Below are 55,126 nucleotides of genomic sequence, written 5' to 3'. Positions count from 1 at the left end.
TTTCCAGGAAGAAGAACTCGCCGCTGGCGTCGAGCAGGAACTCCACGGTGCCGGCGCCGACGTAGTTGACCGATGCCGCCGCCTTCACCGCGGCCTCGCCCATGGCGCGGCGCAGCTCGGGTGTCATCACCGGGCAGGGCGCTTCCTCGACCACCTTCTGGTGGCGACGCTGCACCGAGCAGTCGCGCTCGCCGAGGTAGAGGATATTGCCGTGCTGGTCGCCGAACACCTGGATCTCCACATGGCGCGGGCGGATCACCGCGCGCTCGAGGATCAGTTCGCCGGAGCCGAAGGCGTTCTGCGCTTCCGAGCGGGCGGTACGGATCTGCCCCAGCAGCTCGGCGGATTCCTGCACCAGGCGCATGCCACGGCCGCCGCCGCCGGCGCTGGCCTTGATCATCAGCGGGTAGCCGATGCGCTCGGCTTCGCTGGCCAGCGTGTCGTCGTCCTGGGTGGCGCCTTCGTAGCCGGGAATGCAGGGTACGCCGGCCTCCAGCATGGCGATCTTGGACAGGCGCTTGCTGCCCATCAGGTGGATGGCTGCCACGGTCGGGCCGATAAAGACGATGCCGGCCGCCTCACAAGCGCGGGCGAAATCTGCGTTCTCGGAGAGAAAGCCATAGCCGGGGTGGATGGCGTCGGCGCCAGTCTTGCGCGCGGCCTCGATGATGGCGTCGATGCGCAGGTAGGACTGGCTGACCTGAGCCGGGCCGATGCACAGGGCTTCGTCGGCGACCTGCACATGGCGGGCGTCGGCATCGGCCTCGGAGTAGACCGCCACGGTGCGGTAGCCGAGTTCGATGGCGGTGCGCATCACCCGGCAGGCGATCTCGCCACGGTTGGCGACCAGGATCTTGTTAAAGGCGGGCATCTGCGTGCTCCTGTCAGGCGTTCCCGGATTGCATCCGGGCTAGGGCGTTCTTGCGTAGGGTGGATCACGCTTCACCGATCCACCGTTTGGTGACCTGAATTGGTGGATGTAAAAAGCGACATCCACCCTACGGGGTTTACCGGCAATGCCAGTCCGTCCGATCCATCATTGCGCCCACTTCGGCTTGCGCTTCTGCACGAAGGCCAGGGTACCCTCGACGCCCTCGGCGCCGGTGACGGCCGCGGCGAACTGCTCGGCGGCGCGGTCGAGCAGCGGGCCGAGGGCCTCGCGCTCGCTGGCCAGCAGCAGAGCCTTGGTCTGGGCGTTGGCCTGGGGCGCGCACTGGCGGATCTGCGCCAGGGTCTCGTCCAGGCGCTGCTGCAGGGCGGCGTCATCGTGCTCGCAGTAGTGCACCAGGCCCAGGCGCAACGCCTCGGCGCCGTCGAAGCGGGCGGCGGTCAGGGCCAGGCGGCGCGCCTGGGTCAGGCCGATGCGCCGCACCACGAAGGGGGCGATCTGCGCGGGGAGGATGCCCAGCGTGGTTTCCGGCAGGCCGAACTTGGCGCCGCTCGCCGCGATGGCCACGTCGGACACGCAGGCCAGGCCGAAACCACCGCCGAGCACGGCGCCTTCCAGCACCGCCACCAGTACCTGCGGAGCGGCCTGGGCCTCTTCCAGCAGCGCGCCGAAGGCGCGGTTCAGCTCGCGGTAGGCGTCGCCGCCGCGGGCTCTGGCGCCGGCCATGTCCTTGATATCGCCGCCGGCGCAGAAGTGGCCATCGGCACCGCGCAGCACGAGGGCGCGCACGCCGGCGTCGTGGCGCACGGCCTCCAGGGTGGCGCGCAGTTCGCCGACCATGGCCAGGCTCATGGCGTTGCGGCTGTCCGGGCGGTTGAGGGTGACGTAGAGCACGCCCTCGACCTGCTCCAGCAGCAGGGTCTGGCAATTCGGCAGTTCGGCCATGGTCGCCTCCTCAGCCCTTTTTCTTGCCGGGCAGGATGCCCATCAGCTTGCAGATGATGCCGAGCATGATTTCGTCGGCGCCACCGCCGATGCTGACCAGGCGCACGTCGCGGTAGGCGCGCGACACCGGGTTGTCCCACATGAAGCCCATGCCGCCCCAGTACTGCAGGCAGGCGTCGGACACCTCGCGGCCCAGGCGGCCGGCCTTGAGCTTGGCCATGGACGCCAGCTTGGTCACGTCGCGGCCCTTCACATACTGTTCGGTGGCCTGGTAGACCAGTGCGCGCAGGCACTCGATCTCGGTCTGCAACTCGGCCATGCGGAAGTGGATGACCTGGTTGTCGATCAGCGGTTGGCCGAAGGTGTGGCGCTGCTTGCAGTAGTCGATGGTGCTGTCGACGCAGTGCTCCAGGCCCTTGATCATGTTGGCCGCGCCGAACAGGCGCTCTTCCTGGAACTGCAGCATCTGCATCATGAAGCCGGCCCCCTCTGCCCCTATGCGGTAGCGCTGCGGCACGCGCACGTTGTCGAAGAACACCTGGGCGGTCTCCGAGCTGCGCATGCCCAGCTTGTCCAGGTGCGGGCTGACGCTGATGCCCGGTGTCTTCATCGGCACCATGATCAGCGACTTGTTGACGTGCGGCTTGTCGTCCGAGGTGTTGGCCAGCAGGCAGATAAAGTCGGCACTCGGAGAGTTGGTGATCCACATCTTGCTGCCGTTGATCACATAGTCGTCGCCGTCCTTGCGCGCGGTGGTCTTCAGGCCCGCCACGTCGGAGCCGGCGCCGACTTCGGAGACGCCGATGCAGCCGACCATCTCGCCACTGATGGCCGGGCGCAGGAACTCTTCGCGCAGCTCGTCGGAGCCGAAGCGCGCCAGGGCCGGGGTGCACATGTCGGTCTGCACGCCGATGGACATGGGGATGCCGCCGCAATGGATGGTGCCGAACTCCTCGGCAGCGACGATCGAGTAGCTGTAGTCCAGACCCATGCCACCGAATTTCTCCGGCTTGGAGATGCCCAGCAGGCCCAGCTCGCCGGCCTTCTTGAAGATGTCGTGGATGGGGAAGCGGCCTTCCTTCTCCCAGGCGTCGACGTGCGGATTGATTTCCTTGTCGACGAAGTTACGGACGGTGCGGCGCAGTTCTTCGTGTTCCTGGGTGAAGATCATTGTTGTTGTGCTCCGATGATGAGGGTCAGAAACGGGCGACGCCGAAACCATTGGATTTCAGGGGCCGCAGATTGGCTTCGGCGCAGATGTCGAGCAAGAAGCCCAGCAGCTTGCGCGTATCGCGCGGGTCGATCAGGCCGTCGTCCCACAGGCTGGCGGTGCCGTACAGCGCGGTGGACTGGCTGTCGAGCTTCTGTGCGGTCATCTGTTCCAGCATATCGAGCATTTTCGGATCGGCTTCCTTGCCTTCCTTGGCGTGCTTTTCCTCGGTGACGATGCGCAGCACCTTGCCGGCCTGGGCGCCGCCCATCACGGCGGTCTTGCTGTTGGGCCAGGCGAAGATAAAGCGCGGGTCCAGTCCTCTCCCGCACATGGCGTAGTTGCCGGCCCCATACGAGCCGCCGACCACTATGGTCAGCTTGGGCACTGTGGCGTTGGCCACGGCCTGGATCATCTTCGAGCCGTGCTTGATCACGCCGTTCTGCTCGGACTCGGTGCCGACCATGAAACCGGTGGTGTTGTGAAAGAACAGGATCGGCGTATTGCTCTGCTCGCACAGCTGGATGAACTGCGCCGCCTTGGCCGCGCCCTGTGGGGTGATCGGGCCGTTGTTGCCGATAAAGCCGCAGGCCTGGCCTTCGATCTGCAGGTGGCCGCAGACGGTCTGGCTGTCGAACTCGTTCTTGAAGTCGAGAAACGCCGAGCCGTCGGCGATACGCGCGATGATCTCGCGCACGTCGTAGGGCTTCTTGGCATCTGCCGGCACCAGGCCGAGCAGTTCCTCGGCCGGGTACAGCGGCTCGCGCCAGGTGCGTTTCTCACGTGCCGGCAGCTGCTGGTTCCACGGCAGCATGCCGACTATCTCGCGCGCCAGGCGCACGCCATCGGCGTCGTTCTCGGCCAGGTACTCGGCGGTGCCGGCGACCTGGGCGTGCATCTCGGCGCCACCGAGTTGCTCGTCGGTGGCGATCTCGCCGGTGGCGGCCTTGAGCAGTGGCGGGCCTGCAAGGAACATCTTGGCCTTGCCGCGCACCACCACCACGTAGTCCGACAGGCCGGGCTGGTAGGCCCCGCCGGCGGTGCTGGAGCCGTACACCACGGTGATCTGCGGCAGGCCCATGGCGGACATGCGCGCCTGGTTGGCGAAGCCACGTGCGCCCTCGACGAAGATGTCGGCGGCGTAGTTGAGGTTGGCGCCGCCGCTCTCGGCCAGGGTCACCACCGGCAGCTTGTTCTCGACGGCGATCTGCTGCAGGCGCAGGGATTTTTTCAGGCCAGTGGGGGAGATGGTGCCGCCCTTGATCGCGCTGTTGTTGGCGATCACCAGGCAGCGCACGCCGGCGATGTAGCCGATGCCGGCGATCAGGCCACCGCCGGCCTGGCTGCCGTCCTTGTCGTCGTGCAGCTTGTAGCCGGCCAGCGAGGCCAGTTCGAGAAAGGGCGCGCCAGCATCGAGCAGCAGGTTGAGGCGTTCGCGCGGCAGCAACTGGCCGCGCTTGTCGAACTTGGCCTTGGCCTCCTGCGCCTTGTCGAGCACCTTCTGCTCGACGTCGCGGAAGGCCGCAACGGCCGCCAGCATGGCTTCGCGGTTCTGCGCGAAGGCGTCGCCATGCACGTCGATTTCCGATTGGATCACGGGCATCGCCTTACTCCTGATCTTTCAGTACATCGGGCAGGTAGGCCCGGTGGAAACCGTTGTAGGGCTCGCTGTTTCTCGCCTTGCCCAGCGTCCAGGCACGGGTGCCCTGGCTGGCCGCCCCATCGATGCGGATGGTGTTGCCGCTGATGAAGTTGGCGCCGGGGCTGAGCAGGAAGACGATGGCGGCGGCCACCTCGGACTCGCTGCCGATGCGCTGCAGCGGCACGTGATCCTTGAGGTTGCGGATCATGTTCTTCATCGATTCGGGGTAGGTGTCCATGCCGCTGGAGGCGATCCAGCCCGGCGCCACGGCATTGACCCGCACGCCGGCGTGGCCCCACTCGTAGGCGGCGGTCTTGGTGAAGTTCTCCATGCCGGCCCGCGCGGCGCCGGAATGGCCCATGCCCGGCATGCCGCCCCACATGTCGGCGAGCATGTTGACGATGGCGCCGCCGTGCTTGCTCATGCTTTGCAGGAAGACTTCCTTGGCCACCAGGAAACCGCCCACCAGGTTGGTGCGCACCACGGTCTCGAAGCCTTTCTGGTTGATGCCGATCAACGGCGCGGGGAACTGGCCGCCGGCGTTGTTGACCAGGTGATGGATGCGTCCGCGCTGCGCGAGCACCGCGCCGACCATGGCCTTGACCGCCTCTTCGTCGCGGATGTCGCAGACCTGGAAGCTGGCGCTGCCGCCGTCTTCGATGATCTCGGCGCAGGTTTTCTCCAGTTTTTCCTGCTTGCGTCCGACCAGCACCACGTGGGCGCCGAGATGGGCCAGCTCGTGGGCCACGCAGCGACCGATACCGCTGCCACCGCCGGTAACCAGGATGGTCTGGCCTGCGAAAAGGCCAGGTTTGAATACGGAGTCGTAGCTCATCGTTCTGGTTGTCCTTGTTACAGGCTGTCGGCCAGTGCGCGCGGCACCGGTACCGGGAATTCCAGCAGCTGCTGGGCGAAGGCCTTGCCCTGCGGGTCGATACGCAGGCTGGCCACGCCGCCACCGCCCAGGGCATTTTCCAGCAGGAAGTTGAGGCTGTGGCTGCCCGGCAGGTGCCAGCGGCTGACCTTGCCGGCTTGCGGATCCAGGACATGGCCCATCCATTGCGCCACGGCTTCGGGGGTCAGCGCAGCGGCGATCCACGCCAGGTACTCGGGCTTTCTCGCCATCACGCCGATATTGCTGTGGTTGCCCTTGTCGCCGGAGCGGGCCACGGCCAGCTCGATCAGCGGTACGGTGGCGTCGGCGCTGCCGGCCGGGGCGGGCAGGGTGGCCACGGCGGCGATCTGGGCGGCGTCGAACAGGGCGACTTCCGGCAGGGCGACCGGCTGGCGCTGGCCGTCGATTTCCACCGCCAGCTCGCAGGCGCTCTTGTCCACCAGGAAGCTGAACAGGCGGATCACCGGGTAGACCGTGGGGCGGCCGCCGACTATGCCAGTCAGCCCCGGCGCCATGCCGGTGGCGGCCTGGGCGATCTCGCGGGAGAACAGCACCAGGGCCTCCTTCTTGGCGTGGCGCACGGCGATCTTCACCACCACCTCGCGGCAATCCCGGCGCCGACCGTGCGGGCCGTAGGTGGCCTCGCTGCCGAGCAGCTCGATGCTGACTTCCTGATAGGCGCCCCAGCCGCGCTCGGCGAACAGCGCCGCGGTCTTGGCGATGATCGCCTGGCTGACCCGCTCGGCCTTGGCCACCGCGTCGATGCCGGCGAGCAGGCAGCTGGCGGTGCAGCGGAAGCCGTCCGGGTGGGTGGCGCTGACCTTGTACTGCGCGGTCGGCGGTAGGCCGCGCGCACCCTTGAGCTCGACGCGGTTGTCGCCAACCTGGCTCAGCTCGACGGCGGTGAAATCGCAGACCACGTCCGGCAGCAGATAGGCGCGCGGGTCGCCGATCTCGTAGAGCAGCTGCTCGCCAACGGTAAAAGGCGTGACCAGGCCGCCGGAACCCTCCGGCTTGGTCACGACGAAACGGCCATCGGCCTGCACCTCGACGATGGGGAAGCCGATGTGTTCGTAGTCCGGCACCGCGCGCCAGTCGGTGAAGTTACCGCCGGTGCACTGCGCGCCGCATTCGATGATGTGCCCGGCCAGCGCCGCCTGGGCCAGCTTGTCGTAATCGGTCCAGGCCCAGCCGAACTCGTGCACCAGGGCGGCGCTGACCACGGCGCTGTCGACCACGCGGCCGGTGATGACGATGTCGGCGCCTTGTTCGAGCGCGGCGACTATGCCCGGCGCACCCAGGTAGGCGTTGACCGACACGCAGAAGGGCGGCAGCGGCGCGCCGCTGAACATCTCGCGGGTGCCGGCCTTGACCAGCTCGCCGAGTTTGGGCTGCAGGTTGTCGCCATGCAGCACGGCGATCTTCAGCTTCACCCCGGCCTGCTCGCACGCCGCCTCGAGGGCCGCGGCGCAAGCCGTGGGGTTGACCCCGCCGGCGTTGCTGATCACGCGGATCTTGTTCTGCGCGATCTCGCCCAGCAGCGGCGCGAGCACCTCGACGAAGTCGCGGGCGTAGCCCTCGTCCGGCTTCTTCATGCGGGCGCCGGCCATGATCGACATAGTCACTTCGGCTAGGTAGTCGAACACCAGGTAATCCAGCTCGGCCCCCCGCACCAGCTGGGCGGCGGCGGTGCAGGTGTCGCCCCAGAAGGCGGAGGCGCAGCCGATGCGTAGGGTTTTGCTCATGGTGATGGCCCGTCACAGGTTGGGAAGCTGAAACCAACACTACCAAGCAAGCGCTTGGTTGAAAAGTCGGAAAAGAGGGCTTTCCCGCCAAAAGTGCGGCCAAGCGCTTGCTTGGTCAGGCGCGGGGGCATAAATTTCATCGCATATATTTCATTAAGTAAGACAAGCACTTGCCGGCGGCTTGCAGAATCCGTGAAAGCAACGGGCCGCCGCAGCGCAGCCAATACCAGGAGAAGTCAGCGTGGACGAACACAAGGCCCAGGCGGTGATGCAGGAGCTGGTCAGCGGTGGCCACGTCACCGACCCGGACAGCGCCCGGGGCAAGCTGCTGCAGATGGCCGCCCACCTGTTTCGCAGCAAGGGCTTCGAGCGCACCACGGTGCGCGACCTGGCCGGCGCGGTGGGCATCCAGTCGGGCAGCATCTTTCATCACTTCAAGAGCAAGGACGAGATCCTCAAGGCGGTGATGGAGGAAACCATCCTTTACAACACCGCCTTGATGCGCGCCGCGTTGGCCGAGGCGCAGGGCACCCGCGAGCGCCTGCTGGCGCTGATCCGCTGCGAGCTGCAGTCGATCATGGGCGGCACCGGCGAGGCCATGGCGGTGCTGGTGTACGAGTGGCGCTCGCTGTCGGACGAGGGCCAGGCGCAGGTGTTGGCGCTGCGCGATACCTACGAGCAGATCTGGCTGCAGGTGCTGGGCGAAGCCCGCGAGGCCGGTTACTTCCAGGGCGATCCCTTTATCCAGCGACGTTTCCTCACCGGCGCGCTGAGCTGGACCACCACCTGGTTCCGCCCGCAGGGGCCGATGAGCCTCGATCAACTGGCCGAGGAGGCCTTGTCGCTGGTGTGCAAGGACGGATGAAAAAACTGGTCTAGGCTCTAGAGCAACTGCCGCTGCGTCGGCTTCGAACACGGGACGTTCGCCTGATTTCCGCTCTGTGTTCCGTGACGAGAGGTCGAGTTTGCGTGCGTTAGCTGTTTGCCTGTTTGCCTGCCTGTTGCTGCACACCTTTGCTGCCGATGCCGCGCAGCAGGTTCGCGTCGGCGGCTATCACTTCCCGCCCTATCTGTTCAAACCCGAGGCGCCGCAGCCGCGCGGCCTGGTGCCGGAGCTGCTGCAGGCGCTGAACCGCCTGCAGGACGAGTATCGCTTCGTGCTGGTGCCGACCTCGGCCACGCGGCGTTACCGCGATCTGGAAAACGGGCGCTACGACCTGATCCTGTTCGAGTCCAGCCAGTGGGGCTGGCAGGACACGCCCCATCTCGGCCTGCCGCTGGATATCGAGGATGCCGAGGTCTACGTCGCCGCCGCTGCACCGGGGCGCGGCCAGGAGTACTTCGCCGATTTCGCCGGCAAGCGCATGGCCCTGTACAGTGGCTATCACTATGGCTTCGCCGGCTACAACGCCGACCAAGACTACCTTGGGCGCACCTTCAAGGCGGTGCTGACCTATTCCCACGACAGCAACCTGCGCCTGCTGCAACGGCAGCGTGCCGATGTCGCGGTGATCACCCGTTCCTATCTGCAGCTGTACCTGGAGCGCTATCCGGAGGCGGCGGCCGGCTTGCTGGTGTCCGAGCGCTTCGACCAGGTCTACCGGCACCAGGTGCTGCTGCGCCCGGACGGCCCGCTGACGCCGCAGCAGATGGCGCAGCTGCTGGAAAGATTACAGGCCGATGGCGAATTGATGAGGCTATTGCGTCGTTACCACCTGACCCTCGGCGATAAAACCGCGCCGGACTGAAAACCCTCTGGTCGCTCGGGGCGCGACTGGAGTAGGCTGCCGTTTACTAGAAGAAGGATTTTTGGGGGAGTCGATATGCGGCGCTTGCGGCAGTGGATTGGCTTGGGCTTGGCTGCGACCGGTCTGCTGTTCGCCGGCATGCTGGCCGCCGCCGAGGTGGTGCACGTCGGCGGCGCGCATTTCCCGCCCTACGTGGTCAAGTCCAACCTGCAGGAGTCCAGCGGGCTGCTGCCGCAGTTGCTGGAGGCGCTCAACCGCGAGCAGAGCGACTACCACTTCGTCATGCTGCCGACCGCCATCGTCCGCCGCTTCAGCGACCTGCAGCGCGGGCGCATCGACATGGCCATCTTCGAGAATCCCGGTTGGGGTTGGCAGGGCATCGACTTCGAGGCGGTGGACATGGGCCTGGAAGACGCCGAGCTGTTCGTCGCCCGCGACGAGGAGCTACGCGGCCAGGACTACTTCGACCAGCTGCAGGGCAAGCGCCTGGCGCTGTACCGCGGCTATCACTACGGCTTCGCCGACTTCAACAGCGACCCTGAGTTTCTCACCAAGACCTTCAACGCCAACCTCGGCCATTCCCACGACAGCAACCTGCTGATGGTGCTGCGCGGCCGCGCCGATATCGCCCTGGTGACCCGCTCCAACCTCTACGACTTCATCAAGCGCAACCGCGAGCACGCGCGGCAGTTGCTGATCTCCGAACGCATCGACCAGGTCTACCGCCACCATGCGCTGATCCGCCCCGGCGCGCCGCTCAGTGCCGCCCGTTTCGCCGAGCTGCTCGAGGCGTTGCGCGCCAAGGGCGAGCTGGCGCGAATCTTCTCGCCCTACCGCATCGCCGTCATGCCAGCCGCAGCGGATAGCTCAGCAGCAGGATATGCAGCAGATTGACCGCGCCGTGCAGGGCGATGGCCAGGCTCAGGCGACCGCTGTAATGCAAGGCCAGGCCGTAGCCCAGGCCGGCGATGCCCGCCACCAGGGCGAACAGCGGGCTGAACGGCAGGTGCGCGGCGCCGAATAGCGCGGCCGTCAGCAGCAGCCCCGGCCAGGCGCCCAGACGCCTAATCAGCGCGCGCTGCAGCAGGCCGCGAAACAGCAGCTCCTCGGCCATTACCGCCACCCCCAGGTTCACCGCCAGCCACAGCAGCAGGCCGTCCGGCCATTTCGGCTGCCAGCCCACCATTCCCAGCGCCAGGGCCAGCGTGGGCACCGCCAGCAGGGTGGCGAGACAGGCCCAGCCGGCGCGCGACCGGGAGAGCGTCGGCGCGCGGCGCTGGCCCAGCCACCAGGCCAGCAAGGTAGCGCCCAGCAGCAGCTTGTCCCAGGACAGGCGCAGGGCGTAGGGCGCGGCGTCCGTGCTGATCCGTCGCGGCTCCCACAGGGGCCAGGGGCTGAAGCCCGGCAGCAGGTGGGCGGCCAGGGCGATGCCGGCGACCAGCACCGCGCTCAGCCACAGCCAGCCGGGCAGCAGGCGTTCGCCGCCGAATACGAGGCCGACGAACAGCGCGCCAAGCAGCAGACCGACAGGCTCGATAAAACCCAGGGCATGACCGAGGGCCAGGGCGAAGGCGGGCAGCAGCAGGCGTAGATGCAGGGGCATGGCACTTCCTTGTGGTGGGGGGTGCGCAGTCTATTCGGCCGCGGTTGTGGCGGTAAATCCGAAGTACTGCTGCAACAGGTCGGGATCGTCGAAGTGGGCACGGCCGATAAAGGCCGTGGCGTGGCGCCCCCATTGGCGCATGGCGCCCGCCGAGCGCACCCCGGACGGCCACAGCAGCCAGCGCTCCAGGCGCTCGCTGCCCGGCACCAGGCCATGGCGGTCGTAGAGGCTGCGCCGGCCCTGCGGGTGCGGCAGGCTGCGCAGTTCGTCCAACGCGGCGAAGCCGTAGGTCAGCCATGGCCGCGCGGGGCGGCGGCCGTCGACCCACAGCAGGCGGTGATCGCCGCCGCGCAGCCACAGACTCGGCGCCGTACCGCCGGCGATATCCAGACGTAGCGCACTGCGTGCCTCGGCTTGTGCCGGCTGGCGCAAGCGCAGCGGCGAGTCCGCCGGCAGGAAGAAGGCATGCCAGCAGCCGCAGGGGTGGATGCTGTCGTAGAGCAGGGCGCGGCCACGCTCGTCGAGGGTGACCCGCCAGATCAGGCCGTCCAGCTCGCCGGCATAGAGATCCAGGGGATGCGCCGCGGGGCGCTGGGCGAACCAGAACTGGTAGATCAGCTGCAGGTGCCAGCGGCCGTTCAGCCGGCTCCAGCCGAGCTGGCGATAGAGCCGCGGCTCGATGTCGGCGAAACGGCGTCGGCCGTCGCCGGCGAATCCCGGGCTGCCGATGCGGTCGGCGCGGCTGCGCTGCTCGATCAGCAGCTGCGGCGCATGGCGGGCGAACAGCGCCTGGCGCTGCGCGGCGTCGGGCTGCGGCAGGCCGAGGGCATCGTGCGCCAGCGCTGCGACTGGCGGCGCGGTTCTGGCCGGCGGCTGGTAGTTCAGCCACTGGGGGCCGTCGGCGGGGGCGCGCGCGGCGGCGCTTTCGGCCTGCCAGGCGGCGATGGCGCGACGGTAGACGGGCGCCGCCAGCGGATAGAGGCCGAGCCATCTGGCCCAGGGACGATAGTCGTCCTCGACGCGGGCGGCCTGGCGCAGGCGCTCGAAGGCGGCGGCGTCGGTCAGCAGGCGGGCCTGCTGGCGCTGGCGGCAGGTCTCCAGTGCCGCGCTTGGCGCACTGCCCAGCGTCGCCTGTTCCACTGCCTGGGCGTCGCGGTCGTTGGCGGCCAGCTGCGCCAGCCACAGGCGGCGCTGTTCGGCGCTGTGCGCCTGCTCGCCCAATGCGGCGGCGAGGCGGTCGCTGCGCAGGCCGGGAAACCCCGCAATCAGGCGGTAGCGGCTGTCGCGTGCGGTGGCGCTGGCGCTCTGCCAGGCGGCGAAGGCCTGGCTGCAGCCATCATCGGTCCTCGGCGGCGCCTGCCCGGCGCAGCCGGCGAGCAGGGCCAGCAGCGCCAGGCTAGCGCTCGCGCGCATCCTTGGCATCCTGCTCGGCGTTGCGCTCGCGGATGCGTTTGAGCTGCTCCTCGCTCAGCGGCAGCTTCTTCGCCGTGTCGCGCAATAGCAGCAGGCTGCCGAGGATGGAGCCCAAGGCCAGGGCCAGGATAAGCCAGGCGTACCAGGGCATGGTGAGTTCCTCTGAAGTGGCGGGAACTCCACCTTAACCCGCCGCCGGCGCCTTGTCAGGCGGGCGGCAGTGCCTGCAGCGTGCTGTCGTCCTTCAGCTGCACCCCGCTCAGTCGCAGGCGCAGCGCCTGGCGCGTCAGGTAGTCGAGCTTGTGCGCCGCCAGGGCGTAGGGCAGGCCTTCGGGGCGCACGTTGGAGATGCAGTTGCGCGCGCTGTCCGGGCAGCCGATGCGCGGCGCGTGGGTTAGGTACAGGCCGAGGCTGTCCGGCGAGGACAGTCCCGGGCGTTCGCCGATCATGACGATTACCAGGCGCGCGCGCAGCGCCTCGCCGATGCCGTCGCCGATGGCCACGCGACCCTGCTCGGCGAGCACCACCGGGGTATTGGCCCAGTCGGTGGCGAAGCGTTCGCGAAAGGCCAGCAGCAGCGGCAGGGCGTGGCGCTGCACGGCGATGGCCGACAGGCCGTCGGCCAGGACGATGGCCAGCTCCGGCGCCGGCAGCTCGTGCTGCAGCTGCACGCGGCAGTCGTCGTGCAGGTGGCGGCCGTGATCCGGGCGCAGCAGGTAGCTCTGGCGGTCCTCGGCGTTGCTGCGCACCTTCAGCGTACGAAACCCGGCGCCGTGCAGCTGCTGCTTGAGTTCGGCGAAGTCCAGCGGGCGGTGCACGGCGTCGCGCGCCTGGGCGTGGGCCAGGCCGAACCTGAGCACCTCGGCGGTGGGCAGGCTGCAGCCGACGCGGCCGAGGGCGATACGCGCCGAGGTGTGGGCGCGCAGCTCGTCCCAGGGGTTGGCCTGGGCCAGCTCTACCTGGGCCAGCTCTATGCCGGCCTGGGCCGGCTCGGACTCGTTCATCAGGCGGCTCCGGAAATCTGCGGCAGTTGCTTGAGCAGGTGATGGCCGCGGCCGATCTCGCGCAGGCGGCCGCCGGGTTCGGTGATGGCCATGCGCGCCAGCCAGGCGTCGAACTCGGGGGCGCGTTTCAGGCCCAGCACCTTGCGCAGGTACAGGGCGTCGTGGAACGAGGTGCTCTGGTAGTTGAGCATGATGTCGTCGGCGCCGGGGATGCCCATGATGAAGTTGATCCCGGCCGCGCCGAGCAGGGTCAGCAGGTTGTCCATATCGTCCTGGTCGGCCTCGGCGTGGTTGGTGTAGCACACGTCGCAGCCCATCGGCAGGCCCAGCAGCTTGGCGCAGAAGTGATCCTCCAGGCCGGCGCGGACGATCTGCTTGCCGTCGTAGAGGTATTCCGGGCCGATGAAGCCGACCACGCTGTTGACCAGCAACGGGCGGAACTCGCGGGCCACGGCGTAGGCGCGGGCCTCGCAGGTCTGCTGGTCGACGCCATGGTGGCCACCGGCCGACAGCGCGCTGCCCTGGCCGGTCTCGAAGTACATGCAGTGGTCGCCGAGCGTGCCGCGACCCAGCGACAGCGCTGCCTCGTGCGCCTCGCGCAGAATCGCCAGGGACACGCCGAAGCCGGCGTTGGCCGCCTCGCTGCCGGCGATGGACTGGAACACCAGGTCCACCGGCGCGCCGGCCTCGATGGCCTGGATCTGCGTGGTGACGTGGGTCAGCACGCAGCTCTGCATGGGGATGTCGAAGTGCTGGCGCACCTCGTCCAGCATCTGCCACAGGCGCATCAGGGTCGGCAGCGAATCGCTCGCCGGGTTGATGCCCACGCAGGCGTCGCCGGCGCCGTAGAGCAGGCCATCGAGCAGGCTGGCGGCGATGCCGCGCACGTCGTCGGTGGGGTGGTTGGGCTGCAGGCGCACGGCCAGATGACCGGGCAGGCCCAGGGTGTTGCGAAAGCGGGTGACCACCTGGCATTTCTTCGCCACCAGGATCAGGTCCTGGTTGCGCATCAGCTTGCTCACCGCGGCGACCATCTCCGGCGTCAGCCCCGGCGCCACGGCGGCCAGGCGCGCGCTGTCGGTGCGCTCCAGCAGCAGCCAGTCGCGCAGGTCGCCCACGCTCAGGTGGCTGATCGGGGCGAAGGCGGCGGCGTCGTGGCGGTCGAGGATCAGCCGGGTGACTTCGTCCGCTTCGTAGGGGATCAGCGCCTCGTCGAGAAAGCGTTTGAGCGGCACCTCGGCCAGCGCCAGCTTGGCCGCCATGCGCTCTTCATAGGTGGCGGCGGCGAGGCCGGCCAGGTAGTCGCCGGAGCGCGCCGGGCTGGCCTTGGCCAGCAGGGTCTTGAGGTCGGCGAAGCGGTAGACCAGGCGGCCGACGGTGGTCTGGTAGGGCATGGCTGCAACCCGTGCGGAGAACGACGGGATTACCGTGCAGCGGCCGTGCCAGGCGTTGCGGCGCCGCGCCGGCTGCGGCTGTGGCGCCGGGACGGGCGCCGGGCTGGTGCATTGGCGCTCGCGGTGCACCGCTAGGGGGCCTGGCGGGCGCCGGCGCCTGCCTATACTTCAGGCATTCCCCGCCCAGCATGGAGGCCGCCATGAGTCATCCCGCCGTCGAATCCATCCGCTGCGTGGCGTTGGTGGGCCATGCACAGAGCGGTAAGACCAGCCTGGCCGAGGCCTTGTTGCAGGCCAGCGGCGCCATCGCAACGGCCGGCAGCGTGGAGCGTGGCGACAGCCAGTGTGACTTCGATCCCCTCGAGCGCGAGTACCGCCATTCGCTGGCGTCGGCGCTGGTGCATTTCTGCTATGGCGCGGCCGAGGTCAACCTGGTCGACACCCCCGGCTCTCCCGACTTCGTCGGCCAGGCCCTGCCGGCCCTGGCCGCGGTGGACACCGCGCTGGTGCTGGTCGATGCCCAGGCCGCAGCCGTCGAGCCCAGCACCCGGCGCATGATGGCCTGGGCGGCCGAGCGTGGCCTGTGCCGCATGCTGGTGGTGAACAAGATCGACGCCGAGCGGGTCGACCTGCCCGGCCTGCTGGCCGCCCTGCGTGAGGCCTTCGGCAAGGAGGTGCTGCCGCTCAACCTGCCGGCCGACGATGCCCGCCGGGTGGTGGACTGCTTCTTCAACCCCGAGGGGCAGGCCGACTTCTCCTCGGTGGCCGAGGCCCACCAGGCGCTGGTGGACCAGGTGGTCGAGGTGGACGAGGCGCTGATGGCGCGTTACCTGGAGCAGGGCGTGATCCGCCCGGAGGAGTTGCACGCGCCCTTCGAGCAGGCGCTGCGCGAGGGGCACCTGATCCCGCTGTGTTTCGTCTCGGCGCGCAGCGGCGCCGGGGTGGTCGAGCTGCTCGAGGTGCTGGAGAAGCTGGCGCCCAACCCGCTGGAGGGCAATCCGCCGGTTTTTCTCGACGAGCGCGGCAAGGCCTTCGCCACGCTGGCTGAGCCCGATCGCCATGTGTTGGCCCAGGTGTTCAAGGTGGTGATGGATCCCTTCGTCGGCAAACTCGGCATCTTCCGCCTGTACCAGGGCACGCTGCGGCGCGATGCCCAGCTGTACGTCGGTGCGCTGCGCAAGGCGGTCAAGGTCGGTCACTTGCTGCGCCCGCAGGGCCGGCGTTACGAGGAGGTGGCGCAGCTGCTGCCCGGCCAGTTCGGTGCCCTGGCCAAGGTGGAGGACCTGGAGTTCGGCGCGCTGTTGCACGACTCCCACGACGAGGATGCGCTGCAGTTCAAGCCGCTGCCCCTGCCGCAGCCGATGCAGGGGCTGGCCGTCGCGGCCAAGCGCCGCGGCGACGAGCAGCGCCTCGCCGAGGTGCTGGGGCGCCTGCTGGCCGAGGATCCCTGCCTGCGCCTGGACTACCACCAGGACACCCAGGAGACGGTGCTGCGCGGCATGGGCGAGTTGCACCTGCGCTACCTGCTCGATCGCATGGCCGGCACCTACAAGCTGGAAGTGGAGACCCGCCCGCCGCGCGTGCCCTACCGCGAGACCATCAGCCGCGCGGCCGCGGGCCACTACCGGCACAAGAAGCAGAGCGGCGGCGCCGGCCAGTTCGGCGAGGTGTACCTGCGCATCGAACCACTGCCGCGTGGCGCGGGCTTCGAGTTCGTCGACCAGATCAAGGGCGGGGTTATCCCCGGGCAGTTCATTCCCTCGGTGGAGAAGGGCGTGCGCTCGGTGCTGGCCGCCGGCCCCCTGGCCGGTTGCCCGCTGGAAGACGTGCGGGTCTGCGTCCACGATGGCAAGAGCCACCCGGTGGATTCCAAGGACGTGGCCTTCCAGGCCGCCGGCCGGCGGGCGATGCTCGAGGCCCTGCGGGCCGCCGGTGGCATAGTGCTGGAGCCGCTGGTCAACATCGAGGTGGTGGCGCCGCAGGGCCGCCTGGGCGACATCACCTCCGACCTGACCAGCCGCCGCGGCCAGGTGCTCGGCACCGACTCGCTGGGCCCGGACCAACTGCTGGTGCGCGGCCTGGTGCCGCTGGCCGAGCTGGAGGGCTATGCCGGACGGCTCAAGGCGATCACCGCCGGGCAGGGGAGCTACAGCCTGGCGCTCAGCCACTACGAGCAGGTACCGGTCGAGGTACAGCAGCGCCTGGCGCGTGAATACCGGGCAACGCCGGAAGAGGACTGAGTCCCTAGCCGCTCAGATGCAACCTGGGAGACTGTTGCCAAGCGCTGCGCTTGATCCGGGCCATGAGCACAATCCGCCAAGGCTCGGCAAGGGAGGATCAACAACGCGTCATCCAGCCTATGCCGGGGCGCCGCTCCGGCGGCCTGTGTTTGCGCTACAATGCGCGGCGTTTTTGACCTGCCGAGACCCGCCATGCCCGCCTGCCAGACCCCGATCATCGTCGCCCTCGACTTCCCCAGCCGTGACGCCGCCCTGGCCCTGGCCGACCGCCTCGACCCCGCGCTGTGCCGGGTCAAGGTGGGCAAGGAGCTGTTCACCCGCTGCGGCCCGCAGGTGGTCGAGGCGCTGCAGGCCAAGGGGTTCGAGCTGTTCCTCGACCTGAAATTCCACGACATCCCCAACACCACGGCGATGGCGGTCAAGGCCGCCGCGGAGCTGGGCGTGTGGATGGTCAACGTGCACTGCTCCGGCGGCCTGCGCATGATGGCCGCCTGCCGCGAGGAACTGGACAAGCTCAGCGGGCCCAAGCCGCTGCTGATCGGCGTCACCGTGCTGACCAGCATGGAGCAGCAGGACCTGGCCGGCATCGGCCTGGACCTGCCGCCGCAGCAGCAGGTGCTGCGTCTGGCCGGCCTGGCCGCCGAAGCCGGCCTCGACGGCCTGGTCTGCTCGGCGCAGGAGGCGCAGGCGCTGAAGGTCGCGCAACCGCGCCTGCAGCTGGTCACCCCGGGTATCCGCCCGGCCGGCAGCGCCGCCGACGACCAGAAACGCATCCTCACCCCGCGCCAGGCGCTGGACGCCGGCTCCGACTACCTGGTGATCGGCCGGCCGATCAGCCAGGCGGCCGATCCGGCGCAGGCGCTGGTTGCGGTGGTGGCCGAACTCGGCGCCTGATTGGGGGGCTGCATCCATCCGACTGATAAAGGCCCGCGGGCCTTTATCAGTTCCCTGCATGATCCTGCACTCCAAAGCCTGATAGTGCTGCTCGCCGCCCGGCGCGCTGGCTAGACTCGTCGCGACTTTCAATCGCTGCGAGGAAGCAGACATGAGCATGACCTTCTCCGGCCAGGTCGCCCTGGTCACCGGCGGCGCCGCCGGCATTGGCCGCGCCACTGCCCTGGCATTCGCCGCCGAGGGCCTCAAGGTGGTGGTTTCCGACGTCGACGCCGCGGGCGGCGAGGGCACCGTCGAGCTGATTCGCGCGGCCGGCGGCGAGGCGCGTTTCGTGCGCTGCGACGTGACCCGTGACGCCGAGGTCAAGGCGCTGATGGAGGCGGTGATCGCCGCCTACGGCCGCCTCGACTACGCCTTCAACAACGCCGGCATCGAGATCGAGAAGGGCAAGCTGGCCGAGGGCAGCGAGGCCGAGTTCGACGCCATCATGGGGGTCAACGTCAAGGGCGTGTGGCTGTGCATGAAGCACCAGATCCCGCTGCTGCTGGCCCAGGGCGGCGGCGCCATCGTCAACACCGCCTCGGTGGCCGGCCTCGGCGCGGCGCCGAAGATGAGCATCTACGCCGCCTCCAAGCATGCGGTGATCGGCCTGACCAAGTCGGCGGCGGTGGAGTACGCGAAGAAGAAAATCCGCGTCAACGCCGTGTGCCCGGCGGTGATCGACACCGACATGTTCCGCCGCGCCTACGGGGCCGACCCGAAGAAGGCCGAGTTCGCCGCCGCCATGCACCCGGTCGGGCGCATCGGTAAGGTCGAGGAGATCGCCACCGCGGTGCTCTACCTGTGCTGCGACAACGCGGCCTTCACCACCGGCCATGCGTTGGCGGTGGATGGCGGCGCTACCGCAATCTGAGCCTCTAGCTCGGCGTTTGGCGACGCCCCTGGGCTATCGTTGGCTCGCAGGGCCACTGCGTTGGGTGGCCCTGACTGCGCAAAATCCTGCCAGGTTCAACCGGAGCGATAACCCTGATGACCGCCGATCCCCTGCTGACGCTGTTTCTCCCTGCCGCACTGGGCATCATCATGCTCGGTCTCGGCTTGTCGCTGAGCCTGGCGGACTTCGCCCGGGTGGCGAAATTCCCCAAACCCGTGCTGATCGGCCTGGCCTGCCAGCTGCTGCTGTTGCCGCTGGCCTGCTTCTTCCTGGCCAAGGCCTTCGGCCTGGCGCCGGCGCTGGCGGTGGGGCTGATGCTGCTGGCCGCCTCGCCGGGTGGCACCACGGCCAACCTCTACAGCCACCTGGCGCATGGCGACGTGGCGCTGAACATCACCCTGACCGCGGTCAACTCGGTGGTGGCGATCCTCACCATGCCGCTGATCGTCAACCTGTCGCTGGCCTATTTCATGACCGCCGAGCAGGCCATCCCGCTGCAGTTCGCCAAGGTGGTGCAGGTGTTCGCCATCGTCCTCGGTCCGGTGGCCATCGGCATGTGGCTGCGCAGCCGCTTCCCCGGTTTCGCCGAGCGCATGCAGAAACCGGTGAAGATCGTCTCGGCGCTGTTCCTGCTGCTGATCATCCTGCTGGCGGTGGCCAAGGACTGGCGCACCTTCGTCGACTACGCCCCGGCGGTGGGCGGCGCGGCGCTGGCCTTCAACCTGCTGAGCATGGCGGTGGGCTACTGCGTGCCGCGCCTGCTCAAGCTCAACCTGCGCCAGGCGATTGCCATCGCCATGGAGATCGGCATCCACAACGGCACCCTGGCCATCGCCCTGGCGCTCAGCCCGGCGCTGCTGAACAACCCGACCATGGCCATTCCGGCGGCCATCTACAGCCTGATCATGTTCATCACCGCGGCGCTGTTCGGCCTGTGGGTCAACCGCGTGCACGGCGCCGAGCTGACAGGGCCGGTGGCGCCGGGGGAGCGGGCGTAGTGCGTAGGGTGGATGGCGCTTCATCCATCCACCACGTCTGACGCCAAGGGTGGATGAAAAGAGCGTCATCCACCCTACGCGACCTCAACGCTTGCCGGCGTTGAGAATCGCCAGGGTCAGCAGGCCGGCGACTATGCCCCAGAACGCCGAGCCGACGCCGAGCAGGCTCATGCCCGAGGCAGTGACCAGGAAGGTGATCAGCGCCGCCTCGCGCTCGTTGGGCTCGCTCATGGCCTGGGTCAGGCCGCCGATGATCGAGGCGAACAGCGCCAGCGCGGCGATAGACAGGATCAGCGCCGCCGGCAGCGCGGCGAACAGCGCCGCCAGGGTGGCGCCGAAGATCCCGGCGATGCCGTAGAACACCCCGCACCAGACCGCCGCGGTGTAGCGCTTGCGCGGGTCTTCGTGGGCTTCCGGGCCGGCGCAGATCGCCGCGCTGATCGCCGCCATATGGATGCCGTGGCTGCCGAACGGCGCCATCAGGATCGACACCAGGCCGGTGCTGGTCAGCAGCGGCGAGGCCGGCACCTCGTAGCCGTTGGCGCGCAGCACGGCCATGCCCGGCAGGTTCTGCGAGGCCATGGCGACGATGAACAGCGGAATGCCGATGCTGATGGCGGCGGCGAGGGAGAAGCTCGGCGTGGTCCACTCTGGCGTAGCCAGCTGCAGCTGGAAGCCGCTGAAATCCAGCAGGCCGAAGACCCCGGCCAGCAGGCTGCCGACGATCAGCGCGGCGAGCACCGCGTAGCGCGGCCACAGGCGCTTGCCAAGCAGGTAGGCGAGCAGCATGGCGACCACCAGCACGGGTTGCTGCTCGGCGGCCACGCAGATTTCCAGGCCGATCTTGAACAGCACGCCGGCCAGCAAGGCGGCGGCGATGGAGGCGGGGATACGCCGCATCAGGCGGTCGAAGGTGCCGGTCAGGCCGATCAGCACGATCAGCCCCGAAGCCAGGATGTAGGCGCCGATGGCCTCGCCGTAGGACACCTGCGGCAGGCTGGTGATCAGCAGCGCCGCGCCGGGGGTGGACCAGGCGATCATCACCGGCGCGCGGTAGCGCAGCGACAGCACGATGCAGCACAGCGCCATGCCGATCGACAGCGCCCAGATCCACGAGGAAATCTGCCCGCTGCTCAGGCCGGCGGCCTGGCCGGCCTGGAACATCAGCACCAGCGAGCTGGTGTAGCCGGTGAGCATGGCGATGAAGCCGGCGACCACGGCCGAGGTGGAGGTGTCCGCCAGCGGGCGCAGGCGGGCGGGGGCGGCGTCTTGCATCAGAACAGTCCCGTGTCGACGAGTATGGGGTAGAGCGAGGCGACCAAGAGTAACGCCATGCCGATATTGAAGGCGCGCAGCGCACGTGGATTGTCCAGCCAGCTGCGCAGCAGGCTGCCGGCCACGGTCCACAGGCCGACGCTGGGGCAGTTGACCAGAGCGAACAGCGCGGCGATCAGCAACACGTTGCTGACGAAGCCGTCCTGCGGCGTGTAGGTGGTGATGGCGCCGATGGCCATGATCCACGCCTTGGGGTTGACCCACTGGAAGGCCGCCGCCTGGAGGAAGGTGAAGGGCTTGGCCGCCGATCTGGCGCTGCCCTGCGGCGCGCCGGCCTGGGCGATCTTCCAGGCCAGGTAGAGCAGATAGGCGGCGCCGACGTAGCGCAGCACCTGGTGCAGCACCGGCACGCGCTCGAACAGCTGGCCCAGCCCCAGCCCCACCGCAGCCACCAGCAGCATGAAGCCCAGGCTGATGCCGAGCATGTGCGGGATGCTGCGGCGCACGCCGAAATTCACCCCGGAGGCGAGCAGCATCATGTTGTTGGGCCCAGGCGTGACCGAGGTGACGAAGGCGAAGGCGACGAAGGCGAGCAAGAGTTCGGCGGTCATGGGGGTTCTCCGGTGACAGGCCATCAGCCTATGGCGCCGCCGGGGCGGCGTCGCGGTACAGCCACCTGCGGGTTGAACCGTACAGTCTGGTCAAGCGTCGCGCGCCTGGTTAGCCTCGGGGTTTTCCCGGATCAGGACAGGCCCGATGCAACCGGACAACCCCTATAGCGCGCCGCAGGCGGACCTGCTCGACGCGACACGCGCCCCCCGCCTGCAGGGCTGGAGCGCGCGCCAGCTGCAGGTGCTCGGCTGGCTGGCGCTGGTCTCGGTGCTGACCAACGCCCTGATGTTTGGCTTGCTGGTGGCCAGCGGCCTGCTGGAGGAGGGCGAGGCGCAGCTGCTGCTGGCCTACACCGACTGGCTGAACCTGGCGCTGGTGCTGCTCGGCTGCTACCTGCTGCTGCGGTTCAAGGCCTTCGCCGAGGCGCGTTTCGCCGCCAGGGGGCTGGGCGTGCCGATCTGGGCGCTGGTGGCGGTGACCCTGCTGCTGGAGGCGCTCGATGCTCTGTTCGGCGAGCGCCTGTTCGCCGCCCTGGATTGGCCGACCGCGAGCTATATCGGCGTGCTTTGCCTGATGGGCGCCTGCACCGCCTGGCTCGGTGTACGCCTGCTCAAGGTCGACTACCCCTATCCGGCGCTGCGGGTGATGGCCTGGCTCGACCTGGTCGGCGGCCTGATGCTGGTCAGCGTGCTGCTGATGCTGGTGGCCGTGCTGCCGCTGCTCGGCGCCGGCGTGGCGTTGATGCTGGTGTTCTTCAAGGGCGCCGCCGAGCTGCAGGAGCCGGCGGCGCACTAGCAGGTTGCCAGGCCGTCGCCGGCTCAGGGCTGGGCCAGCTGCGACTGGCTCAGCTGGTGCTCCTCGCCGGCGTAGTAGGCGCGCACCCTGGGGTCCATCACCGCGCGCCACAGCGGTGGAATCAGCGCCAGGACGATCATCCCGGCATAGCCGTTGGGCAGTTGCGGGCTGTCGTCGAAGTGGCGCAGCACCTGGTAGCGACGCTTGGCGTAGGCGTGGTGGTCGGAATGGCGCTGCAGGTGGAAGAGGAACAGGTTGGTCAGCAGGAAGTTGCTGTTCCACGAGTGGTGCGGGTTGGTGCGCTCGTAGCGGCCGTTGTCCAGTTTGCGCCGGTGCAGGCCGTAGTGCTCGACGTAGTTGACTATCTCCAGCAGGGTGAAGGCCATGACCGCCTGGCCGAGGAAGAACAGCGCGCCGAGCCAGCCGAACGCCAGGCCGAAACCGAGCAGCAACAGGGCGCTGATGGCGTACCACCAGATCAGCTCGTTGCGCCAGTGCAGGGCCGGCAGGCCGCGACGTTTGAGGCGCTCGGCCTCCAGCGTCCAGGCGTTGAGGAAGTTGTGCTTGTAGGCGTGCGGCAGGAAGGCGTACAGGCTCTGGCCGAAGCGCGAGGAGGAGGCGTCCTCGGGGGTGGAGACGTGCACGTGATGGCCGCGTACGTGCTCCACCTTGAAGCCGGCGTAGCACACCGCGGCCAGCAACAGGCCGCCGGCGCGTTGTTCCAGCTGCGGATCCTTGTGGATCAGCTCGTGCGCCACGGTGATGCCGATGGCGCCCATCACCGTGCCTACCGACAGCACCCAGCCGAGCTGGCCGAGCCAGCTCCAGGCCTGGTAGTTGACGAACACCCAGCCGCTCCAGACCAGCATGGCCAGCAGCAGCGGCACCGTGGCCAGGCTCAGCAGGCGGTAGTAGCCCTGGGCTTCCAGGGCCGGTACCTCGCTGCTTTCCTCCGGGTTGGCCGGGTCGCGGCCGACCACGAAATCCAGCAGCGGGATCACCCCGAACACCACGGTGATCACCAGCCAGGCCCAGGCGTCGGCATGGGCGCTGCCCAGCGACCAGTAGTAGCTGAGCGGAATGCCGAGCACCGGCACCAGCCAGATCCAGTAGCCGACCTTCTTCAGGGCGATCATCCAGGGGGAGGGCAGGCGTTCGAACATGGGCGGCTCCGGCTTGTTATCGTGGTGGGTACTGATGTCTGATTGTAGGACAATCTGTTTTCGAGACCAGCCGTCCGGGGCCCACCTTTAGATCAGAAAGCCGCCCGCCGGGGCGCTTGGCCCGGTAACACCCTGTGTTACACTCGCCGCTCGATTTTCCGCCGCCGCCCAGCAATGGCGGGGCTCTCAGACTCGACCGCCTGCCCCTGGATCGACGCAAATAAGGAATGTCATGACGTTCAAGGCCCCGGACAGCCTCGCCGAGCAAATTGCCCACTACCTGGCCGAACGCATCATTCGCGGCGAGCTCAAGGAGCGCGAGCGCATCCAGGAGCAGAAGGTCACCCAGGCGCTCAACGTCAGCCGCGGATCGGTGCGCGAGGCGCTGCTGATTCTCGAGCGTCGCCACCTGATCGTGATCCTGCCGCGTCGCGGCGCCCAGGTCACCGAACTGACCCCGCACAAGGTGCAGAGCCTCTACGGCCTGGTGATCGAGCTGTATATCCTGCTGGCCCGTGCGGTGATCGAGCGCTGGCAGGCGGAAAGCGATCTGGCGCCCTTCGTCGACATTCAGCAGCGCCTGCTGGACAGCCTGCAGCGCGGCGATATCGGCGCCTTCGTCGAGAACAGCTTCGACGTGATGCGCGCCGCCTTTCCCTTCGCCGACAACCCCTACTTGCAGGAAACCCTGGAGAACCTGCTGCCGGCCATCAGCCGCACCTATCACCTGGCGCTGGAGCGGCGCAAAGGCGAGATGGGCCAGTTCATGAACACCTTCGCCAGCCTGCTGCAGGCGATCATCGCCCGCGACCACGGCCGCGCCCGCGAGGTGCTGCAGGCTTACGGTCAGCACAACTGCCAGCTGGTGCTGGCGACCCTGGCCGAGCGCTAAGCCCCGATGCGCCTGAAAAGCATCAAGCTGGCCGGCTTCAAGTCCTTCGTCGACCCGACGACCGTCAGTTTTCCCAGCAACATGGCGGCGGTGGTCGGGCCCAACGGCTGCGGCAAGTCCAACATCATCGACGCCGTACGCTGGGTGATGGGCGAGAGTTCGGCGAAGAACCTTCGCGGCGAGTCGATGACCGACGTCATCTTCAACGGCTCCAACACGCGCAAGCCGGTGACCCAGGCCTCCATCGAGCTGATCTTCGACAACAGCGACAATTCGCTGGTGGGTGAGTACGCCGCCTTCGCCGAGATCTCCATCCGCCGCCGGGTGACCCGCGACGGGCAGAACACCTATTTCCTCAACGGCACCAAGTGCCGCCGCCGCGACATCACCGACATCTTCCTGGGAACGGGGTTAGGGCCGCGCAGCTACTCGATCATCGAGCAGGGCATGATCAGCAAGCTGATCGAGGCCAAGCCCGAGGAGCTGCGCAACTTCATCGAGGAAGCCGCCGGCATCTCCAAGTACAAGGAGCGCCGCCGCGAGACCGAGAACCGCATCCGCCGCACCCAGGAAAACCTGGCGCGCCTGACCGACCTGCGCGAAGAGCTGGAACGCCAGCTCGAACGCCTGCACCGTCAGGCCCAGGCGGCGGAGAAGTACCAGGAATACAAGGCCGAGGAACGCCAGCTCAAGGCCCAGCTGCTGGCCCTGCGCTGGCAGACCCTGAACCAGCAGGTCGGCAGCCGCGAACAGGTGATCGGCGACCAGGAAGTGGCTTTCGAGGCGCTGGTGGCCGAGCAGCGCAGCGCCGATGCCGCTATCGAGCGCCTGCGCGACGGCCACCACGAACTGAGCGAGCGCTTCAACCTGGTGCAGGGGCGCTTCTACTCGGTGGGTGGCGATATCGCCCGCGTCGAGCAGAGCATCCAGCACGGCCAGCAGCGCCTGCGCCAGTTGCAGGACGATTTGCGCGAGGCGGAAAAGGCGCGCCTGGAAACCGAATCCCACCTCGGCCATGACCGCACGCTGCTGGCCACCCTCGGCGAAGAGCTGGAGATGCTGTTGCCCGAGCAGGAGATGACCGCCGCCGCCGCCGAGGAGTCCGCCGCCGGCCTGGAAGAGGCCGAGGCCGCCATGCACGGCTGGCAGGAGCAGTGGGACGGCTTCAACCAGCGCAGCGCCGAGCCGCGCCGGCAGGCCGAGGTGCAGCAGTCGCGCATCGCTCAGCTGGAGCAGAGCCTGGAACGTCTGGCCGAACGCCAGCGCCGCCTGGGCGAAGAATTGCAGCAACTGGCGGCCGACCCCGAAGACGCCGCGATCCTGGAACTGAACGAACAGCTGGCGGCTGGCGAATTGGAGCAGGAGTCGCTGCAGGCAGCCGAAGAGCAGCAGGCCGAGCGCCTGCAGCAGCTGCGCGAGGAGCTGCTGCAGGCCGGCCAGGCTCAGCAGCAGGCCCAGGGCGAATTGCAACGGCTGAACGGTCGCCTGGCTTCGCTGGAGGCCCTGCAACAGGCCGCGCTCGATCCGGGGCAGGGCGCCGGCGACTGGCTGCGCGAGCAGAATCTGCAGCAGCGTCCGCGCCTGGCCGAAGGCCTGCGCGTGGAAGCCGGCTGGGAGCTGGCGGTGGAAACCGTGCTCGGCGCCGACCTGCAGGCGGTGCTGCTGGATGATTTCGCCGGGCTGGATTTCACCGCGCTTCAGCAGGGCGAACTGCGCCTGGCCAGCCCGGCTGCGGGCGGCGCGCGCCACGCCGGCAGCCTGCTGGACAAAATCGAATCCAAGCATGACCTGTCGCCCTGGCTGGCCAGCGTACGCCCGGTGGAGTCGCTGGAGCAGGCCCTGGCGGCGCGCGCCCAGCTGGCCGAGGGCGAAAGCCTGATCAGTCGCGACGGCTACTGGGTCGGCCGACATTTCCTGCGTGTGCGCCGCGCCGCCGAGGCCGACAGCGGCGTGCTGGCCCGCGGCCAGGAGCTGGAACGCCTACAGCTGGAGTGCGAGGAGCGTGAAGCGGCCCTGGCGCAACTGGACGAGCGCCTGCTGGCGCTACGCGACCAGCAACGCCGCCAGGAGGAGCTGCGCGAGCAGCAGCGTCGCCAGTTGCAGGACAGCAGCCGCCAGCTGGGCGAGCTCAAGGCGCGGCTGTCCGCCAGCCAGGCCAAGGCCGAGCAACTGGGGCTGCGCCGCCGCCTTCTGGATGGCGAGCTGCAGGAAGCGGCCGAGCAGCGCGAGATCGAGCAGGAGCAACTGGGCGAAGCGCGCCTGCAATTGCAGGATGCGCTGGACGCCATGGCGCTGGATAACGAGCAGCGCGAAAGCCTGCTGGCCAGCCGCGACAGCCTGCGCGAGCGCCTCGACCGGGTGCGCCAGGAGGCGCGCCAGCACAAGGATCACGCCCATCAGCTGGCGGTGCGGGTCGGCTCGCTCAGGGCGCAGCACGACTCCACCCGCCAGGCGCTGGAGCGCCTGCAACTGCAGGCCGAACGCCTGCATGAGCGGCGCGAGCAGCTGTCGCTGAATCTGGAAGAAGGCGAGGCGCCGCTGGAGGAGCTGCGCATCAAGCTCGAGGAACTGCTCGAACGACGCATGGCGGTGGACGAAGAGTTGCGCCAGGCGCGTCTGGCGCTGGAAGACGCCGACCGCGAACTGCGCGACGCCGAGAAGCGCCGCAGCCAGGCCGAGCAGCAGGCGCAACTGCTGCGCAGCCAGCTGGAGCAGCAGCGTATGGACTGGCAGTCGCTCAACGTGCGGCGCAAGGCCCTGGCCGATCAGCTCGCCGAGGACCACTACGACCTGCACGGGGTGATCGCCACCTTGCCGGCCGAGGCCACGGAAAGCGCCTGGGAAGAAGAGCTGGAGCGCATGGCCGCGCGCATCGCCCGGCTCGGGCCGATCAACCTGGCGGCCATCGACGAGTATCAGCAGCAGTCCGAGCGCAAGCGCTACCTGGATGCGCAGGACGCCGACCTGGTCGAGGCGCTGGACACCCTGGAAAACGTCATCCGCAAGATCGACAAGGAAACGCGCAACCGTTTCAAGGACACCTTCGATCAGATCAATGGCGGTCTGCAGGCACTCTTTCCAAAAGTTTTCGGCGGCGGCAACGCTTATTTGGAACTCACCGGCGAAGATCTACTCGATACCGGTGTAACCATCATGGCGCGGCCCCCGGGCAAGAAGAACAGCACCATTCATTTGCTCTCCGGCGGAGAGAAGGCTTTGACCGCTTTGGCACTGGTGTTTTCCATCTTCCAGCTCAATCCGGCGCCGTTCTGCATGCTGGACGAAGTGGATGCGCCGCTGGACGATGCCAACGTGGGTCGCTACGCGCGCCTGGTCAAGGAGATGTCGGCGACGGTGCAGTTCATCTACATCACCCACAACAAGATCGCCATGGAAATGGCCGATCAGCTGATGGGCGTCACCATGCATGAGCCGGGCTGCTCGCGCCTGGTGGCGGTGGACGTCGAGGAGGCGCTGGCCATGGTGGAGGCATGATGTTGCCGGGCTGGCTGAACACAGGCAAAACTCCATGTGGGTGCCGGTGTAAAGTTGCCTTTCGTCGTGCTAGCTTATTGCCCACTTTTGTTACACGCGGAAAACGTCAGATAGAACATGGAGTTGGCGCCGCGTTTATAGTCGAGTCAGGGTCCGTTTGACTGGATCTTTCTTCACCAGAATTTTTAGGGGTTAGGTATTTCATGGAATTCGGTCTGCGCGAATGGCTGATCGTTATTGGCATCATCGTTATCGCTGGCATTCTGTTCGACGGCTGGCGGCGCATGCGTGGCGGCAAGGGGCGCTTGAAGTTCAAGCTCGACCGTAGTTTCGCCAACATGCCCGATGACGACGGCGACCCCGATCTGCTCAGCCCGCCACGGGTGATCAAGCGCGACCTCGAACCGCAACTGGACGAGGACGACCTGCCATCGATGAGCGCCAAGGATCTGCCGCGTCGTCCTCGCAGCGAGCCGCAGCAGGGCGACCTCAACCTGGCGGTCGACGAGCCGGTGCCGACCCTGCTCAACCCGGTCGACGACGAAGTCGAAGCCAAGGATGCGAAGAAAACTGCCAAGCCGGCCGCCGAGGCTGCGCCGGTGGAGGAAGTGCTGGTGATCAACGTGGTCGCCCGCGACGACATCGGTTTCAAGGGCCCGGCACTGCTGCAGAACATCCTCGAAAGCGGCCTGCGTTTCGGCGAGATGGACATCTTCCACCGCCACGAGAGCATGGCCGGCAACGGCGAGGTGTTGTTCTCCATGGCCAATGCGCTCAAGCCCGGCACCTTCGACCTGGACGACATCGAAGGCTTCAGCACCCGCGCGGTGAGCTTCTTCCTCAGCCTGCCCGGCCCGCGTCATCCCAAGCAGGCCTTCGACGTGATGGTCGCCGCGGCGCGCAAGTTGGCCCACGAACTGGGCGGCGAGCTGAAGGACGACCAGCGCAGCGTGATGACCGCGCAGACCATCGAGCACTACCGCCAGCGCATCGTCGAGTTCGAGCGCCGGCAGCTGACCCACAAGCGCTGACAGCAACCGCATTGCAAAAGAGCAGCTCAGGCTGCTCTTTTCGTTTGAGAGACCGAAGATGACCGACGCCGCCCAACGGAATGCCGCCCAACGTATTGCCGAACTGCGCAACGAACTGGATGCGCACAACTACCGCTACTACGTGCTGGACCAGCCAAGCATTCCCGACGCCGAGTACGACCGCCTGTTTCGCGAACTGCAGGCGCTGGAGGCCGAGCATCCCGAACTGGTGACCCCCGAATCGCCGACCCAGCGCGTCGGCGGCGAGGCGCTCGACGCCTTCGGCGAGGTGCGCCACGAGATCCCCATGCTCAGCCTGGGCAACGCCTTCGAGGAGGACGACCTGCGTGCCTTCGACCGCAGCGTGCGCAGTGGCCTGGGTCTTGCCGGCGGCGACCTGTTCGGCGGCGGCGCCGAGGTGGAGTACAGCTGCGAACCCAAGCTCGACGGCCTGGCCGTCAGCCTGCGCTACGAGCACGGCCAACTGGTGCGCGGCGCCACCCGCGGCGACGGCAGCACCGGCGAGGACATCAGCGCCAACGTGCGCACCATCCGCAACGTGCCGCTGCGCCTGCAGGGCGAGGGCTGGCCGCAGGTGCTGGAGGTGCGCGGCGAGGTGTACATGCCCAGGGCCGGCTTCGACGAACTCAACGCACGCCAGGCCGCGGCCGGCGCCAAGACCTTCGCCAATCCGCGCAACGCCGCGGCCGGCAGCCTGCGTCAGCTCGACCCGAGGATCACCGCCAGCCGCCCGCTGGAGTTCTGCTGCTATGGCGTCGGCCAGGTCAGCGGCGAGCTGCCGGCCACCCAGATCGGTATGCTCGAGCAGCTCAAGGCCTGGGGCATCCCCATCAGCCGCGAGCTGAAGCTGGCCAAGGGCGTGGAAGCTTGCCTGGACTACTACCGCGATATCGGCCAGCGGCGCATGGAGCTGCCTTATGACATCGACGGTGTGGTGTTCAAGGTCAACCACATCGAGGACCAGCAGCAGCTGGGCTTTCGCGCGCGCACGCCGCACTGGGCCATCGCCCACAAGTTCCCGGCGCAGGAGGAGCTCACCGAGCTGCTCGACGTCGAGTTCCAGGTCGGCCGCACCGGCGCCGTCACCCCGGTGGCGCGGCTCAAACCGGTCAAAGTGGCCGGCGTCACCGTGGCCAACGCCACCCTGCACAATATGGACGAGGTGGCGCGCCTGGGGTTGATGATCGGCGATACGGTGATCATCCGCCGCGCCGGCGACGTGATCCCTCAGGTGATGGCCGTGGTGCCGGAGCGGCGCCCGGCCGATGCCCGCCCGGTACGGGTTCCCGAGCAGTGCCCGGTGTGCGGTTCGGCGGTGGAGCGCACCCAGCTGGTCAAGCGCAGCAAGGGCAAGGAGAGCGTCAGCGAGGGCTCGGTGTACCGCTGCATCGGCCGCCTGAGCTGCCAGGCGCAGCTCAAGCAGGCGATCATCCACTTCGTCTCGCGCCGCGCCATGGATATCGAGGGCCTCGGCGAGAAGAGCGTCGAGCAGCTGGTGGACGAGGGCCTGGTGAGTTCGCCGGCCGATCTCTACACCCTGAGTTTCGAGCAGATCGTCGGCCTGGAAGGCTTTGCCGAGCTGTCCAGCAACAACCTGCTGGCGGCCATCGCCGATAGCCGCAAGCCGACGCTGGCGCGTTTTATCTACGCCCTGGGCATTCCCGATGTCGGCGAGGAAACCGCCAAGCTATTGGCCCGCGCCCTGGGCTCGCTGGCGCGCATCCAACAGGCGCGGCCCGAGGTGCTGACCTGGCTGCCGGACGTGGGCCTGGAAGTGGCGCACGAGATCCACAGTTTCTTCGCCGACGCGCACAACCAGGCCGTGCTGGAGAAACTGGTCTATGACAACGACGCGCCACTCGGCGTATTGCGCGAGGATGCCGGGCTGAGCGCGGAGTTCACCGCCTGCGCCAGCCTGGCCGAGCTGCTGGGCAAACTGAATATCGCCTCGGTCGCCGCGACCGGCGCCCAGAAGCTGGTCGATGAAGCGATCAGACGTCTGGCTGTCACCGGCGTGAGCAATGCGGAGAATGCCGTGCGCCTGGAGCATGTCATCGAACTCAGTCAGGACTGGCTGGACCTGTCGGTGCTCAAGGGGCTCAACGAAAAGGCCAAGCAGGCCGTGCGCGAATTCTTCGCCGACCCGGCCAAGGTCGCCAAGGCTCGTGCCATCGAGCAGCAGTTGCTGGATTTCGGCATGCACTGGAGCTGCGAGAAGAAGGTCGCCGAAGGCCTGCCCCTGGCCGGGCAGACCTGGGTGCTGACCGGCACCCTGGAACTGATGAGCCGCGATGTGGCCAAGGACAAGCTGGAAGGCCTGGGCGCTAAGGTGGCCGGTTCGGTGTCGGCCAAGACCCATTGCGTGGTGGCCGGCCCGGGCGCCGGCTCGAAACTGGCCAAGGCCAGCGAGCTGGGCGTGAAGGTATTGGACGAGGCGCAGTTCCTCGAACAGCTCAAGGCTTACGGCGTCGAGCCCTGATGTTGCAGGAGCCGGCTTGCCGGCGATTCGTTACGCAGAAGCATCGCCGGCAAGCCGGCTCCTGCGAAAAGCTTTGCCGTACTGGGTAATGCTTTTCGCTCGATAAGTAAGCCTCCCTCTCCCCGAAGGGGCGAGGGGGCTGACTGAGGGGCATCAGTGCCTAAGTGCAGAGCCGTCTGAACGCTCAGCCGGCGAAGCGCTGCTCCAGATAGGCGATGATCGCCTTGGACTCGTACAGCCAGGTGCTCTGGCCGTTTTCCTCGATGCGCAGGCAGGGCACCTTGATGCGGCCACCCTGCTGTTCCAGGGCCTGGCGATGCTCGGCGTCGTGCTTGGCGTCGCGCAGTTGCACCGGCAGGTTCAGGCGGTGCAGGCTGCGCCGTACCTTGACGCAGAACGGGCAGGCGTGGAACTGGTACAGCGCCAGGTCGGCGCTGGCGCGTTCCACCTCGGCCTGCGCCGCGGCGCTGCGCTGGAGTTTACGCGGGCGGCTGATCCAGTCGACGAACATGACGATCTGGCCGAGGCCAATGCGAAGGGCCTTGAGCAACATGGTTTCTACTCCTGAAATGCCGACGGCCGTTCAGCGTCGTGAACGGCCGTCGTGGTGGGGGCTGCGCCTTAGCCGATCAGGCTGAGGAATTCGCTGCGGGTCGCCGGGTTTTCACGGAATTCGCCAAGCATCACCGAGGTGACCATGGACGAGTTCTGCTTCTCCACGCCGCGCATCATCATGCACATGTGCTGGGCCTCGATGACCACCGCCACGCCGAGGGCGCCGGTGACCTGTTCGATGGCCTCGGCGATCTGCCGGCTGAGGTTTTCCTGGATCTGCAGGCGGCGGGCGTACATGTCGACGATGCGCGCCACCTTGGACAGGCCGAGCACCTTGCCGTTGGGGATGTAGGCGACGTGGGCCTTGCCGATGAACGGCAGCAGGTGGTGCTCGCACAGCGAGTACAGCTCGATGTTCTTGACCAGTACCATCTCGCTGTTGTCGGAGCTGAACAGCGCGCCGTTGGTCACTTCCTCCAGTGTCTGCTGGTAGCCGCGGCAGAGGTACTGCATGGCCTTGGCCGCGCGCTTGGGGGTATCCAGCAGGCCTTCGCGAGAGGCGTCCTCGCCGAGCTGGCCGAGGATCGCGGTGTAGTGTTGTTCCAGGGACATGGAAAATCCTGTTGGGTATCGAAGGGCGCAGGGTAGGGCGCCGATGGGCGCCTGGCAAGAGCGCCGGGCGCCAGAATCATGGGCCGGGCAGGTTACTCGTCGCGGCCGTCCATCATGGTGCGCTTGAGGATGATGTACACCGCGCCGGTGCCGCCGTGCTTGGCCAGGCAGGAGGCGAAGCCGAGCACCTGCGGGTGCTGGCGCAGCCAGGTGTTGACGTGGCTCTTGATCATCGGCCGGCGGCCGTCCATGCGCACCGCCTTGCCATGGGTCACGCGCACGCAGCGCACCTCCAGCTTGGCGGCTTCGGCGAGGAACTCCCACAGCGTGTCGCGCGCCTTCTCCACGCTCATGCCGTGCAGGTCGAGGCTGCCGTCGAAGGGGATCTGGCCGAGCTTGAGCTTGCGCATCTGGCCTTCCTGCACGCCGTTGCCGGCCCAGTACAGCGCGTCTTCGGCGCCGACGTCGATGACGAACTGGTCGGACAGGCCGTCCACCTTGATCTCGCCCTGGCTGATGCTGGCGGCCTGGCGCAGGGTGCTGAACTGCTGGCGATCGGGCTTGGGTTTGCCGGTGTCGGCGCGGTCGTGCTTGAGCGGCTTGACGCCGCGCAGCTCGGCCTGGAACAGGGAAAAGTCGTCGTCTTGCATCGGTGGCTCCGCGAAACAGACGGGCATTTTATGGCCTGCCATCCCTCACGGCCACCCTTCGGGCCGTCGCTGCGCGACGTTAAAAATGGCTCCCGGCCATTTTTTATGGCCTGCCGTCCCTGACGGCCACCCTGCGGGCCATCGCTGGGCGAGGTTAAAAAATAGCGCCAGGCTATTTTCTAGCCCGCTCGCGGCGTTTCAGTCGCGCTTTTTCAGCAGATGTGGCGACAGGGCGAGGTCGTGCGGCTGGCGCAGGCGCCGGCGGCAGCGGCGCCAGAAGGCGATGCCGGCCCACAGCAGCAGCAGGCCGAGTAGCAGCAGGACGCCGGCTTCGCCGGTGGAGTCGTTGAGCGTGCCCAGCACCGGGGCGCGCCCGGCCAGCGAGGCGATACCGGCCATCGCCAGGAGGATGCCGAAGGTGGCCAGCAGCGCGCCCAGCGCCGCACCGATGCGCAGGCGCCAGTGTTTCGGCTGGCGCGGGCGCAGGCGGCGGGCATCGAAATCGTCGGACAGCTTCATGCCGATTTCCTTTGGGGTGTCGGCGCTATGACCGGACATTAGCGCCGGGGTTCCGCCATGCTGGCGGCACTGTGACGGCGGTCAGATCAGCGCCTTGGCTTGCGGCACCAGGGTGGCGAAGTTGTCGGCCAGGGCGATCATCTCAATGCGGTGCACCTGCGCGGCGGCGATCACACTGCCATCGGGGGCCGGCAGGTCGCGGGTGGCGCAGGCGGCGTCGACCAGGGTGCAGCGATAGCCATAGTCCTTGGCGGCGCGCACCGTGGTGCTGACGCTGGAATGGGTCATGAAGCCGCAGACGATCAGGTCGAGATGGCCGAGGGCCTGCAGGCGGTCGTGCAGTTCGGTGCCGGCGAAGGCGTTGGGCAGGCGTTTCTCCACCACGATCTCGCCGGCCAGCGGGGCGGCCTCGGGCAGGTGGCGGCCGCGCGGGCCGCTGGGGTCGAGCAGGCCGCCGGGAATGCCGAGGTGCTTGACGTGGACGATGGCGCTGCCGGCGGCGCGGGCGGCGGCCAGCAGGCTGGCGATCTCGGCCAGGGCGGCGTCCAGGCCGGGCAGGGCGAGCACGCCGCTGCGGTATTCTTCCTGAGCATCGATGATCAGCAGGGTCGCATTGCCCAGACTGGCCGGAGCGTGGCCACGACCGGTGAGCTGGAACATGGTTTGCGGATGGGACATCTCGGGCTCCTGGCTGATGGTGATGATGTGCCATTGTCCGCTTGCCAGAGCGCGCTGTGAACCTCTTGTGCGCCATTACTTGCTCGGCCGTGGAGCGCGGAGCAGAATCGGAACCGTCCCGAAGGACTCGGGGTCGCATGCAAAAGGAGTTGCCCATGTCGCTGTTTTCGCAATTGTCCCCGCATTTCTGGCTGCTGTTCTCCATCGCCGTGGCCATCGCCGTGTTGCGCGAACTGCGCCGGCCGCCGGATGGGCCCGGCTGGTCGCGCAAGGAGCGCGAGCGCCCCTGATCACCCGATGCCGGCGCGTTAAGCGTTGGCTATGTCCCCAGCAGCCGGGCAAACGAAAACGCCCCGCAATTTGCGGGGCGTTTGCTGTTGCGCGAGGGCCTCAGCCGCCGAGGCCGAACCACTGGAACTGCAGGTACCAGATGCCCAACGAGCCGAGGAAGTTGACCAGGATCGCCGGCAGGAACTTCAGGTGCACGCCGAAGCTGTAGCTCTTGTCCAGGCTCATGGCCATCACCCCGGCGGCCGAGCCGACCACCGTCAGCGAACCGCCGATGCCCACCATCAGCGCGTTCAGCGCCCACTGGTCGAGGCCCAGCTGCGGGTTGGCCATCAGCGCCGCGGCTTCCACCGGCACGTTGTCCATCACCCCGGAGGCGATGCCCAGCACCACGTTGACCAGGGTCGGATCGAGGATCTCGAACAGGCGCGCGATGTAGGACAGCCAGCCGACGTGGTTGAGGCAGGCCACCGAGGTGATGATGCCGATGAAGAACAGCAGGGCGTTCCACTCCACCTTCTGCAGTTGCTCGTGCCAGCGCGTCTCGATGCCCATGCGGGTCAGCAGCCAGCTGTACAGGGCGACCAGGCCGAGGCCGATGCCGATGGCGAACTCGATGCCGACCTTGAGCACGATGTTGCACAGCACCGCGCCGATCACCGCGATGAAACCCACCAGCGCCAGACCGGCGCCGCCCGGCTTGAGCCGGCTCTCGCTGGCGTCGACCTTGCGGATCAGCTGCTGGCCGTCCAGCTGGCGCAGGTAGAACAGGTGCAGGGTGGCGGCGCACAGCATCCAGCCGATCAGCGCCGAGGGGATCAGCAGCAGCAGGCCGGCGATGCTGATCTTGCCGGCCAGCACCACCATCAGGCTGGTGGAGGTGCCGAGGAACCAGACTCCGGAGTTGGACGCCACCACGATGTTGCACAGCGCCACGTGGGTGTAGCGCTGGTGGCTGGAGATGCTGGTGATGGTCTTGCCGAAGATCATCGCCGTGGTGAAGTTGTTGAGAAAGGGCGACAGGGTTGCCGATAGTGCGCCGGTGGCCCAGAACATGCCGCGCGCACCCAGGCCCTTGCGCAGCAGGTAGCCGTTCAGTGCGGTGAACACGTTCCGCTCGTTGAGCAGCTCGACCACCATCCACATGAAGGCCATGAAGGCGATCAGGCCGAACAGTTCCTCCTTGGTCTCGCTCTGGGCGTGGAGGAAATACTGGAAGCCGTTGGGGTCGGTGAGGGCGTAGTGGACGCCGATGACGATCAGGCCGGACATCATGAACATGGCCGGCTTGAACTTATCCATCTCCAGTTGTGCTTCAAAAACTATCAGCGTCATGCCAATAAGGAATATCGCCAGCACGAGCAAGCCCGTGAGCGAGAAGGGGTCGATGACCATTGGGGGTTCTCATTAGGAAGGGATGGGAAGGGTTAAGAAATCGTTGCAAATTATAACGATGTGACCCCTCGTCTGGCAGCAGTCGAACTACGACTTAACGGCATTTATTTATGGCCATGCGCCCCGTGCCTACCCTGGGCTAAACTGCGCCGTTTTCACCCGGAGATCGCCCGTGACCCTCCCCGCTACCCGTTTACGCACCCTGCGCGACTACATCCGCTGGGCCGTCAGCCGTTTCCAGGCCGAGCAACTGTTCTTCGGCCATGGCACCGACAATGCCTGGGACGAGGCGCGCCAACTGGTGCTCGGTGCCTTGCACCTGCCTTGGGAAATGTCCGATGCCTACCTCGACTGCCGCCTGGAGGACGACGAGCACGCCCACCTGCAGGCGCTGCTCAAGCGCCGCATCGAGGAGCGCGTGCCCACCGCCTACCTGCTCGGCGAGGCCTGGTTCTGCGGGCTGCCCTTCGTCGTCGACGAGCGCGTGCTGGTGCCGCGCTCGCCGATCGCCGAACTGATCGAGGCGCACTTCGCCCCCTGGCTGCCGGCTGAGCCGGCGCGGGTGCTCGACCTGTGCACCGGCTCGGGCTGCATCGGCATCGCCTGCGCCTACGAGTTTCCCGAGGCCGAGGTGGTGCTGGCCGATCTGTCGTTCGAGGCGCTGGAGGTGGCCAACCAGAACATCGAGCGCCATGGTCTGGAAGAGCGCGTCTACTGCGTGCAGGGAGACGGCTTCGCCGGGTTGCCGGGGCAGCGCTTCGACCTGATCGTCTCCAATCCACCCTACGTCGATGCCGAGGATTTCGCCGACATGCCGGCCGAGTATCAGCACGAGCCGGCCATGGGCCTGGCTTGCGGTGACGACGGCCTGGATCTGGTGCGGCGCATGCTGGCCGAGGCCGCCGACCATCTCACCGAGCACGGCCTGTTGATCGTCGAGGTGGGCAATAGCCAGGTGCATGTCGAGGCGCTGTACCCGGAGGTGGACTTCACCTGGCTGGAGTTCGCGCGCGGCGGCCACGGCGTGTTCCTGCTGGCGGCCCAGCAGTGCCGCGAGCATCAGGCGCTGTTCCGCTCGCGGGTCGAGGGCTGATTCGCACGGCTGACGACGGACAGGCGTAGGGTGGATGACGCTTTTTTCATCCACCACGATGACCTGATCGGTGGATGGGTGAAGCGCCATCCACCCTACGATGATCCGACAATGACTCTAGCGCGTGGCGATCCAGATCAGCAGCCCGGCCTGGAACAGGCTGAAGGCCACCAGGCAGCTGATGGTGAAGCGCAGGCCGCTGTCCTCGCGCCTGAATCGCGCGACCTTCTCCTCCAGCTTGCGCACCTGCACGTCCCGCTCGCGCAGGCTCTGATCGGCCTGCTGCAGCATGGCGGCGGCGTCCAGCAGCTCGATGATCTGCACCTTCTCGGTCTGCCAGTCGCCGTGCAGCGAACTGACCCGCGGCGCGCTGTAGAACGGCTTGAGCTGCAGCGGGTCGCTGTACTCGATGACGAAGCCCTGGGCCTTCAGGGCATGGTCGCGGCGGGCGCGCGCCGCTTCGTTGAAGTTGTCCTTGGTCGGCAGGGCGCCGCCCTCGACCTGGTAATGGGCGTACTGCTTGCGCGCCCAGGCGATGCCCTGGGCCAGCAGGAAGCGCCCCAGGCCGCGGTTGGCCGGCTCCACGCTCAGGCCCTTGTCCGGGCCGAAGCGCACCTCCTTGCGTTGATGATCGGCCCAGACCTCCAGCAGGTTCTGCTCGCGGTGCAGGCGCTGCCCCGGCACTTGCAGGCTCAGGCGCAGCAGGCTGAGGTCCTTGGCATGGCGCTCCACGCGGCCGAGCTGGACGAAGCGCAGCGGCCGCGGGCCGGTGTCGCGGTCCACCGGCAACGGCGCCAGGCGCAGCAGGCTGAACTGCTCGGCCGGCAGGTCGGCCCAGGGATGGGGGGCGGCCGGCGCTTCGCCGCTCTGTTGGGCGTCGACCGGCGCGGTTGCGGGGGGAGAGGCGGGTTGCTCGCTCATGTGGGGGCCTGTGCGCTAAAGCTGAAACTGCTGTGTAGGCAGGTTATCGGCCGCTTTGCCTCGCACTGGAGCGAATAAAGGCGACGATGCGTTCGCCCAGGGCGCGGGCCAAGGGTAGCTGCGGATCGTCGTAGGAGGCCAGCTGTTCGTGCCAGGGCAGCGGAGTGATGCGCAGCACGTGGTTCATGCCGGGGATCAGCGCCAGCTCGGCATCCGGCTTCGCCTGCTGCAATGCCACGGCGTTGTCGAGACCGACCTGGGCGTCGTGGCTGCCCTGCACGATCAGCGCCGGAATCCGCAGCGCGGCGAAGGCCTCGGCCGGGCGCTGGCGCAGCAGGCTGATCAGGTAGGGCTGCACGCTCGGTCGCAGCAGCACCTGCAATGCCTTGGGCACCTCGGCTTGCTCCTGACCGCGGATCAGGCTGGCCAGGATCTGCCGGCTCTCGGCCAGCAGCGGCGGCGGCAGGCGCATGGCCAGCTGGGCGTCGAGCACCTGGCCGATGGGGTAGGCGGGGCCGGCGATGGACACCAGCGCCTCGGCGCCGCTGCCGGCGGCGGCCAGGCTGGCGATCAGCGCGCCTTCGCTGTGGCCGAGCAGGATCAGCCGGTCGAAGCGCGGATCGCCCTCGAGCAGGCGTCCCCAGGCCTCGGCATCGGCGACGTAGCGTTCGATGCTGAGGTCGCGTTCGTCGGGCGTGGCGGCACGGCTGGCGGCCACGCCGCGCTTGTCGTAGCGCAGGCTGGCGATGCCGTGGCGCGCCAGCAGCTGGGCCAGCTTCTTCAGCGCGTCGTTATGGCCGCCCTCGGGGTTGTTGCCGTCGCGGTCGGTGGGGCCGGAGCCGGCGATCAGCAGCGCCACCGGCACCGGCTCGTCGCTTTGCGGCACCAGCAGGCTGCCGTACAGGGTGCCCTGGTCGGTGTCCAGGCTGATGGGCAGTTGTCGGGTGGTGTTGGCCTGGGCCAGGCCGGTTATCAGGGCAAGGGACAAGAGCAGGGTTCGCAGCATGATCGGGGCAGGGTGGTGGCAGACCGGCATTGGACGCCGGTCGCCGACCAAGGTTCGGGGTGAACTGCAAGGTCGCCGCGGGTATACTCGCCCACCTCGTTAAGCGGCCTGCGCAGCGGCAGGTCGGGGCTGAATTTCGCGGAGCGTCTTCCCATGTCCGGCAATACCTACGGCAAGCTGTTCACCGTCACCACCGCCGGCGAAAGCCATGGCCCGGCCCTGGTCGCCATAGTCGACGGTTGTCCGCCGGGCCTGGAGCTGTCGCTGGAGGACATGCAGCGCGATCTCGACCGACGCAAGCCGGGCACCAGCCGCCACACCACCCAGCGCCAGGAAGACGACGTGGTGGAGATCCTCTCCGGGGTGTTCGAGGGCAAGACCACCGGTTGCGCCATCGGCCTGCTGATCCGCAACACCGACCAGAAGTCCAAGGACTACTCGGCGATCAAGGATCTGTTCCGCCCGGCCCACGCCGACTACACCTACCACCACAAGTACGGCATCCGCGACTACCGTGGCGGCGGCCGCAGCTCGGCGCGCGAGACCGCCATGCGCGTGGCCGCCGGCGCCATCGCCAAGAAATACCTGGCGACCCAGGGCATCGTGGTGCGCGGCTATATGAGCCAGCTCGGTCCCATTGAGATTCCGTTCAAGACCTGGGACAGCGTCGAGCAGAACGCCTTCTTCAGCCCCGACCCGGACAAGGTGCCCGAGCTCGAGGCCTATATGGATCAGTTGCGCCGCGACCAGGATTCGGTCGGCGCGAAGATCACCGTGGTCGCCGAAGGGGTGATGCCGGGCCTCGGCGAGCCGATCTTCGACCGCCTCGACGCTGAACTGGCCCACGCGCTGATGAGCATCAACGCGGTCAAGGGCGTGGAGATCGGTGCCGGCTTCGCCAGCGTTGCCCAGCGTGGCACCGAGCACCGCGACGAGCTGACCCCCGAAGGCTTCCTGTCGAACAATGCCGGCGGCATCCTCGGCGGCATTTCCAGCGGCCAGCCGATCGTCGCCCATCTGGCGCTCAAGCCCACCTCCAGCATCACCACGCCGGGGCGCTCGATCGACGTCGACGGCAACCCGGTGGAGGTGATCACCAAGGGTCGCCACGACCCCTGCGTGGGCATTCGCGCCACCCCCATCGCTGAGGCGATGATGGCCATAGTGCTGATGGATCACCTGCTGCGTCATCGCGCGCAGAACGCCGAGGTGCGCGTCACTACCCCGGTGCTGCCGCAGCTGTGACCGCTTGCGTAGGTTGGGTTGAGCGCAGCGATACCCAACAACCGCAGCCCCGGCTGTCGCTGCGCTCGACCCGGGCTAAGACCAGGCCATGATCTCCGCGTTGCCTTACTGGCGCCTGTCCGGCTTCTACTTCTTCTACTTCGCCCTGCTCGGCGCCACGGCGCCGTTCCTCGCCCTGTACTTCGACCACCTGGGCTTCTCGCCGGCGCGCATCGGCGAGCTGGTGGCCATCCCCATGCTGATGCGCTGCCTGGCGCCGAATCTGTGGGGCTGGCTCGGCGATCACAGCGGCCAGCGCCTGCTGATCGTGCGCCTCGGCGCGCTGTGCACCCTGGTCTGCTTCGCCGGCATCTTCGTCAGCCACAGTTATGCCTGGCTGGCGCTGATCATGGCCGCGCACGCCTTCTTCTGGCATGCGGTGCTGCCGCAGTTCGAGGTCATCACCCTGGCCCACCTGCGCGAGCAGGCCGCGCGCTACAGCCAGATCCGCCTGTGGGGCAGCATCGGCTTCATCGTCGCGGTGGTCGGCCTGGGCCGCCTGTTCGAGTGGCTGAGCCTGGACGCCTACCCCTGGGCGCTGGTGCTGATCATGGCCGGCATAGTCGCCGGCAGTTTCTGGGTGCCCAACGCGCAGCCGCTATCGCGACCCGGCAGCGCCGAGCAGGGCGGTTTCCTGCGCCAGCTGCGCCGCCCCGGCATCCTCGCCTTCTACGCCAGCGTCGGCCTGATGCAACTGAGCAACGGGCCCTACTACACCTTTTTGACCCTGCACCTGGAGGCGCTCGGCTACGGCCGCGGCACCATCGGCATGCTCTGGGCCCTGGGCGTGGTGGCGGAGATTCTGCTGTTCCTGGTCATGGCGCGGCTGCTGCAGCGCTATTCGCTGCGCGCGGTGCTGCTGGCCAGCTTCCTGATCACCGCCGTGCGCTGGCTGCTGCTGGGCAACCTGGCTGACCAGCTGGCGATCCTGCTGCTCGCGCAGTGCATGCACGCCGCCACCTTCGGCGCCTTCCACGCCGCCAGCATCCACTTCATCCAGCGCAGCTTCGAAGGTGGTCAGCAGGGCCAGGGCCAGGCGCTGTACGCCACCCTGGCCGGCATCGGCGGCGCCCTCGGCGCGCTGTATGCCGGCTACAGCTGGAACAGCATCGGCCCGGCCTGGACCTTCGCCCTGGCCAGCCTGGCGGCGCTGGCCGCAGCCGTTATCATTGCCACTCGTCTGCCCCCGGAGTCCGAGCGAGAATCCCCATGACCAGCCTGAGCGTTCACCTGGAAACCTCCCCGCAGCTGCCGAACAAGGTGCTGACCCACGCCGAGGACATCGCCAGCACCCTGGCCGAGGTCGGCGTGCGCTATCGCCAGTGCCCGCCGCCGGCGGCGCTGCGCCCCGGCTGCAGCGAGCAGGAGTTCGACGCCGCCTGCGGCGCCTGGCTGCAGGATCTGCGCGGCGAGGGCGGCTACCGCCAGCACGAGCTGCTCAGCCTGGAGCGCAACCACCCGCGCAAGCTCGAGCTGCGCGCGCGCTACCTCGACGAGCAGACGCAGCCGGCCGCCAGCGCCTGGTTGTTCGTCGGCGGTTTCGCCCAGCTCAGCCTGCACTTGGGCGAGTACGTCTATGTGCTGCAGGGCGAGCGCGGCGATCTGCTGGAGCTGCCGGCGGACACCCGCCACTGGTTCGACCTGGGCGAGGAGCCGCACCTGCTGCTGGTGCGCCTGAGCGCCACGGCGGAAGCGCCAAGCCTGACCGGCGACCAGATCGCCAGCCGTTTTCCGCGTCTGGGCGACTGAGTGGCTATCCTCTGAGGGCAACCCTTCACACAGGAGTGTCGTCATGGGTTCCACCCTCAATGGGCTGATCGGCCTGATCATTCTGGTCCTGGATATCTGGGCCATCGTCAACGTGGTGAAAAGCAGCGCCGAAACCGGGATCAAGATTCTCTGGGGGCTGCTGATCATCTTCCTGCCCGTGCTGGGGCTGATCATCTGGGCGCTGGCCGGGCCGCGCGGCAACGTCAGGCTGTGATGCGCATCTGGCTGCTGGTGCTGCTGCTGGCGCCGCTGTGGACCTCGGCAGCGCAGCCGGCCGACGCCTGGCAGGCGCTGCGCGAGGGGCGGGCGCTGCTGATCCTGCGCCATGCCACGGCGCCGGGCGTCGGCGATCCGGCGCATTTCCAGCTGGGCAATTGCAGCACCCAACGCAACCTCAACCAGCAGGGCCGCGAGGAGTCGCGGCGCTGGGGCGAACTGCTGCGCCGCCAGGGCATCGAGCGGCCGCGGCTGCTCAGCAGCCGCTGGTGCCGCGCGCTGGATACCGCCAGGGGCATGGGCCTGGGCCCGGTGCAGCCGCTACCGGCGCTGGACTCCTTCTTCGAGCAACGCGACGCCGCCGAGGCGCAGACCGCCGAGCTGATTCGCGCGGTCAACCTGCTGCCGCCGGGCGAGCCGCTGGTGCTGGTGTCGCATCAGGTCAATATCACCGCGCTGACCCGGGTGTTTCCCGCGTCCGGCGAGGGGCTGATCCTGGCCTTGCCGCTGCGCGCGGCGCCGCAAGTGCTGGCGCGTATCGCGCCGCCCTGAGCGTTGGTGCGCACGGCGGTCAAAGCGCCAGTTGCGTCTGCTGCGACGGCAGCGCGCCTTCCAGTTCCAGCAGCAGTTGCTTGCGCGGCAGGCCGCCGGCGTAGCCGGTAAGGCTGCCGTCGCGGCCGATCACCCGGTGGCAGGGGATGACGATGGACAGCGGGTTGGCGCCGTTGGCGGCGCCCACCGCGCGCACCGCCTGCGGCCGCGCGATGGTGGCGGCCAGGTCGCTGTAGCTGCAGGTGCGACCGTAGGGAATGCGCTGCAGGGCCTGCCATACCGCCTGCTGAAAGGGCGTGCCACGCGGCGCCAGGCGCAGCTCGAACTGGCGGCGATGGCCGGCGAAATACTCGTCCAGCTGCCGGCACACATCATCCAGCTCGCCGCCGGCCTGTCGCCAGTCTTCGCCGATGCGCCAGGGGCGGCTGTCGAGCTCCATCAGCAGCAGCTGCAGGCCGTTTTCGTCGCCGGCGAGAAACAGCGGGCCGAGGGGGCTGTCGTGGTGGCGGTAGTACATGGCGTTCAGCCTCCCGAATAGTTGTGCCACAGGTGCGCGGCGGCGTAGGCACGCCAGGGCCGCCAGGCTTCGGCGCGGGCCTTGAGGCGGCGCGCATCGATGCCGCCGGCGCCCCACAGCGGCGCCTTGAGCAGGCCCAGGTCGCTGGCGGGGAAGGCGTCGGCCTCGCCGAAGGCGCGCAGGGCGATGTACTCGGCGGTCCACGGGCCGATGCCAGGCAGGGCGCACAGGCGTTCGATCAGCGCCGCGCTGCCGTCGTCGAGATTCAGTTGCAGGCTGCCGTCGGCGATGCGCGCGGCGAACTGCTGCAGGCTCTGCACCCGTTTGCCGGGCATGCCAATCGCGGCAAGGTCTGCCGTGGCGATGGCCTGCGGGCTGGGAAACAGCGTGGTGACGCCGGGGCAGCCGGGCAGATTCAACGGCGTGCCGAGGCGCTGCACCAGGCGGCCGACCAGGGTCACCGCCGCCTTGACCGTGACCTGCTGGCCGACGATGGCGCGCACCGCCTGCTCGAACGGGTCGAAGGCCACCGGCAGGCGCAGGCCGGGGTTGCGCTGCAGCAGCGGCGCGAGCAGGGCGTCGCCGCTGAGGTGCGCGGCAATCGCCTGCGGCTCGGCGTCGAGATCGAACATCCGCCGCACGCGCTGCTGCAAGGCCTCCAGGGCAATGGGCGCGGCGCTGCAGCAGCGCAGTTCGAGGGCGTTCTGCCCGGGCAGCGGTGTCACCCGCAGCCAGCCGCTGGCGCCGGCCAGGCTGAAGCTGCGGCTGTAGCTGTCCGGCGTCAGGCATTCCAGCCCCGGCACCGCGCGCAGGGCGAAGTGGGCGTGGAACTGCGGCCAGTGCCAGGGCGGCAGGTAGGGCAGGAGCAGGCTGATATTGTGCATGGCTTGCACCTTAGCCGCGTCGGGCGGCGCTGTCAGCGTGAAGATGACTTTCAAACTGCGACGACCTGCCCTGTGCAGGGTGTCGCGGGGCCGCCTAGGTTGTGCACACCGCGGGCAAGCGGATGGATGGTGTGCAAGGCGCCCCCTACGGAGTGATCTCGCCGCGCTGGTAGCGCCCCGGCGTAGTGCCTTTCCAGCGCTTGAAGGCGTGGATGAAGTTGGACAGCTCGCCATAGCCCAGGCGTTCGGCGATTTCCTCCAGGCTCAGGCCGCCGGCGGCCAGCAGCTCCTCGGCCAGGGCCTGACGCACCTCGTCCTGCAGGGCGCGAAAGCTGCTGCCTTCGTCGATCAGGCGGCGGCGCAGGGTGCGGCTGCTCAGGTGCAGGCGGGCGGCGACCCGTTCCATGTCGCTCATCTGCCCCGGCGCCTGCAGCAGCAACTGGCGTACGCGGCCGGCCAGGCCCTGGTGCCACTGGTGGCGGGCGAGGATCGCCTGGCATTGCTGCTCGCAGGCGCTGACCAGCTGCGAATTGGCCCGCGGCAGCGCAACATCCAGCAGCCCGGCGGCCAGGCCGATGCGATTGGCCGCGGCAGCAAAATGCGGCGCCAGGCCGAAGACCTCGACGAAGGGCGCGACCTCGGCCGGCGCCTGCTGGCGCAGCTCCAGGCAGGTCAGCGGCAGCGGGGCGCCGAGCAGTTCGCGCACGATCAGCTGGGCACCGACCATATCGCGCTGGACGATAAAGGGCCGTAGCTCCTCGTCCAGCGCGCCGTCGTCGAAGCGCAGGCTGGCGGTGACGCCGTCCTCGTCCAGGCTGATGCGGGTGAAGGCGTAGGTCAGGCCGTGGTAGCGCAGGCCCAGTTCGGCCGCCTGGCGCGCGGTGGCGCTGCTGAGCATGGCGTAGCCCCAGGCGCCGTAGCTGGTCAAGTGGTAACGCCGGCCGGCCTGCAGGCCGAGGTCGGCGACCGCGGGCAGGGCCTGCACCAGGTTGGCGATCAGCTGCAGCTCGCGGCCGGCGTCGATCTCGCCGTGCGGGGCGGCGAGCTGCACCGCGCTCAGGCCGGTATCGCGCAGGCAGGTGTCCAGGTCCAGGCCGAGGTCGAGCCCCAGCTGGGTGAGTAACTGCATGCTGGTGATGCTACGGCGCGCGGGCCAGGGTGGCGACATCAGGCTGTCCGAAAATCACAATCGATTGACCGACTATGCCATAACCGGCGGTGACCGGCGCAAGTAGCATCCGCTTATCGCCACTCATTGGTCGGGGAGACCACAATGCATAACAACCCCCGCACGGGCGCGCCCTGGCGCGTACTGATCATCGGCAGCGGCTTCGCCGGCCTGGGCCTGGCCATGCAGCTGCGCAAGGCCGGCCAGGACGACTTCCTGCTGCTGGAAAAGGCCGGCGAAGTCGGCGGCACCTGGCGCGATAACGACTATCCCGGCGCCGCCTGCGACGTGCCTTCGCACCTCTATTCGTTTTCCTTCGAGGCCAAGCACGACTGGTCGCGCAAGTACCCGCCGCAGGCGGAAATCCACGCCTATATCCTGCAGTGCGTGGACAAGTACCGGCTGCGCCCGCAGATCCGCCTCAACGCCGAGGTGCAGGGCGCCGAGTTCGACGCCGCGCGCGGGCTGTGGCGGGTCGAGTTGGTCGGCGGCGAATGCCTGGAGACCCAGGCGCTGGTCAGCGCCTGCGGCCAGCTCAACCGCCCGGCCTATCCGCAGTTGCCGGGGCTGGAGCGCTTTCGCGGCGAGGCCTTCCATTCGGCGCGCTGGCGGCATGACCTGGATCTCACCGGCAAGCGCGTGGCGGTGATCGGCACCGGCGCCTCGGCGATCCAGTTCGTCCCGCAGATCCAGCCGAAAGTGGCGAGGCTGAGCCTGTTCCAGCGTTCGGCGGCCTACGTGCTGGCCAAGCCGGATCGCGCCTACCGCGCCTGGGAAATCGCCCTGATGCGCCGCGTGCCGCTGCTGCAGCGGGGCGACCGCCTGCTCAAGTACCTGCACCACGAGGTGCGCGCGCTGGCCTTCGTCAGCCTGCCCTGGCTGATGCGCTCGATGCGCGGCCGTTTCACCCGCCACCTGGCGCGGCAGATGCCCGATGCCGGCAAGCGCGCGCAGCTGCAGCCGGACTACCCCATGGGCTGCAAGCGCATCCTGATCAGCAACGACTACTACCCGGCGCTGGCCCAGGCCAATGTCGAGATCGTCGACTCGCCGATCCGCGCGGTGCGCGAGCACGCGCTGGTCAGCGCCGACGGCCGCGAGCATCCCTGCGACGTGCTGATCTACGGCACCGGCTTCACCGCCAGCGATTTTCTCGCGCCGATGCGCATTCGCGGCCTGAACGGCGTGGAGCTGAACCAGGCCTGGAAGGATGGCGCCGAGGCCTACAAGGGCATCAGCGTCAGCGGCTTTCCCAACCTGTTCCTGCTCTACGGGCCCAATACCAACCTGGGCCACAACTCCATCCTCTATATGCTGGAGAGCCAATACCCCTATGTGCTCGGCTGCCTGCAGGCGTTGCGCGAGCAGGGGCTACGCTACCTGGACCTGCGGCCCGAGGTGCAGCGGCGCTACAACCAGCGCTTGCAGCACCTCACCCGCCGAACGATATGGGCGCAGGGCTGCAGCAGCTGGTATCAGAACGCCTCCGGCAAGCACACCAACAACTGGCCGGGCTACACCTTCACCTACCGCCACCTGACCCGCACTCCGGAGCTTGCCGACTATGAATGCGTCCGCTGATTTCACCGCCCCCGCCGCCGAGCAGATGCTGTTGCGCCGCGTGCTGCGCGGCCTCCTGCGCCTGCTGTTTCGCGGTCTGGTGCGCCCGCCGATGCCGATAGCCGGGCAGCGCCTGGTGTTGCGCCTGCTCACCGCCACCACCCTGACCCCGCGCGGAGTCACGCGCAGCGCCGCGACCCTCGGCGGGCGGCCCTGCGAATGGCACCGGCCGCCGGCTAGCAGCGGCAACGTGCTGCTCTACCTGCACGGCGGCGCCTTCATGATCGGCGGGCCGGCTACCCATCGCGGCATCTGCGCCAGCCTGGCCAAGCGCGGCGGCCTGGACGTCTGCGCGCTGGACTACCGCCTGGCGCCGGAGCATCCCTATCCGGCGGCGCGCGACGACGTGGTGGCGGCTTACCGCGCGCTGCTGGACGCCGGCTACCGGCCCGAGCAGATCGCCATCGGCGGCGATTCGGCCGGCGGCAACCTGAGCCTGGTCGGCAGCCTGCGCATCGATGAACTGGGCCTGCCGGCACCGGCGGCGCTGGTGTGCTTCTCGCCGGCCACCGATTTCACCGGCGAACGCATGCACCAGCCGCCGGCCGGCGACCCGCTGATCCATCCCAGCTGGATCGAGCAGGCCGCCGAGCTGTATTGCCCGGCCGATCTGCCGCGCAACGATCCGGGTATGTCGCCGTTGTTCGCCGATCTGAGCCGCCTGCCGCCGACCCTGATCCAGGTCGGCGAGGACGAATTGCTGCTGAACGACAGCCTGCGCCTGGCCGAGCGCGCCCAGGCCGCCGGCGCCAGCGTGCGCCTGGAGCGTTATCCGGGGCTGTGGCACGTGTTCCAGGCCCATGTCGGCATGCTGCGCGCGGCGGATTACGCCATCGCCCGGGTGGTGGCCTTCCTCCGCGAACGGGGGCTGTGATGGACAACATCCTCATCAGCGGCGCTGCCTCGGGCATCGGCGCGGCCACCGCGCGGCTGTTCCACGCCCGTGGCTGGCGGGTCGGCCTGCTCGACGTCGACGCCAAGGCCCTGGCCGCGCTAGCGGCGGAACTGGGTGGGATCTGGCACGCCGAACTGGACGTGGTCGACGCCGGCGCGGTCAAGGTCGCCCTGGCCGACTTTTGCGCCCTGCACGACGGCCAGCTGCGCCTGCTGTTCAACGGCGCCGGCATCCTGCGCACCGGCGCCTTCGAGACCATCGAACTGGAGCAGCACGCGCGCCTGCTGCAGATCAACCTGCTCGGGGTGCTCAATTTGAGCCACGCCGCATTTCCTTATCTCAGGGCCACGCCCGGCGCGCAGGTGATCAACATGGGCTCGGCCTCGGCGGTCTACGGCGTGCCGCAGCTGGCCAGCTACTCGGCCAGCAAGTTCGCCGTGCGCGGCCTGACCGAGGCGCTGGAGCTGGAATGGCGCGCCCATGGCATCCGCGTCGGCGACCTGATGCCGCCGTTCGTCAACACGCCGATGGTCGCCAGCCAGGGCGAACCGCCGCCGGTGATGCGCCGCCTCGGCGTGCGTCTGCAGGCCGAGCAGGTCGCCGAAGCCGCCTGGCAACAGGCTCAGGGCCCTGCGGTGCACCGCCCGGTGGGCCTGCAGTTCCGCGTGCTCTACGCATTGGGGCAGATCACCCCGGGCTGGATCAATAGAGCGATCATGGCCTGGCTCAGCCGGAGCTGATTGCGGGCTGGCCAATGGCCGCCGGTCGCCGGCTTTGTCACAAGGCCTTTCCATTGCAGGCGAATCCGGCGGCCAGCGGCTACCCTGCAAGGGACGGTTTTCAGCCTGGTGTCCTGCCGGGCAGTCGTCGATGTGCGTCAACAGACACATCAAGCAGCCTGCTTGATTCTCGGGGCGGCGCCGCCAAGGTGCCGCGACACCGCCGAAGTTGGGCGGTCGCAATGGGAAAGCGGTCAATCCATCCATCGCCTGAGAGGAGGTCGTTTATGAGCACAGCCTTCCACGAAGACGCCAGCACCTCGGTGCTGCGCCGGATGAAAGAAGGGGGGTTCGACTTCGCCCAGTTTCACCCGATCGAGTTCTACGCCATCTTCCCCGATGAGGAGCGGGCCCGCATGGCAGCCAGGAATTTTCGCGGCGAGTCGCTCAACGCCCAGGTTTCCGCCCGCGAGGACGGCGCCTGGCACCTGCAGATCAGCAAAGTGATGTACGCCACCCATGCCGGTATCGGCGCGTTCGAACATGACCTGGAGTCCATTGTCCTGCCCCTGGGCGGCAAGCTGGACGGCTGGGGCGTTACCCAGGAGGTGAAGGCGTCCGCTGCCCGTTAGGGCATTGTCTCGACAGTCCATCGGCCGGCCCGCGTGGCCGGTCGATGGCGCCAACCGTCAGCGCGCCTCGACTTGCCCGAGGCCATCGCGCAGACTGCGCGGCATGGCCGACATCCTGATCCTCACCCATATCGATTATTGCCCGCCCGCTCACCTGGCACGGGTGCTGCAAGCGCGCGGCTGCGCCTTCGAGGTGCTGCGCGCCGACCTCGGCGAACTGCGCGGCTACGACCTGGAGCGACCCAGGGCGGTCGCGGTGATGGGCGGGCCGATGAGCGTCAACGACCCGCTGCCCTGGATCGCCGAGGAAGTGGCGGCGCTGCAGCGCTTTATCGCCCGCGACATTCCCATCGTCGGCCACTGCCTGGGCGGCCAACTGCTGGCCAAGGCCCTGGGCGCCGGCATCAGCCGCATGCCTTACACCGAAGCCGGCTGGCAGGCCATGCAGCGCCGCGTCGAGGCGGCGGACAGCCCCTGGCTGGCACACCTGCCCGAGCACTTCAGCATCTTCCAGTGGCACGGCGACACCTTCGCCCTGCCAGCAGGGGCGCAACCGCTGCTGGGCAGTCGCTGGTGCGACAACCAGGCCTTCGCCTGGGGCGACAAGGTGCTGGCCCTGCAGGGCCACCCGGAGATGACCGAAGAGCTGATCGAGCTCTGGCTCGACGACTGGGCCCACCTGCTCGACGCCAGCCAGCCCAGCCAGCAGAGCATCGCCGCGATGCGCGACAACCTGGGCGAAAAGGTGAGGGCGCTGAACCAGGTGGCCGAGGGCTTCTACGCCCACTGGCTGAAGCTGGCCGGGCTCTGAGTTCGAACCCTCTCTGCAGAGCGGATCGGCGGGCCGCTGGGCGATGCTCCGATCCCGCTGCTTATCGCGGGCGAATGACAGTTGGGCGCAGACAAGACCCTTATTCCGGCTCATCTGCAATCAACGCCAGCAGATCGGTCACCCCGATATCCACGCCTGCCTGCGACAGCAGCGTGCTGGCCTGGCCGCGGTGGTGCGTCTGGTGGTTGAACAGGTGCATCAGCAGGGCGAAGAAGTTCTTCCGCGACTCGACGCCCTTCATATTGCGATAGCTCAACGGCTGATCCAGATGCGCCTCGCGAATCTCCAGCGCCAGGGCCTCGATGCAGGCATCCAGTCGTTGCCGCAGCGCCGCCAGCGCGCGGATATCCGCCGCTAACGGCTGGTCGAGGCGTGTCGGCCCGGGCAGCGTGGCCAGCGCCTGCAGCGCCTGGTAGCCGGCCGGATGCGCGGCGAAGCGCCCCAGCCAGATCAGGTCGGCCACCGCCAGGTGGTTGAGCGTGCCCAGGATCGAGCCGAAGAACGCCCCGCGTTCCGCGCCTATCGCCTCGTCCGGCAGGCTGGCGGCGGCCCGGTACAGCTTGTCGTTCATCCAGCGGTTGTAGGTCGCCAGATGGCGGATATGGTCGACTCTCTGCATGGCTCGCACCTTTTTCTCGACTCGTTCAGAAGCGCTGGTCGGCAATCGCCGGCAGTACCAGTTCGCGTACATAGCTGACATCCGAGAGAGTCAGCAGCGTGCGCACCAGCGCCACCACATCGTGCAGCGGGATCAGCTGGCCCTCGCCATTCAGGGCGGCCTGCTCGCGCGGCGTGTGCAAACCGTCCTGGGTATTGAGATAGCCCAGCTGCAGGCAGGTGACGGCCAGGCGCTGATCGCGAAAGCCTTCGCGCAGGCTGTCGGCGATGCCCTTGAGGGCGAACTTGCTGGCACCGAAGGTCACCTCGGGGCGCCCGCTCTGCGGCAGGCCCGAGGTGGAGCCGGTAAGGATCAGCTGCGGCTTGGCGCCGCCGAGCAGGCGCGGCAGCAGACGCTTGAGCAGCAGCAGGGTGGCGCCGATATTGACGTCGACCATCTCCAGGATGCGTGCATCGCTGTCTTCCAGAAAGCTGTAGCCCTCGGCGAAGGCGCGTTCTTCCCAGATGCCCAGGTTGTAGAGAATGGCATCGAGCCGTGCCGGCGCCTGACGCTCGATCGCCTCGACGGCGCCCAGCGGATCGCTCAGGTCCGCCTCGATCCACTGGACAGGCTGCGCGAGATCTGCCGGCCGACTGCGGGAAACCCCGATCAGCTCGTGCTGTTCGGCCAGCCCCTCGACCAACGCTCGTCCCAGTCCCTTGCTGGCGCCTATGACCATGATGCGCATATCGCACGCTCCCTGACCGCCTGGCGGCGGATCTCCGTGGTAGACGATGACGGCCCGTTACAGTCGGGCCGGTTGGCAAACTAGTAGCGGCAGGCTGGGCGCGTCAACCGCGCCGCCCCGACTGCCGGCCAATGCGCGCCAGGGACACCGGCAAGTGGCGTTTATGTGAGCGCGGGAAGCGGGGAGGCGAGCAAGCTCGCTCCTGCGGGAAGTGGCGGGGCAGGAAGGCGCAGCGGTTGGCCCGCTGCGCCTTTTGCGTTTCAGCGGTTGAAGCGTTCGACCAGGGCGTACTGGCCCTGGGCGGTGCCGGTCAGGGCTTCGCTGAGTTTGGCGGTGCTTTGCGCTTCGCTCGCGGTCTGGTCGGCCAGTTGGGCGATGGTGGTGATGTTCTGGTTGATCTCGTCGGCCACGGCGCTCTGTTCCTCGGCGGCGGCGGCGATCTGGTTGGCCATGTCGGCGATATTGGCCACCGCGTCGCTGATGCCGGCCAGCGCCTGGTCGGCCTGGAGCACGCGCTCGACGCCTTCGTCGGCCTGCTTGCGGCCGATTTCCATGGTCATCACCGCTTCTTCGGCGGTGCGCTGCAGCTTGGCGATCAGGGCGTGGATCTGGCCGGTGGATTCGGCCGTGCGCTGAGCCAGGGAACGAACCTCGTCGGCCACCACGGCGAAGCCGCGGCCCATTTCGCCGGCGCGGGCGGCTTCGATGGCGGCGTTGAGGGCGAGCAGGTTGGTCTGGTCGGCGATGCCCTTGATCACGTCGACCACGCCGCCGATCTCGTTGCTGTCCTGGGCCAGGCGGGTGACGGTTTCGCCGGTGTCGCCCACCGATTGCGACAGGCGCTGGATGGCTTCGCGGGTTTCCGCGGCGATGCCGCGGCCTTCGCCGGTGAGGCGGTTGGCCTCCTGGGTGGCGATCGCGGTGCGCGCCACGTTGCTGGCCACTTCCAGGGTGGTGGCGGCCATTTCGTTGACCGCGGTGGCGACCTGTTCGGTTTCCTGGCGCTGGCGCTCCAGGCCGGCAGAGCTGTTGTGCGCCAGCTTGTCGGCCTCGCGGGCCTGCTGGGTGAGCTGTTCGGCGGTGTCCTGCAGGCGCGTCAGGCAGGTCTTCAGGCGCGCTTCCTGGCTGAGCATGGCCATCTCCAGGCGCGCTTCGGCGCCGCGGCTGTCGGTATACATCTGCGCGATCAGCGGGTCGGAGGTGGTCTGTTCGGCCAGGCGCAGCAGGCGTTTGACGCCACGGGTCTGCCAGGCGATGCCGGCCAGGCCCAGGGGGATGGAGAGTGCGGCGGCGAGGGCGAAGCCCCAGCCACTGCCGAACCAGTGGCCGATCAGGAAGCCGATCTGGCTGACCAGGATGAACGGTAGCCAGGCCTGCATCACCGGCAGCCAGGCATCGCGTTTAGGAATGGCGGTCTTGCCGGCATTGACCCGCGCGTAGAGGGCTTCGGCGCGGCGCACCTGTTCGGCGCTGGGTTTGACCCGCACCGATTCGTAGCCGACCACCTGGTTGTTCTCGGTCATCGGCGTGACGTAGGCGTTGACCCAGTAGTGGTCGCCGCTCTTGCAACGGTTCTTGACGATGCCCATCCACGGCCGGCCCTGTTTCAGGGTGCTCCACATGTGCTCGAACACCGCCGATGGCACGTCGGGGTGGCGCACTGTGTTGTGTGGCGCGCGCAGCAGTTCCTCGCGGGAGAAACCGCTGATTTCGACGAAGGCGTCGTTGCAGTAGGTGATCTGGCCCTTGAGGTCGGTGGTGGAGATCAGGCGCTGCTGCGCAGGGAAGGTGCGCTCGCGCTGAGTGACCGGTTGGTTATTACGCATGGCAGGTATCCGTCGTTGTTATGCCCTCTGCATCGGCCGCAAAGCGGCGAAGTTGAGGGAGAAATCCGTGGCGCGCAGTGTAAACGGATTCTGCCTGGCGTCACCCTTTCGTCGCGACCCGGGCCGTCCCTGGCCCGCTCGTTCTAGTTGGCGATCATCTGCCGCAGCACGTAATGCAGGATGCCGCCGGCCTTGAAGTATTCCACCTCGTTCAAGGTGTCGATGCGGCACAGCAGTTCGACCTCCTCGCGCTGGCCGTTTTCGCGGACGATGGCCAGCGACAGCGGCATATGCGGGTGCAGTTCGACGCCGTCGAGGCCGTGGATGCCGAGCTTCTCGCGGCCGGTCAGGCCCAGGCTCTTGCGGTCGCAGCCGGGCTTGAACTGCAGCGGCAGCACGCCCATGCCCACCAGGTTGGAGCGGTGGATGCGCTCGAAGCTCTCGGCGATCACCGCCTTGACCCCCAGCAGGTTGGTACCCTTGGCCGCCCAGTCGCGGCTCGAGCCGGTGCCGTACTCCTTGCCGGCGATCACCACCAGCGGCGTGCCCGCTTCCTGGTAGCGCATGGCCGCGTCATAGATCGACAGCTTGTCGCCACTGGGAATATGCAGGGTGTTGCCACCTTCCTCGCCACCGAGCATCTCGTTCCTGATGCGGATATTGGCGAAGGTGCCGCGCATCATCACCTCGTGGTTGCCGCGGCGCGAGCCGTAGGAGTTGAAGTCCGCGGGCGCCACGCCCTGTTCGCGCAGGTAGCGCCCGGCCGGGCTGTCGGCCTTGATGTTGCCGGCCGGCGAGATGTGGTCGGTGGTCACCGAGTCGCCGAGCAGGGCGAGGATGCGCGCCTCATGGATATCGCCGATATGCGGCGGATCGCCGGCGATGTCCTCGAAGAACGGCGGGTGCTGGATATAGGTGGAGTCCGCCTGCCAGACGTAGGTGTCGGCCTGCGGCACCTCGATGGCCTGCCACTGTGCGTCGCCGGCGAACACCTCGGCGTATTCCTTGCGGAACATGGCGGTATCGACCTTGGCGATGGCCTCGGCGATCTCCGCCTGGCTCGGCCAGATGTCCCTGAGGTACACCGGCGCGCCGTCCTTGCCGGTGCCCAGCGGCTCCTGGCTGAGGTCGAGGCGCACGCTGCCGGCCAGGGCGTAGGCCACCACCAGCGGCGGCGAGGCCAGCCAGTTGGTCTTCACCAGCGGGTGCACGCGGCCTTCGAAGTTGCGGTTGCCGGACAGCACCGAGGCGACGCTCAGGTCGGCCTGGGTGATGGCCTGTTCGATGGGCTCGCGCAGCGGCCCGGAGTTGCCGATGCAGGTGGTGCAGCCATAGCCCACCAGGTCGAAACCGAGCTTCTCCAGGTAGGGCGTCAGGCCGGCGGCGTTGAAGTACTCGGTGACCACCTTGGAGCCGGGCGCCAGCGAGCTCTTGACCCAGGGCTGGCGCTGCAGGCCTTTGTCCACGGCCTTCTTGGCCAGCAGGCCGGCGGCCATCATCACGCTGGGGTTGGAGGTGTTGGTACAGGAGGTGATGGCGGCGATCACCACCGCGCCGTGCTTCAGGCGATAGGTTTGGCCCTCGTCCTGATAGTCCACCCCGCCACTTTGCTGGCCGCCGCCGACGGCTGTGCCGCCACCCCCTTCGTTGAGCAGGCGACCGTCTTCCTTGGCCGTGGGTTTGAGCTGCAGGCCGAGGAAATCGTTGAAGGCCTGGGCGACCTGACCGAGGGCGACGCGGTCCTGCGGGCGCTTCGGCCCGGCCAGGCTGGCTTCGACGCTGCCCAGATCGAGGCTCAGGCTATCGCTGAACAGCGGCTCGGCACCGGGCT

General features: G+C 68.1%; 53 protein-coding genes (2 of these 53 only partly in view). 24 read left to right on the top strand and 29 right to left on the bottom strand.

Features of this window, described 5'->3' with window-relative positions:
- The 6 genes from ACIGFL_RS08120 to ACIGFL_RS08095 form a co-directional block, all read right to left on the bottom strand.
- Positions 1–871: the beginning of an acetyl-CoA carboxylase biotin carboxylase subunit gene (locus tag ACIGFL_RS08120; RefSeq protein ID WP_397496812.1), read on the bottom strand. The gene continues 1,118 nt to the left of window position 1, outside the view; only the first 871 of its 1,989 coding nucleotides appear in the window; its start codon is at positions 869–871; the stop codon falls past the left edge of the window.
- A gap of 165 nt (positions 872–1,036) precedes the next feature.
- A complete protein-coding gene (gene atuE / locus ACIGFL_RS08115; protein WP_397496811.1) occupies positions 1,037–1,834 on the bottom strand; it encodes an isohexenylglutaconyl-CoA hydratase in 798 nt (265 codons plus the stop codon).
- A 10-nt stretch (positions 1,835–1,844) separates the two neighbouring features.
- On the bottom strand, positions 1,845–3,005 hold the full coding sequence (gene atuD / locus ACIGFL_RS08110) for a citronellyl-CoA dehydrogenase (RefSeq protein ID WP_397496810.1): 1,161 nt from the start codon (positions 3,003–3,005) through the stop codon (positions 1,845–1,847).
- A 25-nt stretch (positions 3,006–3,030) separates the two neighbouring features.
- The gene (gene atuC / locus ACIGFL_RS08105; protein WP_397496809.1) at positions 3,031–4,647 is read right to left on the bottom strand and encodes a geranyl-CoA carboxylase subunit beta; all 1,617 of its coding nucleotides are present in this window, start codon (positions 4,645–4,647) and stop codon (positions 3,031–3,033) included.
- Between the two features lie 4 nt (positions 4,648–4,651).
- The gene (locus ACIGFL_RS08100; RefSeq protein WP_397496808.1) at positions 4,652–5,521 is read right to left on the bottom strand and encodes an SDR family oxidoreductase; all 870 of its coding nucleotides are present in this window, start codon (positions 5,519–5,521) and stop codon (positions 4,652–4,654) included.
- 17 nt (positions 5,522–5,538) lie between these two features.
- Entirely contained in the window at positions 5,539–7,326 is a 1,788-nt protein-coding gene (locus ACIGFL_RS08095; RefSeq protein WP_397496807.1) for an acyclic terpene utilization AtuA family protein, read from the bottom strand.
- 241 nt (positions 7,327–7,567) lie between these two features.
- Between ACIGFL_RS08095 and ACIGFL_RS08090 the strand changes: the two genes are divergently transcribed.
- From ACIGFL_RS08090 to ACIGFL_RS08080, 3 genes are all read left to right on the top strand, one after another.
- Entirely contained in the window at positions 7,568–8,191 is a 624-nt protein-coding gene (locus ACIGFL_RS08090; protein ID WP_397496806.1) for a TetR/AcrR family transcriptional regulator, read from the top strand.
- Between the two features lie 100 nt (positions 8,192–8,291).
- Positions 8,292–9,074, top strand: a complete 783-nt coding sequence (locus ACIGFL_RS08085) for a substrate-binding periplasmic protein (RefSeq protein ID WP_397496805.1) — start codon at positions 8,292–8,294, stop codon at positions 9,072–9,074.
- Between the two features lie 138 nt (positions 9,075–9,212).
- Entirely contained in the window at positions 9,213–9,968 is a 756-nt protein-coding gene (locus tag ACIGFL_RS08080) for an ABC transporter substrate-binding protein (RefSeq protein ID WP_256217983.1), read from the top strand.
- Here the strand turns inward: ACIGFL_RS08080 and ACIGFL_RS08075 are convergent.
- The 5 genes from ACIGFL_RS08075 to ACIGFL_RS08055 are packed head-to-tail and all read right to left on the bottom strand — an operon-like array spanning position 9,919 to position 14,488.
- The gene (locus ACIGFL_RS08075) at positions 9,919–10,677 is read right to left on the bottom strand and encodes a lysostaphin resistance A-like protein (RefSeq protein ID WP_397496804.1); all 759 of its coding nucleotides are present in this window, start codon (positions 10,675–10,677) and stop codon (positions 9,919–9,921) included. The two genes, ACIGFL_RS08080 and ACIGFL_RS08075, sit on opposite strands and share 50 nt — an antisense overlap.
- A 30-nt stretch (positions 10,678–10,707) precedes the next feature.
- Positions 10,708–12,090 carry a hypothetical protein gene (locus ACIGFL_RS08070; RefSeq protein ID WP_397496803.1) on the bottom strand — a complete coding sequence of 461 codons (1,383 nt, stop codon included), beginning with the start codon at positions 12,088–12,090 and terminating at the stop codon, positions 10,708–10,710.
- Positions 12,074–12,241 (bottom strand): DUF2897 family protein, encoded by a 168-nt coding sequence (locus tag ACIGFL_RS08065; protein ID WP_021444814.1) that lies wholly within the window; start codon positions 12,239–12,241, stop codon positions 12,074–12,076. Before ACIGFL_RS08065 ends, ACIGFL_RS08070 begins: the two co-directional genes overlap by 17 nt.
- Before the next feature lie 55 nt (positions 12,242–12,296).
- Positions 12,297–13,094, bottom strand: a complete 798-nt coding sequence (eutC, locus tag ACIGFL_RS08060; RefSeq protein WP_397496802.1) for an ethanolamine ammonia-lyase subunit EutC — start codon at positions 13,092–13,094, stop codon at positions 12,297–12,299.
- Positions 13,094–14,488 carry an ethanolamine ammonia-lyase subunit EutB gene (locus ACIGFL_RS08055; RefSeq protein ID WP_397496801.1) on the bottom strand — a complete coding sequence of 465 codons (1,395 nt, stop codon included), beginning with the start codon at positions 14,486–14,488 and terminating at the stop codon, positions 13,094–13,096. Before ACIGFL_RS08055 ends, eutC begins: the two co-directional genes overlap by 1 nt.
- A 200-nt stretch (positions 14,489–14,688) precedes the next feature.
- Here ACIGFL_RS08055 and fusA point away from each other — a divergent pair, with 200 nt between their 5' ends.
- The 4 genes from fusA (at position 14,689) to ACIGFL_RS08035 (ending at position 19,554) form a co-directional block, all read left to right on the top strand.
- A complete protein-coding gene (fusA, locus tag ACIGFL_RS08050) occupies positions 14,689–16,728 on the top strand; it encodes an elongation factor G (protein WP_397496800.1) in 2,040 nt (679 codons plus the stop codon).
- A 192-nt stretch (positions 16,729–16,920) separates the two neighbouring features.
- Positions 16,921–17,622 carry an orotidine-5'-phosphate decarboxylase gene (gene pyrF / locus ACIGFL_RS08045; protein WP_021442191.1) on the top strand — a complete coding sequence of 234 codons (702 nt, stop codon included), beginning with the start codon at positions 16,921–16,923 and terminating at the stop codon, positions 17,620–17,622.
- A 151-nt stretch (positions 17,623–17,773) separates the two neighbouring features.
- Entirely contained in the window at positions 17,774–18,535 is a 762-nt protein-coding gene (locus tag ACIGFL_RS08040; protein ID WP_397496799.1) for an SDR family oxidoreductase, read from the top strand.
- A 116-nt stretch (positions 18,536–18,651) separates the two neighbouring features.
- Positions 18,652–19,554, top strand: a complete 903-nt coding sequence (locus tag ACIGFL_RS08035) for a bile acid:sodium symporter family protein (protein ID WP_021442189.1) — start codon at positions 18,652–18,654, stop codon at positions 19,552–19,554.
- An 84-nt stretch (positions 19,555–19,638) separates the two neighbouring features.
- Here ACIGFL_RS08035 and ACIGFL_RS08030 read toward each other — a convergent pair whose 3' ends face one another.
- Positions 19,639–20,829 (bottom strand): benzoate/H(+) symporter BenE family transporter, encoded by a 1,191-nt coding sequence (locus tag ACIGFL_RS08030; protein ID WP_397496798.1) that lies wholly within the window; start codon positions 20,827–20,829, stop codon positions 19,639–19,641.
- Positions 20,829–21,440: a LysE family translocator gene (locus tag ACIGFL_RS08025; RefSeq protein WP_397496797.1), complete on the bottom strand. Its 612-nt coding sequence runs from the start codon at positions 21,438–21,440 to the stop codon at positions 20,829–20,831. Before ACIGFL_RS08025 ends, ACIGFL_RS08030 begins: the two co-directional genes overlap by 1 nt.
- Before the next feature lie 145 nt (positions 21,441–21,585).
- Between ACIGFL_RS08025 and ACIGFL_RS08020 the strand changes: the two genes are divergently transcribed.
- Positions 21,586–22,236: a hypothetical protein gene (locus ACIGFL_RS08020; RefSeq protein ID WP_021442186.1), complete on the top strand. Its 651-nt coding sequence runs from the start codon at positions 21,586–21,588 to the stop codon at positions 22,234–22,236.
- A 23-nt stretch (positions 22,237–22,259) separates the two neighbouring features.
- Here ACIGFL_RS08020 and ACIGFL_RS08015 read toward each other — a convergent pair whose 3' ends face one another.
- Positions 22,260–23,399, bottom strand: a complete 1,140-nt coding sequence (locus ACIGFL_RS08015; protein WP_397496796.1) for an alkane 1-monooxygenase — start codon at positions 23,397–23,399, stop codon at positions 22,260–22,262.
- Between the two features lie 232 nt (positions 23,400–23,631).
- On the opposite strand from ACIGFL_RS08015, the gene ACIGFL_RS08010 reads away from it, so the two are divergent.
- The 4 genes from ACIGFL_RS08010 to ligA all read left to right on the top strand — a co-directional run bounded on the left by ACIGFL_RS08010 (position 23,632) and on the right by ligA (position 31,317).
- Positions 23,632–24,291 carry a GntR family transcriptional regulator gene (locus ACIGFL_RS08010; RefSeq protein ID WP_397496795.1) on the top strand — a complete coding sequence of 220 codons (660 nt, stop codon included), beginning with the start codon at positions 23,632–23,634 and terminating at the stop codon, positions 24,289–24,291.
- Positions 24,292–24,297: 6 nt separating this feature from the next.
- Complete coding sequence (gene smc / locus ACIGFL_RS08005) at positions 24,298–27,786, top strand: chromosome segregation protein SMC (protein ID WP_397496794.1); 3,489 nt, start codon at positions 24,298–24,300, stop codon at positions 27,784–27,786.
- 203 nt (positions 27,787–27,989) lie between these two features.
- Positions 27,990–28,817, top strand: a complete 828-nt coding sequence (gene zipA / locus ACIGFL_RS08000; protein ID WP_021442182.1) for a cell division protein ZipA — start codon at positions 27,990–27,992, stop codon at positions 28,815–28,817.
- Between the two features lie 58 nt (positions 28,818–28,875).
- Positions 28,876–31,317, top strand: coding sequence for an NAD-dependent DNA ligase LigA (gene ligA, locus ACIGFL_RS07995; RefSeq protein ID WP_397496793.1), 2,442 nt, complete (start codon positions 28,876–28,878; stop codon positions 31,315–31,317).
- Between the two features lie 184 nt (positions 31,318–31,501).
- On the opposite strand, the gene ACIGFL_RS07990 is transcribed toward ligA, so the two are convergent.
- The 5 genes from ACIGFL_RS07990 to ACIGFL_RS07970 all read right to left on the bottom strand — a co-directional run bounded on the left by ACIGFL_RS07990 (position 31,502) and on the right by ACIGFL_RS07970 (position 34,331).
- Positions 31,502–31,870: a glutaredoxin family protein gene (locus ACIGFL_RS07990; RefSeq protein WP_397496792.1), complete on the bottom strand. Its 369-nt coding sequence runs from the start codon at positions 31,868–31,870 to the stop codon at positions 31,502–31,504.
- 68 nt (positions 31,871–31,938) lie between these two features.
- Positions 31,939–32,484, bottom strand: a complete 546-nt coding sequence (gene folE, locus ACIGFL_RS07985) for a GTP cyclohydrolase I FolE (RefSeq protein WP_021445284.1) — start codon at positions 32,482–32,484, stop codon at positions 31,939–31,941.
- Positions 32,485–32,576: 92 nt separating this feature from the next.
- Positions 32,577–33,134 carry a Smr/MutS family protein gene (locus ACIGFL_RS07980; RefSeq protein ID WP_021445283.1) on the bottom strand — a complete coding sequence of 186 codons (558 nt, stop codon included), beginning with the start codon at positions 33,132–33,134 and terminating at the stop codon, positions 32,577–32,579.
- Positions 33,135–33,332: 198 nt separating this feature from the next.
- Positions 33,333–33,653 (bottom strand): hypothetical protein, encoded by a 321-nt coding sequence (locus tag ACIGFL_RS07975; protein WP_397496791.1) that lies wholly within the window; start codon positions 33,651–33,653, stop codon positions 33,333–33,335.
- A gap of 81 nt (positions 33,654–33,734) precedes the next feature.
- Complete coding sequence (locus tag ACIGFL_RS07970; protein WP_122107092.1) at positions 33,735–34,331, bottom strand: cysteine hydrolase family protein; 597 nt, start codon at positions 34,329–34,331, stop codon at positions 33,735–33,737.
- Between the two features lie 155 nt (positions 34,332–34,486).
- Between ACIGFL_RS07970 and ACIGFL_RS07965 the strand changes: the two genes are divergently transcribed.
- Positions 34,487–34,621, top strand: coding sequence for a hypothetical protein (locus tag ACIGFL_RS07965; protein ID WP_021444180.1), 135 nt, complete (start codon positions 34,487–34,489; stop codon positions 34,619–34,621).
- Between the two features lie 100 nt (positions 34,622–34,721).
- Here the strand turns inward: ACIGFL_RS07965 and nhaD are convergent, their stop codons facing one another.
- Positions 34,722–35,954 carry a sodium:proton antiporter NhaD gene (nhaD, locus tag ACIGFL_RS07960; protein WP_397496790.1) on the bottom strand — a complete coding sequence of 411 codons (1,233 nt, stop codon included), beginning with the start codon at positions 35,952–35,954 and terminating at the stop codon, positions 34,722–34,724.
- A 232-nt stretch (positions 35,955–36,186) separates the two neighbouring features.
- Between nhaD and prmB the strand changes: the two genes are divergently transcribed.
- Positions 36,187–37,107: a 50S ribosomal protein L3 N(5)-glutamine methyltransferase gene (gene prmB / locus ACIGFL_RS07955; RefSeq protein ID WP_397496789.1), complete on the top strand. Its 921-nt coding sequence runs from the start codon at positions 36,187–36,189 to the stop codon at positions 37,105–37,107.
- Positions 37,108–37,224: 117 nt separating this feature from the next.
- Here prmB and ACIGFL_RS07950 read toward each other — a convergent pair whose 3' ends face one another.
- Both ACIGFL_RS07950 and ACIGFL_RS07945 read right to left on the bottom strand, forming a co-directional pair.
- Entirely contained in the window at positions 37,225–38,028 is an 804-nt protein-coding gene (locus ACIGFL_RS07950; RefSeq protein WP_397496788.1) for a hypothetical protein, read from the bottom strand.
- 43 nt (positions 38,029–38,071) lie between these two features.
- On the bottom strand, positions 38,072–39,064 hold the full coding sequence (locus tag ACIGFL_RS07945; protein ID WP_122107089.1) for an alpha/beta hydrolase: 993 nt from the start codon (positions 39,062–39,064) through the stop codon (positions 38,072–38,074).
- A 123-nt stretch (positions 39,065–39,187) separates the two neighbouring features.
- Here ACIGFL_RS07945 and aroC point away from each other — a divergent pair, with 123 nt between their 5' ends.
- From aroC to ACIGFL_RS07920, 5 genes are all read left to right on the top strand, one after another.
- Positions 39,188–40,279, top strand: coding sequence for a chorismate synthase (gene aroC / locus ACIGFL_RS07940; RefSeq protein ID WP_021444391.1), 1,092 nt, complete (start codon positions 39,188–39,190; stop codon positions 40,277–40,279).
- Between the two features lie 88 nt (positions 40,280–40,367).
- Entirely contained in the window at positions 40,368–41,531 is a 1,164-nt protein-coding gene (locus ACIGFL_RS07935) for an MFS transporter (protein ID WP_397496787.1), read from the top strand.
- The gene (locus ACIGFL_RS07930) at positions 41,528–42,067 is read left to right on the top strand and encodes an acireductone dioxygenase (RefSeq protein WP_397496786.1); all 540 of its coding nucleotides are present in this window, start codon (positions 41,528–41,530) and stop codon (positions 42,065–42,067) included. Before ACIGFL_RS07935 ends, ACIGFL_RS07930 begins: the two co-directional genes overlap by 4 nt.
- A 43-nt stretch (positions 42,068–42,110) precedes the next feature.
- Positions 42,111–42,302: a PLDc N-terminal domain-containing protein gene (locus tag ACIGFL_RS07925; protein WP_397496785.1), complete on the top strand. Its 192-nt coding sequence runs from the start codon at positions 42,111–42,113 to the stop codon at positions 42,300–42,302.
- Positions 42,302–42,856, top strand: a complete 555-nt coding sequence (locus tag ACIGFL_RS07920; protein WP_397496784.1) for a histidine phosphatase family protein — start codon at positions 42,302–42,304, stop codon at positions 42,854–42,856. Before ACIGFL_RS07925 ends, ACIGFL_RS07920 begins: the two co-directional genes overlap by 1 nt.
- Positions 42,857–42,875: 19 nt before the next feature.
- Here ACIGFL_RS07920 and ACIGFL_RS07915 read toward each other — a convergent pair whose 3' ends face one another.
- The 3 genes from ACIGFL_RS07915 to ACIGFL_RS07905 form a co-directional block, all read right to left on the bottom strand.
- The gene (locus ACIGFL_RS07915) at positions 42,876–43,373 is read right to left on the bottom strand and encodes a methylated-DNA--[protein]-cysteine S-methyltransferase (RefSeq protein WP_397496783.1); all 498 of its coding nucleotides are present in this window, start codon (positions 43,371–43,373) and stop codon (positions 42,876–42,878) included.
- A 5-nt stretch (positions 43,374–43,378) separates the two neighbouring features.
- A complete protein-coding gene (locus ACIGFL_RS07910) occupies positions 43,379–44,257 on the bottom strand; it encodes a DNA-3-methyladenine glycosylase family protein (protein WP_397496782.1) in 879 nt (292 codons plus the stop codon).
- Positions 44,258–44,402: 145 nt separating this feature from the next.
- Positions 44,403–45,428: an AraC family transcriptional regulator gene (locus tag ACIGFL_RS07905; RefSeq protein WP_397497102.1), complete on the bottom strand. Its 1,026-nt coding sequence runs from the start codon at positions 45,426–45,428 to the stop codon at positions 44,403–44,405.
- Between the two features lie 102 nt (positions 45,429–45,530).
- Here ACIGFL_RS07905 and ACIGFL_RS07900 point away from each other — a divergent pair, with 102 nt between their 5' ends.
- The 5 genes from ACIGFL_RS07900 to ACIGFL_RS07880 all read left to right on the top strand — a co-directional run bounded on the left by ACIGFL_RS07900 (position 45,531) and on the right by ACIGFL_RS07880 (position 50,102).
- Complete coding sequence (locus ACIGFL_RS07900) at positions 45,531–47,006, top strand: flavin-containing monooxygenase (RefSeq protein ID WP_397496781.1); 1,476 nt, start codon at positions 45,531–45,533, stop codon at positions 47,004–47,006.
- Entirely contained in the window at positions 46,990–47,919 is a 930-nt protein-coding gene (locus ACIGFL_RS07895) for an alpha/beta hydrolase (RefSeq protein ID WP_397496780.1), read from the top strand. The genes ACIGFL_RS07900 and ACIGFL_RS07895 overlap by 17 nt, the downstream gene beginning before the upstream one ends.
- Positions 47,919–48,680: an SDR family oxidoreductase gene (locus ACIGFL_RS07890; protein ID WP_397496779.1), complete on the top strand. Its 762-nt coding sequence runs from the start codon at positions 47,919–47,921 to the stop codon at positions 48,678–48,680. The genes ACIGFL_RS07895 and ACIGFL_RS07890 overlap by 1 nt, the downstream gene beginning before the upstream one ends.
- A 266-nt stretch (positions 48,681–48,946) precedes the next feature.
- Positions 48,947–49,291, top strand: coding sequence for a ribonuclease E inhibitor RraB (locus ACIGFL_RS07885; RefSeq protein WP_021442273.1), 345 nt, complete (start codon positions 48,947–48,949; stop codon positions 49,289–49,291).
- 103 nt (positions 49,292–49,394) lie between these two features.
- Entirely contained in the window at positions 49,395–50,102 is a 708-nt protein-coding gene (locus tag ACIGFL_RS07880; protein ID WP_397496778.1) for a type 1 glutamine amidotransferase, read from the top strand.
- A 100-nt stretch (positions 50,103–50,202) separates the two neighbouring features.
- On the opposite strand, the gene ACIGFL_RS07875 is transcribed toward ACIGFL_RS07880, so the two are convergent.
- The 4 genes from ACIGFL_RS07875 to acnA form a co-directional block, all read right to left on the bottom strand.
- Positions 50,203–50,742 carry a DinB family protein gene (locus tag ACIGFL_RS07875; protein ID WP_021442271.1) on the bottom strand — a complete coding sequence of 180 codons (540 nt, stop codon included), beginning with the start codon at positions 50,740–50,742 and terminating at the stop codon, positions 50,203–50,205.
- Positions 50,743–50,767: 25 nt separating this feature from the next.
- Entirely contained in the window at positions 50,768–51,469 is a 702-nt protein-coding gene (locus tag ACIGFL_RS07870) for an SDR family oxidoreductase (protein WP_397496777.1), read from the bottom strand.
- 260 nt (positions 51,470–51,729) lie between these two features.
- Positions 51,730–53,295 carry a PAS domain-containing methyl-accepting chemotaxis protein gene (locus ACIGFL_RS07865; RefSeq protein ID WP_397496776.1) on the bottom strand — a complete coding sequence of 522 codons (1,566 nt, stop codon included), beginning with the start codon at positions 53,293–53,295 and terminating at the stop codon, positions 51,730–51,732.
- A gap of 143 nt (positions 53,296–53,438) precedes the next feature.
- A protein-coding gene (acnA, locus tag ACIGFL_RS07860; RefSeq protein ID WP_397496775.1) for an aconitate hydratase AcnA crosses the window boundary here: on the bottom strand, positions 53,439–55,126 show its 3' portion. Its footprint extends 1,054 nt past the window's final position; only the last 1,688 of its 2,742 coding nucleotides appear in the window; its start codon lies off the right edge, out of view; its stop codon occupies positions 53,439–53,441.

This window comes from Pseudomonas sp. NPDC077649 (genome assembly GCF_044542855.1).
In the GTDB taxonomy this organism is placed as follows: Bacteria; Pseudomonadota; Gammaproteobacteria; order Pseudomonadales; family Pseudomonadaceae; genus Aquipseudomonas.
This window is presented reverse-complemented; position numbering and strand designations above follow the sequence as displayed.

Bases quoted from the DNA above. Each gene is read 5' to 3' on its own strand.
- atuE (WP_397496811.1), bottom strand. From the start codon at position 1,834: ATGGCCGAACTGCCGAATTGCCAGACCCTGCTGCTGGAGCAGGTCGAG.
- atuD (WP_397496810.1), bottom strand. From the start codon at position 3,005: ATGATCTTCACCCAGGAACACGAAGAACTGCGCCGCACCGTCCGTAAC.
- atuC (WP_397496809.1), bottom strand. From the start codon at position 4,647: ATGCCCGTGATCCAATCGGAAATCGACGTGCATGGCGACGCCTTCGCG.
- ACIGFL_RS08100 (WP_397496808.1), bottom strand. From the start codon at position 5,521: ATGAGCTACGACTCCGTATTCAAACCTGGCCTTTTCGCAGGCCAGACC.
- ACIGFL_RS08095 (WP_397496807.1), bottom strand. From the start codon at position 7,326: ATGAGCAAAACCCTACGCATCGGCTGCGCCTCCGCCTTCTGGGGCGAC.
- ACIGFL_RS08080 (WP_256217983.1), top strand. From the start codon at position 9,213: ATGCTGGCCGCCGCCGAGGTGGTGCACGTCGGCGGCGCGCATTTCCCG.
- ACIGFL_RS08075 (WP_397496804.1), bottom strand. From the start codon at position 10,677: ATGCCCCTGCATCTACGCCTGCTGCTGCCCGCCTTCGCCCTGGCCCTC.
- ACIGFL_RS08070 (WP_397496803.1), bottom strand. From the start codon at position 12,090: ATGCGCGCGAGCGCTAGCCTGGCGCTGCTGGCCCTGCTCGCCGGCTGC.
- ACIGFL_RS08065 (WP_021444814.1), bottom strand. From the start codon at position 12,241: ATGCCCTGGTACGCCTGGCTTATCCTGGCCCTGGCCTTGGGCTCCATC.
- eutC (WP_397496802.1), bottom strand. From the start codon at position 13,094: ATGAACGAGTCCGAGCCGGCCCAGGCCGGCATAGAGCTGGCCCAGGTA.
- ACIGFL_RS08055 (WP_397496801.1), bottom strand. From the start codon at position 14,488: ATGCCCTACCAGACCACCGTCGGCCGCCTGGTCTACCGCTTCGCCGAC.
- fusA (WP_397496800.1), top strand. From the start codon at position 14,689: ATGAGTCATCCCGCCGTCGAATCCATCCGCTGCGTGGCGTTGGTGGGC.
- pyrF (WP_021442191.1), top strand. From the start codon at position 16,921: ATGCCCGCCTGCCAGACCCCGATCATCGTCGCCCTCGACTTCCCCAGC.
- ACIGFL_RS08040 (WP_397496799.1), top strand. From the start codon at position 17,774: ATGAGCATGACCTTCTCCGGCCAGGTCGCCCTGGTCACCGGCGGCGCC.
- ACIGFL_RS08035 (WP_021442189.1), top strand. From the start codon at position 18,652: ATGACCGCCGATCCCCTGCTGACGCTGTTTCTCCCTGCCGCACTGGGC.
- ACIGFL_RS08030 (WP_397496798.1), bottom strand. From the start codon at position 20,829: ATGCAAGACGCCGCCCCCGCCCGCCTGCGCCCGCTGGCGGACACCTCC.
- ACIGFL_RS08025 (WP_397496797.1), bottom strand. From the start codon at position 21,440: ATGACCGCCGAACTCTTGCTCGCCTTCGTCGCCTTCGCCTTCGTCACC.
- ACIGFL_RS08020 (WP_021442186.1), top strand. From the start codon at position 21,586: ATGCAACCGGACAACCCCTATAGCGCGCCGCAGGCGGACCTGCTCGAC.
- ACIGFL_RS08015 (WP_397496796.1), bottom strand. From the start codon at position 23,399: ATGTTCGAACGCCTGCCCTCCCCCTGGATGATCGCCCTGAAGAAGGTC.
- ACIGFL_RS08010 (WP_397496795.1), top strand. From the start codon at position 23,632: ATGACGTTCAAGGCCCCGGACAGCCTCGCCGAGCAAATTGCCCACTAC.
- smc (WP_397496794.1), top strand. From the start codon at position 24,298: ATGCGCCTGAAAAGCATCAAGCTGGCCGGCTTCAAGTCCTTCGTCGAC.
- zipA (WP_021442182.1), top strand. From the start codon at position 27,990: ATGGAATTCGGTCTGCGCGAATGGCTGATCGTTATTGGCATCATCGTT.
- ligA (WP_397496793.1), top strand. From the start codon at position 28,876: ATGACCGACGCCGCCCAACGGAATGCCGCCCAACGTATTGCCGAACTG.
- ACIGFL_RS07990 (WP_397496792.1), bottom strand. From the start codon at position 31,870: ATGTTGCTCAAGGCCCTTCGCATTGGCCTCGGCCAGATCGTCATGTTC.
- folE (WP_021445284.1), bottom strand. From the start codon at position 32,484: ATGTCCCTGGAACAACACTACACCGCGATCCTCGGCCAGCTCGGCGAG.
- ACIGFL_RS07980 (WP_021445283.1), bottom strand. From the start codon at position 33,134: ATGCAAGACGACGACTTTTCCCTGTTCCAGGCCGAGCTGCGCGGCGTC.
- ACIGFL_RS07975 (WP_397496791.1), bottom strand. From the start codon at position 33,653: ATGAAGCTGTCCGACGATTTCGATGCCCGCCGCCTGCGCCCGCGCCAG.
- ACIGFL_RS07970 (WP_122107092.1), bottom strand. From the start codon at position 34,331: ATGTCCCATCCGCAAACCATGTTCCAGCTCACCGGTCGTGGCCACGCT.
- ACIGFL_RS07965 (WP_021444180.1), top strand. From the start codon at position 34,487: ATGTCGCTGTTTTCGCAATTGTCCCCGCATTTCTGGCTGCTGTTCTCC.
- nhaD (WP_397496790.1), bottom strand. From the start codon at position 35,954: ATGACGCTGATAGTTTTTGAAGCACAACTGGAGATGGATAAGTTCAAG.
- ACIGFL_RS07950 (WP_397496788.1), bottom strand. From the start codon at position 38,028: ATGAGCGAGCAACCCGCCTCTCCCCCCGCAACCGCGCCGGTCGACGCC.
- ACIGFL_RS07945 (WP_122107089.1), bottom strand. From the start codon at position 39,064: ATGCCGGTCTGCCACCACCCTGCCCCGATCATGCTGCGAACCCTGCTC.
- aroC (WP_021444391.1), top strand. From the start codon at position 39,188: ATGTCCGGCAATACCTACGGCAAGCTGTTCACCGTCACCACCGCCGGC.
- ACIGFL_RS07935 (WP_397496787.1), top strand. From the start codon at position 40,368: ATGATCTCCGCGTTGCCTTACTGGCGCCTGTCCGGCTTCTACTTCTTC.
- ACIGFL_RS07930 (WP_397496786.1), top strand. From the start codon at position 41,528: ATGACCAGCCTGAGCGTTCACCTGGAAACCTCCCCGCAGCTGCCGAAC.
- ACIGFL_RS07925 (WP_397496785.1), top strand. From the start codon at position 42,111: ATGGGTTCCACCCTCAATGGGCTGATCGGCCTGATCATTCTGGTCCTG.
- ACIGFL_RS07920 (WP_397496784.1), top strand. From the start codon at position 42,302: ATGCGCATCTGGCTGCTGGTGCTGCTGCTGGCGCCGCTGTGGACCTCG.
- ACIGFL_RS07915 (WP_397496783.1), bottom strand. From the start codon at position 43,373: ATGTACTACCGCCACCACGACAGCCCCCTCGGCCCGCTGTTTCTCGCC.
- ACIGFL_RS07910 (WP_397496782.1), bottom strand. From the start codon at position 44,257: ATGCACAATATCAGCCTGCTCCTGCCCTACCTGCCGCCCTGGCACTGG.
- ACIGFL_RS07900 (WP_397496781.1), top strand. From the start codon at position 45,531: ATGCATAACAACCCCCGCACGGGCGCGCCCTGGCGCGTACTGATCATC.
- ACIGFL_RS07895 (WP_397496780.1), top strand. From the start codon at position 46,990: ATGAATGCGTCCGCTGATTTCACCGCCCCCGCCGCCGAGCAGATGCTG.
- ACIGFL_RS07890 (WP_397496779.1), top strand. From the start codon at position 47,919: ATGGACAACATCCTCATCAGCGGCGCTGCCTCGGGCATCGGCGCGGCC.
- ACIGFL_RS07885 (WP_021442273.1), top strand. From the start codon at position 48,947: ATGAGCACAGCCTTCCACGAAGACGCCAGCACCTCGGTGCTGCGCCGG.
- ACIGFL_RS07880 (WP_397496778.1), top strand. From the start codon at position 49,395: ATGGCCGACATCCTGATCCTCACCCATATCGATTATTGCCCGCCCGCT.
- ACIGFL_RS07875 (WP_021442271.1), bottom strand. From the start codon at position 50,742: ATGCAGAGAGTCGACCATATCCGCCATCTGGCGACCTACAACCGCTGG.
- ACIGFL_RS07870 (WP_397496777.1), bottom strand. From the start codon at position 51,469: ATGCGCATCATGGTCATAGGCGCCAGCAAGGGACTGGGACGAGCGTTG.
- ACIGFL_RS07865 (WP_397496776.1), bottom strand. From the start codon at position 53,295: ATGCGTAATAACCAACCGGTCACTCAGCGCGAGCGCACCTTCCCTGCG.